41 protein-coding genes and 1 tRNA gene (2 of these 42 cut by a window edge) are annotated in these 57,671 nt (G+C 42.8%); 20 read left to right on the top strand and 22 right to left on the bottom strand.

Going from position 1 to position 57,671, the window contains the following annotated elements; genetic code table 11:
• From AAGR14_RS05565 to AAGR14_RS05585, 5 genes are all read left to right on the top strand, one after another.
• Positions 1-151: the final stretch of an MBL fold metallo-hydrolase gene (locus AAGR14_RS05565; RefSeq protein ID WP_342647605.1), read on the top strand. 611 nt of this gene lie to the left of the window's left edge; only the last 151 of its 762 coding nucleotides appear in the window; the start codon falls outside the window, past its left edge; it ends in the stop codon at positions 149-151.
• Positions 152-255: 104 nt separating this feature from the next.
• Positions 256-1,557 carry an NAD(P)/FAD-dependent oxidoreductase gene (locus AAGR14_RS05570; RefSeq protein ID WP_342647606.1) on the top strand — a complete coding sequence of 434 codons (1,302 nt, stop codon included), beginning with the start codon at positions 256-258 and terminating at the stop codon, positions 1,555-1,557.
• 239 nt (positions 1,558-1,796) lie between these two features.
• On the top strand, positions 1,797-3,119 hold the full coding sequence (locus AAGR14_RS05575) for a TolC family protein (RefSeq protein ID WP_342647607.1): 1,323 nt from the start codon (positions 1,797-1,799) through the stop codon (positions 3,117-3,119).
• Between the two features lie 32 nt (positions 3,120-3,151).
• The gene (locus tag AAGR14_RS05580) at positions 3,152-6,391 is read left to right on the top strand and encodes an efflux RND transporter permease subunit (RefSeq protein ID WP_342647608.1); all 3,240 of its coding nucleotides are present in this window, start codon (positions 3,152-3,154) and stop codon (positions 6,389-6,391) included.
• Positions 6,392-6,467: 76 nt separating this feature from the next.
• Positions 6,468-7,640: an efflux RND transporter periplasmic adaptor subunit gene (locus AAGR14_RS05585; RefSeq protein ID WP_342647609.1), complete on the top strand. Its 1,173-nt coding sequence runs from the start codon at positions 6,468-6,470 to the stop codon at positions 7,638-7,640.
• Positions 7,641-7,710: 70 nt separating this feature from the next.
• Here AAGR14_RS05585 and AAGR14_RS05590 read toward each other — a convergent pair whose 3' ends face one another.
• The 5 genes from AAGR14_RS05590 to AAGR14_RS05610 all read right to left on the bottom strand — a co-directional run bounded on the left by AAGR14_RS05590 (position 7,711) and on the right by AAGR14_RS05610 (position 13,545).
• The gene (locus AAGR14_RS05590; RefSeq protein WP_342647610.1) at positions 7,711-7,995 is read right to left on the bottom strand and encodes a hypothetical protein; all 285 of its coding nucleotides are present in this window, start codon (positions 7,993-7,995) and stop codon (positions 7,711-7,713) included.
• 16 nt (positions 7,996-8,011) lie between these two features.
• Positions 8,012-8,935, bottom strand: coding sequence for an aspartate carbamoyltransferase catalytic subunit (locus AAGR14_RS05595; RefSeq protein ID WP_342647611.1), 924 nt, complete (start codon positions 8,933-8,935; stop codon positions 8,012-8,014).
• A gap of 51 nt (positions 8,936-8,986) precedes the next feature.
• On the bottom strand, positions 8,987-9,529 hold the full coding sequence (gene pyrR, locus AAGR14_RS05600; protein WP_342648676.1) for a bifunctional pyr operon transcriptional regulator/uracil phosphoribosyltransferase PyrR: 543 nt from the start codon (positions 9,527-9,529) through the stop codon (positions 8,987-8,989).
• Positions 9,530-10,409: 880 nt separating this feature from the next.
• Complete coding sequence (gene rpsA / locus AAGR14_RS05605; RefSeq protein ID WP_342647612.1) at positions 10,410-12,362, bottom strand: 30S ribosomal protein S1; 1,953 nt, start codon at positions 12,360-12,362, stop codon at positions 10,410-10,412.
• A 280-nt stretch (positions 12,363-12,642) separates the two neighbouring features.
• Complete coding sequence (locus AAGR14_RS05610; protein ID WP_342647613.1) at positions 12,643-13,545, bottom strand: cation diffusion facilitator family transporter; 903 nt, start codon at positions 13,543-13,545, stop codon at positions 12,643-12,645.
• Between the two features lie 168 nt (positions 13,546-13,713).
• Here AAGR14_RS05610 and AAGR14_RS05615 point away from each other — a divergent pair, with 168 nt between their 5' ends.
• Positions 13,714-14,046, top strand: a complete 333-nt coding sequence (locus AAGR14_RS05615) for a hypothetical protein (RefSeq protein WP_342647614.1) — start codon at positions 13,714-13,716, stop codon at positions 14,044-14,046.
• Between the two features lie 66 nt (positions 14,047-14,112).
• Positions 14,113-16,398, top strand: coding sequence for a TonB-dependent receptor (locus tag AAGR14_RS05620; protein ID WP_342647615.1), 2,286 nt, complete (start codon positions 14,113-14,115; stop codon positions 16,396-16,398).
• 76 nt (positions 16,399-16,474) lie between these two features.
• Here the strand turns inward: AAGR14_RS05620 and AAGR14_RS05625 are convergent, their stop codons facing one another.
• The 4 genes from AAGR14_RS05625 to AAGR14_RS05640 form a co-directional block, all read right to left on the bottom strand.
• Positions 16,475-17,413, bottom strand: a complete 939-nt coding sequence (locus AAGR14_RS05625; RefSeq protein WP_342647616.1) for a DUF2382 domain-containing protein — start codon at positions 17,411-17,413, stop codon at positions 16,475-16,477.
• A 22-nt stretch (positions 17,414-17,435) separates the two neighbouring features.
• Positions 17,436-17,654: a hypothetical protein gene (locus tag AAGR14_RS05630; protein ID WP_342647617.1), complete on the bottom strand. Its 219-nt coding sequence runs from the start codon at positions 17,652-17,654 to the stop codon at positions 17,436-17,438.
• A gap of 86 nt (positions 17,655-17,740) precedes the next feature.
• Positions 17,741-18,670: a YsnF/AvaK domain-containing protein gene (locus tag AAGR14_RS05635; protein WP_342647618.1), complete on the bottom strand. Its 930-nt coding sequence runs from the start codon at positions 18,668-18,670 to the stop codon at positions 17,741-17,743.
• 61 nt (positions 18,671-18,731) lie between these two features.
• On the bottom strand, positions 18,732-19,163 hold the full coding sequence (locus tag AAGR14_RS05640; RefSeq protein WP_342647619.1) for a YsnF/AvaK domain-containing protein: 432 nt from the start codon (positions 19,161-19,163) through the stop codon (positions 18,732-18,734).
• Between the two features lie 265 nt (positions 19,164-19,428).
• Here AAGR14_RS05640 and AAGR14_RS05645 point away from each other — a divergent pair, with 265 nt between their 5' ends.
• Complete coding sequence (locus tag AAGR14_RS05645) at positions 19,429-19,842, top strand: hypothetical protein (protein ID WP_342647620.1); 414 nt, start codon at positions 19,429-19,431, stop codon at positions 19,840-19,842.
• Positions 19,843-19,920: 78 nt separating this feature from the next.
• Positions 19,921-20,985 carry an oxygenase MpaB family protein gene (locus AAGR14_RS05650; protein ID WP_342647621.1) on the top strand — a complete coding sequence of 355 codons (1,065 nt, stop codon included), beginning with the start codon at positions 19,921-19,923 and terminating at the stop codon, positions 20,983-20,985.
• A 63-nt stretch (positions 20,986-21,048) separates the two neighbouring features.
• Here AAGR14_RS05650 and AAGR14_RS05655 read toward each other — a convergent pair whose 3' ends face one another.
• The 4 genes from AAGR14_RS05655 to AAGR14_RS05670 form a co-directional block, all read right to left on the bottom strand.
• Positions 21,049-24,498 carry an efflux RND transporter permease subunit gene (locus AAGR14_RS05655; protein ID WP_342647622.1) on the bottom strand — a complete coding sequence of 1,150 codons (3,450 nt, stop codon included), beginning with the start codon at positions 24,496-24,498 and terminating at the stop codon, positions 21,049-21,051.
• Between the two features lie 43 nt (positions 24,499-24,541).
• Positions 24,542-25,636: an efflux RND transporter periplasmic adaptor subunit gene (locus AAGR14_RS05660; RefSeq protein ID WP_342647623.1), complete on the bottom strand. Its 1,095-nt coding sequence runs from the start codon at positions 25,634-25,636 to the stop codon at positions 24,542-24,544.
• A 26-nt stretch (positions 25,637-25,662) separates the two neighbouring features.
• Entirely contained in the window at positions 25,663-27,024 is a 1,362-nt protein-coding gene (locus AAGR14_RS05665) for a TolC family protein (RefSeq protein ID WP_342647624.1), read from the bottom strand.
• Between the two features lie 104 nt (positions 27,025-27,128).
• Positions 27,129-27,575, bottom strand: coding sequence for a MarR family transcriptional regulator (locus AAGR14_RS05670; RefSeq protein WP_342647625.1), 447 nt, complete (start codon positions 27,573-27,575; stop codon positions 27,129-27,131).
• A gap of 134 nt (positions 27,576-27,709) precedes the next feature.
• Between AAGR14_RS05670 and AAGR14_RS05675 the strand changes: the two genes are divergently transcribed.
• Positions 27,710-29,353: a M28 family peptidase gene (locus AAGR14_RS05675; RefSeq protein ID WP_342647626.1), complete on the top strand. Its 1,644-nt coding sequence runs from the start codon at positions 27,710-27,712 to the stop codon at positions 29,351-29,353.
• A gap of 51 nt (positions 29,354-29,404) precedes the next feature.
• On the opposite strand, the gene AAGR14_RS05680 is transcribed toward AAGR14_RS05675, so the two are convergent.
• Positions 29,405-30,916: an MFS transporter gene (locus tag AAGR14_RS05680; protein ID WP_342647627.1), complete on the bottom strand. Its 1,512-nt coding sequence runs from the start codon at positions 30,914-30,916 to the stop codon at positions 29,405-29,407.
• A gap of 541 nt (positions 30,917-31,457) precedes the next feature.
• Here AAGR14_RS05680 and AAGR14_RS05685 point away from each other — a divergent pair.
• The 4 genes from AAGR14_RS05685 (at position 31,458) to AAGR14_RS05700 (ending at position 38,702) form a co-directional block, all read left to right on the top strand.
• Positions 31,458-34,910, top strand: a complete 3,453-nt coding sequence (locus tag AAGR14_RS05685; protein ID WP_342647628.1) for a PKD domain-containing protein — start codon at positions 31,458-31,460, stop codon at positions 34,908-34,910.
• Positions 34,910-35,932 (top strand): type IX secretion system membrane protein PorP/SprF, encoded by a 1,023-nt coding sequence (locus tag AAGR14_RS05690; RefSeq protein WP_342647629.1) that lies wholly within the window; start codon positions 34,910-34,912, stop codon positions 35,930-35,932. The genes AAGR14_RS05685 and AAGR14_RS05690 overlap by 1 nt, the downstream gene beginning before the upstream one ends.
• Before the next feature lie 117 nt (positions 35,933-36,049).
• The gene (locus tag AAGR14_RS05695; protein ID WP_342647630.1) at positions 36,050-37,894 is read left to right on the top strand and encodes a PAS domain-containing sensor histidine kinase; all 1,845 of its coding nucleotides are present in this window, start codon (positions 36,050-36,052) and stop codon (positions 37,892-37,894) included.
• A gap of 85 nt (positions 37,895-37,979) precedes the next feature.
• On the top strand, positions 37,980-38,702 hold the full coding sequence (locus AAGR14_RS05700) for a ThuA domain-containing protein (protein WP_342647631.1): 723 nt from the start codon (positions 37,980-37,982) through the stop codon (positions 38,700-38,702).
• Positions 38,703-38,761: 59 nt separating this feature from the next.
• Here AAGR14_RS05700 and AAGR14_RS05705 read toward each other — a convergent pair whose 3' ends face one another.
• Positions 38,762-40,171: a pectate lyase gene (locus tag AAGR14_RS05705; protein WP_342647632.1), complete on the bottom strand. Its 1,410-nt coding sequence runs from the start codon at positions 40,169-40,171 to the stop codon at positions 38,762-38,764.
• A gap of 138 nt (positions 40,172-40,309) precedes the next feature.
• Positions 40,310-40,732: a secondary thiamine-phosphate synthase enzyme YjbQ gene (locus AAGR14_RS05710; protein ID WP_342648677.1), complete on the bottom strand. Its 423-nt coding sequence runs from the start codon at positions 40,730-40,732 to the stop codon at positions 40,310-40,312.
• 214 nt (positions 40,733-40,946) lie between these two features.
• Here AAGR14_RS05710 and AAGR14_RS05715 point away from each other — a divergent pair, with 214 nt between their 5' ends.
• Positions 40,947-41,945 carry a YhdH/YhfP family quinone oxidoreductase gene (locus AAGR14_RS05715; RefSeq protein WP_342647633.1) on the top strand — a complete coding sequence of 333 codons (999 nt, stop codon included), beginning with the start codon at positions 40,947-40,949 and terminating at the stop codon, positions 41,943-41,945.
• Between the two features lie 105 nt (positions 41,946-42,050).
• On the opposite strand, the gene AAGR14_RS05720 is transcribed toward AAGR14_RS05715, so the two are convergent.
• From AAGR14_RS05720 to AAGR14_RS05735, 4 genes are all read right to left on the bottom strand, one after another.
• Positions 42,051-42,260 (bottom strand): hypothetical protein, encoded by a 210-nt coding sequence (locus AAGR14_RS05720; RefSeq protein ID WP_342647634.1) that lies wholly within the window; start codon positions 42,258-42,260, stop codon positions 42,051-42,053.
• Between the two features lie 58 nt (positions 42,261-42,318).
• Positions 42,319-42,702: a hypothetical protein gene (locus AAGR14_RS05725; RefSeq protein ID WP_342647635.1), complete on the bottom strand. Its 384-nt coding sequence runs from the start codon at positions 42,700-42,702 to the stop codon at positions 42,319-42,321.
• A 113-nt stretch (positions 42,703-42,815) separates the two neighbouring features.
• Positions 42,816-43,529, bottom strand: coding sequence for a LytTR family DNA-binding domain-containing protein (locus AAGR14_RS05730; RefSeq protein ID WP_342647636.1), 714 nt, complete (start codon positions 43,527-43,529; stop codon positions 42,816-42,818).
• A complete protein-coding gene (locus AAGR14_RS05735; RefSeq protein ID WP_342647637.1) occupies positions 43,529-43,954 on the bottom strand; it encodes a hypothetical protein in 426 nt (141 codons plus the stop codon). Before AAGR14_RS05735 ends, AAGR14_RS05730 begins: the two co-directional genes overlap by 1 nt.
• A 203-nt stretch (positions 43,955-44,157) precedes the next feature.
• Here AAGR14_RS05735 and AAGR14_RS05740 point away from each other — a divergent pair, with 203 nt between their 5' ends.
• Positions 44,158-45,255 carry a histidine kinase gene (locus tag AAGR14_RS05740; protein ID WP_342647638.1) on the top strand — a complete coding sequence of 366 codons (1,098 nt, stop codon included), beginning with the start codon at positions 44,158-44,160 and terminating at the stop codon, positions 45,253-45,255.
• Positions 45,256-45,479: 224 nt separating this feature from the next.
• Positions 45,480-48,341: a TonB-dependent receptor gene (locus tag AAGR14_RS05745; RefSeq protein ID WP_342647639.1), complete on the top strand. Its 2,862-nt coding sequence runs from the start codon at positions 45,480-45,482 to the stop codon at positions 48,339-48,341.
• Between the two features lie 84 nt (positions 48,342-48,425).
• Here AAGR14_RS05745 and AAGR14_RS05750 read toward each other — a convergent pair.
• Both AAGR14_RS05750 and AAGR14_RS05755 read right to left on the bottom strand, forming a co-directional pair.
• Positions 48,426-48,498: transfer RNA gene (locus AAGR14_RS05750), tRNA-Gly, on the bottom strand.
• A 208-nt stretch (positions 48,499-48,706) separates the two neighbouring features.
• Entirely contained in the window at positions 48,707-49,600 is an 894-nt protein-coding gene (locus tag AAGR14_RS05755) for a dienelactone hydrolase family protein (protein ID WP_342647640.1), read from the bottom strand.
• Between the two features lie 212 nt (positions 49,601-49,812).
• Here AAGR14_RS05755 and AAGR14_RS05760 point away from each other — a divergent pair, with 212 nt between their 5' ends.
• The 3 genes from AAGR14_RS05760 to AAGR14_RS05770 form a co-directional block, all read left to right on the top strand.
• A complete protein-coding gene (locus AAGR14_RS05760) occupies positions 49,813-53,865 on the top strand; it encodes a two-component regulator propeller domain-containing protein (RefSeq protein WP_342647641.1) in 4,053 nt (1,350 codons plus the stop codon).
• A 376-nt stretch (positions 53,866-54,241) separates the two neighbouring features.
• Complete coding sequence (locus AAGR14_RS05765) at positions 54,242-57,262, top strand: TonB-dependent receptor (RefSeq protein WP_342647642.1); 3,021 nt, start codon at positions 54,242-54,244, stop codon at positions 57,260-57,262.
• Between the two features lie 17 nt (positions 57,263-57,279).
• Positions 57,280-57,671: the 5' portion of a RagB/SusD family nutrient uptake outer membrane protein gene (locus tag AAGR14_RS05770; RefSeq protein WP_342647643.1), read on the top strand. The gene runs 1,228 nt beyond the window's last position; the window shows 392 of its 1,620 coding nt (coding positions 1-392); it begins with the start codon at positions 57,280-57,282; its stop codon lies off the right edge, out of view.

Genomic DNA, 57,671 nt, shown 5'->3' on the forward strand with positions numbered 1-57,671 from the left:
TGACGAAGCTATTGCTTTTGCACAGCGTATAGGAGCCGAAACCACCTATTTTACTCATATCAGTCATCGTTTAGGCAAACATGCTGACGTTTCTTTGGAACTTCCCCAAGGCATTCAACTGGCCTATGATGGCTTGAAAATAGAATTATAAAGGGTATCGTTTTAAAGGTAACGTCACATCTTTATGATTTGTGTTTGTACTCATTGCCCTCATTGGTGAGTAAAGAATAATTTATACCTTGGGTATCTACTTTTATGAAAAACGCAGATGTACTGATTGTTGGCTCGGGTGCGGCCGGCTTAATGGCGGCTTATACTTTGGCTAAAGCCGGTAAAAAGGTAACCGTACTAGAAGCCTGTAACCGTACCGGAGGTCGCATTCGCACCATTGGCGACACCATGTTTTTCACTCACGCCGAGTTAGGTGCTGAGTTTGTGCACGGAAATCTGCCGGTAACTTTACAGCTATTGCGTGAAGCCGGTATAGCTTATCACCCGGCAGGCGGCGAGATGTGGCAGTATAAGGACGGTACTTTTGTAAAAGATGCCGCAATGATTGAAGGATGGGATATGTTGATGCAGAAGCTTAACGATTTGCAGGACGACACCACGCTTCAGGCGTTTTTGGATAAATACTTTGCGGAAGAAAAGTTTGATGCCTTAAGAGACTCCGTGATCCGTTATGCTGCAGGTTATGATACCAGCGACCCGGCGCGGGTAAGCGCCCTTGCCTTGCGCCGCGAATGGCAAAACGAAGATGAAGATGCGCAGTACCGCATTGAAGGCGGTTACTGTACCCTGATAAACTACTTAACCGAGGTTTGTAAGCAGCATGGCGGCACTATTTATCTAAATGCTCCGGTTACCCATATCTCCTGGCAACCTGCTGCCATTAAAGCAACCACCGCTGACGGTGAGATTTATGAGGCCCGGCAGGTCATATTAGCCATTCCGTTAGGCGTGTGGCAGGCACCGGCAATAGCAAAGGGACATATTGATTTTTCGCCTCCTATCAGCGAACAAACAACCGCATTAAAAAAGTTAGGCTTTGGTGCCATTATTAAAGTGCTGCTGCAGTTTGATGAGATGTTTTGGGAAAATGTTTCTGCTCAGCATCACGACACCTTAAAAGATATGGCGTTTCTATTTACTGATGAGGCAATACCTACCTGGTGGACACAGGCGCCCGGGCATCAACCTTTGCTAACCGGCTGGTTGGGTGGTGCAGCGGCAGCACAGCAGGCGCATACCCCTGCCGAAGATATTTTGCAGCAGTCATTGCAATCGTTGAGCCACGTATTCAATATCGATTCCGAGGTTTTAAAAGAAAAACTGATAGCTTGGCACGTGGCCAACTGGACAACCGACCCATACATTTGTGGTTCATATGCTTACGACACGGTTGATACCTCTACGGTATTAGCCCTGTTGAAACAACCCATTGCTGATACGATATATTTCGCGGGAGAATTTATGTATCAGGGACCAGCGATGGGCACCGTTGAGGCAGCACTAATTAGTGGCCGGGATACAGCTCAGAAATTGCTAAAGCTTTAGCTTAATGTAAGTAATACACTATTTGTCATCTTAAGGTCTGGCCCAGGCAACATTACGTTTACATAGCTTAGTAATAACATTTAAAGGTTTTAAAGTTTTATGATACGAGCTACATTTGCTTGTCTCTATCGTAACTTTCCTTTCTGATGTTTAACAAAATAACAATTTGTATAAGTTTAGTAGCTGTTGGTATAGTGCATACAACCCCAAATTATGCGCAGGAGATTAAGTCTCTGAGCATGAAAGAGGCTATACAATTGGGTGTTGATAATTATCCGGCCATACTGGCAAAAAAGAATCAACTTAACGCATCAAAAGCTTATTTAAAAGAAACAAGAACCGAGTATCTACCCGATTTAAACTTTTCGGCACAACAGGTTTACGGTACTATTAATGGGCAAAACGGCCCGCTCGTGGGTTACCGCGGACTGGCCGCATCCTCATCAGGTCCTGCGCTTAATCATCAAAGCTGGAATGCTGCTTTCGGGGCATTGTATCTCACCAATGTTAACTGGGATTTTTTTGCATTTGGTCGTGCCGTAGAGCGTATTAAAGTACAAAAGCAGGTAGTAAACCGTGATGAAGCTGACCTGGGCCAACAGCAATTTCAGCATAAAGTAAGAGTGGCCTCTGCTTATCTTAATGTGCTGGCAGCACAGCGCCTGGTAAAAGTACAAGAAGATAATTTGAACAGGACGTTAGAAGTAAGGCGTGTGGTGGTAGCCCGTGTAAAAAACGGATTAAACCCAGGTGTCGATTCTTCGTTTGCTAACACTGAAGTGTCTAATGCACGCATACAGTTAACTAATGCCCAGCAAAACGAGCAGGATCAGGTTAACCAGTTGTCACAATATTTGGGGTACGATTCCCCCCCAAAAGATTTTGCGCTCGATAGTACCTTTGTAGTTCGTAACCCTGCTATGCCCGATCCGCCGGCTACCGTAGGGCAGGAGCAGCATCCGGTACTTCAATTTTATAAAAACCGGATACAGGTAAGTGACGAGCAGGCACGCTACCAGCGTACCTTTGCTTTACCGACGTTTTCGCTGGTCGGTACATTTCAGGGCAGAGGCTCAGGGTTTACTCTGGCACCGGCCATAAATACGCCTGTAGCTTATACCGGTAATTATGGCAGCGGTGTAGATCCTACACGGTTTAACTACGTCATTGGCGTTGCCACCGTATGGAATTTTACCAGCTTATTCCGTACCAAATACCAGGTACAATCGCAAAAGTTTATTTCTAAACAGTATCAGGATGAATATGATCTGGTAAACCAGCAACTGCGCAACCAGCAGGTACTGGCCGAAACCCGCATCAGTACGGCGCTCAAAAATTCAAAAGAGGCGCCCATTCAAATTAAATCAGCTAATGATGCTTACGTACAAAAAGTAACGCTTTATAAAAACGGCCTGGCCAGTATAGTTGATTTTACGCAAGCCCTATATGTTTTGTACCGGGCCGAAACCAACAACTACATTGCCTACAACAACGTTTGGCAGGCACTGCTATTTAAGGCTGCATCAACAGGTGATTTTGACCTGTTTATCAATAATTTTTAAGTTATTATTTAAGCTACCGCAACACAACATACATGGGACTCATTAGATTTGCACTTCGTAAACCCATCACCATCCTGGTTTTAGTAGCCGGATTGTTTTTCTTTGGTATCAACGCTATCCGCAGCATCAAAATAGATATTTTCCCCGACCTTAATTTACCGGTAATTTACGTTTCGCATCCATACGGTGGTTATACACCAACGCAAATGGAATCGTATTTTGGTAAGCAGTATGTTAACTTGCTGCTATACGTATCGGGCGTAAAAAGTATCGAAACGCGTAACATTCAAGGGTTAACCTTAATAAAGCTTTCTTTTTACGAGGGTACTAATATGGCGCAGGCTGCCGCCGAGGTGTCTGCCTATACTAATCGTGCTCAGGCTATCTTTCCGCCAGGTACGCAACCGCCTTTTATTTTACGGTTTGATGCCTCTACACTTCCGGTAGGGCAACTGGTGTTAACCAGCCCTAATCGCAGTAACAATGAGTTGCTGGATTTAGCCAACGTTTACGTACGTTCGTCTTTTACATCGGTGCCCGGCTTGGTATCGCCCGCACCTTTCGGCGGTAATACACGTACCGTAGTTATTAAGGTCGATCCATCGCTGTTGCGTTCACACAACCTTACGCCCGATCAGATTGTAACCGCCATTCGCGAAAACAACCTGAACTCGCCCGCAGGTAACGTTCGCATAGGCGACATTAACTATCTGACCCCGGCCAACACATCAATAAAAAAAGTACAGGACTTTGGCGATATTCCGTTATACCGTAACGGGATACAAACGGTGCTTTTACACGACGTGGCCACGGTTGAAGATGGAGCCGATATTACCAGTAGTTACGCCCTGGTTAACGGTAAGCGCTCTGTGTATCTACCCATTACCAAGTCGGCCGATGCCTCCACCTGGGAAGTGGTACAGAATCTAAAGAAAGCTATCCCCCGTTTTCAGGCATTATTGCCCGAAGATGTAAAGTTATCTTACGTGTTTGACCAGTCGACCTATGTAATTAACGCCGTAAAAAGCTTGGCCGAAGAGGGCGCTATCGGTGCGGTACTTACTGGCTTAATGGTGTTATTGTTTTTAGGCGACAGGCGCGGAGCGTTAATTGTGATTTTAACTATTCCAACTTCTATCGTGGCTGGTATCCTGTTTTTGTCATTGTTCCATCAAACCATCAACATCATGACCTTGAGCGGGCTATCCCTGGCCATTGGTATTTTGGTGGATGAGTCGACGGTGACGATTGAAAACATACACCAGCATTTTGCCATGGGCAAACCAAAAGCGTTAGCCATCTGGGATGCTTGTAAGGAGATTGCCTTTCCTAAATTGCTGATCTTGTTCTGTATCCTGGCGGTGTTTGCACCGGCCTTTACCATGAAGGGTATCCCCGGTGCGCTGTTTTTACCTTTAGCGTTGGCTATCGGGTTCTCCATGATTACGTCGTACTTTCTGGCGCAAACCTTTGTACCTATAATGGCCAACTGGCTGATGAAAAACGACCACGAGAATAAAGAATATTCTCGTGATGATGATAACCTGGACGCTAATAAAGAAGAAGCTGCCAAGCACGCACTTGAAGACCATGGGGCAGAAGAAACCAAATTTGACCGTTTCAGACATCGCTTTATGCGCTGGATGGACAACATGCTGCCTAAACGGCAATGGATTGTGAGCATATACGCAGTGGTAGCCGTTGGCCTGGCTGCATTACTGTTTTTAACTATAGGCCGGGATGTGCTGCCTAAAGTAAATTCGGGCACGTTTCAGGTAAGGCTGCGTTTGCCGGATGGTACCCGTTTAGAGCGTACAGAAGCGATGACCGTGCACGCGCTGCAGGTATTGGGCAATGTGGTAGGTAAAGATAAAATTGCGGTTACCTCATCTTTTGTAGGTACCCACCCTTCACAGTTTTCTACCAGTCCGATTTACTTATTTATGGCCGGCCCCCAGGAGGCAGTAATACAGGCAGCCATGACCGAAGATTATAAAGGTAACCTGGACGATTTAAAAGAGAGTTTCCGTAATGCCATTAAACGGGAAATGCCTAACGTAAAAGTATCCTACGAGCCTATTGAGCTTACTGATAAAATATTAAGCCAGGGCTCACCTACACCTATCGAGGTGGCTATAACCAGCAAAAACAAAAAGCAAAATGTAGTTTATGCTTATAAGATACTGGAAAAGCTTAAGCAAATTAAATACATACGCGATGCGCAGATTAGCCAATCCTTTAAGTATCCGGCTATCAATATTAATATTGACCGTACACGTGCCGCGCAATTAGGAGTAGGTGTGGGCGATATATCCCGCTCGCTAACAGCATCAACCTCGTCATCCCGATTTACTGAAAAAAATGTTTGGCTGGACGAAAAGGTAGGGTTAAGCTATAATGTACAGGTGCAGGTGCCCGAGTACCAGATGTCGAGCATGAACGACATTAAGGAAATACCCATTATGGCTAACCAACGCCGCCCGGTGTTAAGTGACGTAGCAGAAATTAAGCAAGATACTACTTACGGTGAAAATGATAACATTGGCGCTATACCTACCATTTCGGTAACAGCTAACCTGCACAAAACTGATTTAGGTACGGCTACTGATGATGTTAAAGAAGCCATTAAATCATTAGGCGAACTGCCGCGCGGACTCACTATTGAGCCACGCGGTTTAGGCCAAACCTTAGATGATACTTTAGGCAGCTTACAGAGCGGCCTATTGATTGCAATTATAGTGATCTTCTTGATGCTTACTGCCAACTTCCAATCGTTTAAGGTGTCTTTTGTGGTGCTCTCAACGGTTCCGGCTGTTATATTCGGATCTTTACTATTGGTTTGGGGTACCGGGGCAACACTAAACCTGCAATCATATATGGGAATGATTATGGCTGTTGGTGTAGCTATATCTAACTCGGTGTTGTTAATTACCAATGCCGAAGAATTACGGATGTATAACGGCGATGCCTTAAAGTCGGCACGTGAAGCTGTCGCTTTACGCCTGAGACCTATTTTGATGACCAGTTTGGCCATGATTGTAGGTATGGTGCCCATGGCATCAGGTTTAGGCGAAGGCGGTGATCAGACCTCTCCCTTAGGCCGAGCCGTGATTGGTGGATTGTTGTTTTCTACTTTTGCCTCGTTGCTTATTTTGCCTTTGGTTTTTGCCTGGGTACAAGGTAAAACCAGTACTGCATCAGTATCTCTAGATCCGGAAGATGAGGAAAGTAAACACTTTGTGCCATTACACCACCAGGAAAGTAAAGCGTAAATATGTGCTTATACAAGGCATTATAATACCTTGTACGTGCCAAATATAGTTATTGAAAAACCGCTACATTAAAAAGATGAAAAGTCTGAAAGGAAATATAAGTGCTGCTTTATCAGTTATTGGTTTAACCGGTTTGTTAAGTTTAAGTGCATGTCACTCCGATGATAAGGAAAAAGCCGAGCAGGAACGTTCACAAAAAGAGCAGGCAGATATAGAGGTGCCGCCTGTAGAAACCGTTTTGCTCGAAAAAGGAAAAATGGCATCGAACCTTCAGGTGCCCGGTGAGTTAGCGCCTTATCAGCAGGTGAGTCTTTACGCCAAGATAAACAGCTATGTTAAAAAGTATTTGGTTGACGTAGGATCGGAAGTACATAAGGGACAGCTATTGATTGTGCTGGAAGCGCCGGAAATTAATTCGCAGCTGGCATCAGCACGGGCACGTATAAAGCAGCAGGAAGCTTTATATTTGGCCAGCAAAGCTACTTATGACAGGCTATACAATACCAGCAAAACACCGGGCACCATTGCGCAAAATGACTTAGACCAGGCTGACGCCCGGCGCAAGGCTGACTATGCTAATATGGATGCTGCTAAAGCTGCCTACCAGGAAATATCGGCTAACTTACAGTACTTACAGATACGTGCACCTTTTGACGGTGTAGTAAGCGAGCGTAATGCCGGCCTGGGGGCCTATGTAGGTCCGGCAGGAGCGGGGTCTGCACTGCCGTTGTTTGTAGTACAACAGCAAAAGAAACTGCGTTTGGTAATTTCGGTACCCGAACTAAGTACAGGCTCTTTAAGCAACAGAGAGCAGGTAAGCTTTACGGTTAAAGCTTTACCCAACCAACAATTTACAGCGCATGTTAAACGTATGGCAGGTGCACTGGACAGCCGCCTGCGATCTGAGCGCCTGGAGATGGATGTAGAAAACCCTAAAAAGATATTACTTCCGGGAATGTATGCGGAAGTAAGCGTACCTACCAAATCGCACGACAGCACCTTTGTAGTGCCTAAATCAGCATTGGTGCAATCAACCGAAAAAGTATTTGTAGTGCGGGTGACTGATCAGCACCGGGCGCAATGGATAGACGTCCAGAAAGGATTGCAGAATAAAGATGCCGTTGAAGTATATAGTAAAGATCTAAAGCCCGGCTATAAGCTGGTTAAAACGGCTACTGATGAAATACGTGATGGGCAGCCGGTAAAAGATAAGCCAGCTAAGAAGGATGAAAAAACAGAGGGTGAGTAGTATTGCCAGAAAACTTTGAAGGCTTTATAAACCGAAAGAAGCAATCTGCATCCAGATCGCCTCTTTCGGTTTATAACAATTTATTTAACCCATCTAAAAAAGTACGGGCCTCTATGGTGCCAATGATGTTGCCGTTCATGTAAATGCTGATCGCACTTTTAGTTTTGCTGATTTGCAATTTGCCTTTAATCAGCCGGTCATCACCGCCATAAACAAAATCTAACAACGGGTTTATACCGTCTTTGCGGCAGATCAGCTCTTTACCTAACTGTTTTACAATGATGCGTACACGACTGGGTTTCTCCTTTTCAGGCTCAATCTTAAGTATGTAATCGTGTAGTAACCTGAATTCCATATTTCTTGTTGCTTTATTAATTCTGACCAGCCAGCAGGTATAACACTGCCATACGCACAGCTACACCATTTTCAACTTGGTCTAATATGATAGATTGTTTGCTGTCGGCTACGTCGCTGGTAATCTCTACACCGCGATTAATGGGCCCCGGGTGCATAATCACAATTTCTTTATCTAAGCCATCCAGTATCTGTTTGTTCAGGCCATAAAGCATGCTGTATTCACGCAGAGACGGGAAGTATTTAATATCCTGACGCTCTAACTGAATACGCAGCATATTGGCCACATCGCACCAGTTTAAAGCTTTAATCAGGTCGTGCTCAACTTTAACACCTAATGAGCCAATGTATTTAGGAATTAAAGTAGTTGGGCCGCAAACCATCACTTCAGCACCTAATTGTTTAAGGCATAGAATATTTGATAAGGCCACACGCGAGTGCAGCACATCGCCTACAATAACCACCTTTTTACCAGCAACATCACCTAATTTTTCGCGGATAGAAAAGGCGTCAAGCAGGGCTTGGGTGGGATGCTCGTGGGCACCATCGCCGGCATTTACAATTTGAGCCTTTACATGCTTTGATAAAAACACACCGGCACCGGCATAGGGGTGACGCATTACCACCATGTCCACCTTCATGGCCAGGATATTGTTCACGGTGTCTATCAGCGTTTCGCCTTTGCTTACTGATGACGATGAGGCTGCAAAATTGATGGTATCTGCCGAGAGGCGGCGTTCGGCCAGCTCAAATGATAAACGGGTACGGGTTGAGTTTTCAAAAAAGATATTAGCAATGGTTACATCGCGCAGAGACGGCACCTTTTTAATAGGCCGGTTAATCACGGCTTTAAAAGTATCGGCCGTTTCCAGTATCAGCTCAATATCTGTGTGGTTTAAATCTTTTATTCCAAGTAAATGTCGTGTGCTCAGCCCGGCCATGTATCTATCAGGTTTCGAAATTTTAATTTTTTACGTTATAGCAGCAGGTAATTATTTGCTTTCGGATACCAGTACTACTTTATCTTCTCCGTCGGTTTCTTTCCAGCTTACCACTACTTTTTGCGAGGCAATCGAGTCAACCTCAATACCGGTATAGTCGGCCATCACCGGTATATGGCGTGAGTAACGCCGGTCGACAAGCGTCAGCAACTCAACCTTACTCGGCCGGCCAAAGGCCAGCATGGCATCCATGGCGGCGCGTATGGTTCGGCCTGTCCAAAGCACGTCGTCCATCAGGATAACGTTTTTGCCTTCAATAATAAAGTCGATACGGGTTTGATTGGGTAGGAGCGGAGCCTCGCGGCGACGAAAGTCATCACGATAAAAGGTGATATCCAGGTCGCCTTGCAATACTGGCTTGCCCAGTATTTTGCCCAATTCTTCGGCTACACGCTTGGCCAGGTAAATACCCCGTGGTTGTATACCAATTATTATAGCGTTCGAAAAGTCGTTGTGATTTTCAATCAACTGTCGGCAAAGGCGCTGAATGGTAATCTGGAACTTTTGCCCATCGAGCAACGTCAGGTTTTGCATCGTTTCAGTAGGTTTGGGCAAAGGTAAAAAAAGTTTGCTATGTTTTGGTTAAGAGCTGTGGTTTGATTTGGTGTTGCTCTTTAGTTGTGAGCTGTTACTTAGTTTAGTGCTTTGTGAGGATAGGTGGCTTTAACATGGCCTGTGGAAGTACTTTCTATTTACTCACATTGATTTAGTGCTATTACTTAGTTCAGTGTTTTGTGAGGACAGGTAAAGTAATTTTACCACAGCCTGTGGTTGTCACTTTCTTTTTTCCTCAAAAAGAAAGTAACCAAAGAAAAACTCCCGGCTGCACCCTGTGCTGTAAATGGTAGTGCTTTTATTCAAGCTTGTGGTTGCCGCACAGGCTGATGCCGGTTTTTAAGTTGAACTTCCGTCAGTACTTTTGTTTAAGTGAAGATGTTGTTCAGCTTTTTACTCTTTCTTAAATCAGTAATTTGAGCTTGGTTTTACGTTCGTCTTATATAGCACAAGCTTACCACCTTCTTTTTTCGCGGCATCAGGGCTGTTGCGGGTAGCACTGACTGGAGTAAAAGCACTGCACAAAATAGCAACAGAACGTGGCCGTAAGTTTTTTCTTTGGTACCTTTCTTTTTTGTATAAAAAAGAAAGTACATCCACAGGCCGTGGTAAAATTACTTTACCTGTCCTCACAAGGCACTACATAGAGTAACAACAGCACTGAATTAACTAACATCACCGAATTAAGGAGAGAAAAAACAAAGTTGCATCATTGGTGGTCATAAAATCACCCAGAATATCGCAGTAAGAGAATTCATTAAGTATTGACAAATAACCCAAAAACAGCAGAAAAAAACTTCAATAAAAAAGCTCCGGTCAAAATGACCGGAGCTTTATAAAAGGGGATTTATTTAATAACTTATTTTGAATCCTCGTTGTTAGAGCTGTTACGTGCTTTGTTTTCAGCACCTTCCATTTGCTCTTTCAATTGAGCCAGAACGCTTAAGTCGCCCAGGGTTGATTTCTCAACAGACTCTTTTACTTTTTTAACCGCATTGTTAGCAGCTTTCGCTTCTTTTTTACGGTTTTCAAAGTCAGTTACTCTTGCTTCAGCGCGTTGGTCTTCCCAAATACGTGAGTGAGAGATAACAATACGTTTGTTGTCTTTACCAAACTCAATGATTTTGAATTCAGCAGTATCTTCAGCTTTTAAAGATTTACCGTCTTCTTTTACCAAGTGTTTGGTTGGCGCAAAGCCTTCAACACCGTAAGGTAAAGCTACAACCGCACCTTTGTCAGTTACTTTCAACACAGTACCTTCATGGATCGAGTCAACAGTGAAGATGGTTTCGAAAGTATCCCAAGGGTTCTCTTCCAGTTGTTTGTGGCCTAAGCTCAGTTTGCGGTTCTCAATGTCCAACTCTAAAACAACCACGTCTAATTTCTCGCCTACTTTAGTAAACTCGTTAGGGTGATTAACTTTTTTAGACCAAGAAAGGTCAGAGATGTGAATTAAACCATCAATTCCGTCTTCCAGCTCAACAAACACACCAAAGTTGGTCATGTTTTTAACGGTGGCTACGTGCTGAGTACCAACAGCGTATTTCTCGCCAGCATTTTGCCATGGATCAGGCGTTAATTGTTTAATACCTAATGACATTTTGCGCTCTTCGCGGTCTAAAGTTAAAACTTGTGCTTCAACTTCGTCACCAACTTTCAGGAATTCCTGAGGGTTGCGCAGGTTTTGTGACCATGACATTTCTGATACGTGGATCAAGCCTTCAACACCAGGCGTGATTTCAAGGAATGCGCCATAATCAGCCACTGTAACAATTTTACCTTTAACTCTTGAACCAACCTGAATTGATTCGTCAAGGCTTTGCCAAGGGTGAGGAGTTAATTGTTTTAAGCCCAGAGCAATACGTTTTTTCTCGTCATCAAAGTCCAGAACAACCACGTTGATTTTCTGATCCAGTGCCAATACTTCACGCGGATGCTCGATACGGCCCCAAGAGATGTCAGTAATGTGCAGTAAGCCGTCAACACCACCCAAGTCGATGAATACACCGAAGTCAGTAATATTTTTAACGGTACCTTCCAATACCTGACCTTTTTCAAGGCGGGCAACAATTTCAATTTTTTGGTTTTCTAAGTCGTCCTCAATCAGCACTTTGTGCGATACCACTACGTTTTTAAACTCGTGGTTGATTTTAACAACTTTGAACTCCATAGTTTTACCTACGTACACATCGTAATCGCGGATAGGCTTGATATCGATTTGTGAACCAGGTAAGAAGGCTTCAACGCCCATTATATCTACAATCAAACCACCTTTGGTACGGCTTTTCACAAAACCGGTGATGATTTCATCGTTAGTTAATGCATCATTAATGCGCTCCCATGATTTTTGTGTTTTAGCACGTTTGCGAGAAAGAACTAACTGGCCGTTAGCATCTTCTTGCGACTCAACAAACACGTCAACAACATCACCGATTTTCAGATCAGGTGTATCACGGAATTCAGACAATGACACCATACCATCAGATTTAAAGCCGATGTTTAATACCACGTCTTTGTTATTGATGTTTACTACAGTACCGGTGATGATTTCACCTTGATTAATTGAATTGAATGTACCATCGTACATTTTTTCAAATTTCTCACGATCAGAGTCGCTGTAGTTACCAAATTTTTTCTCGTCAGCATCCCAGTCAAATTCGTCCTGGTTAGCTGCAATTTTAGATTTGATTTCATCAATAGAAATTGAATCAGCTTCTGACTCAATGTTTTCTCTCTCTTTACCAGCTCCAACTGTCTCCAGTTCAGCTTGTTTAGATTTTAATTCTTTTTCTGCTTCTTGTTTTTTTGCCATTAAATAAATTGTCTCCTTTTCCCAATTAATTGGGACTGCAAAGGTACAGATAAAATTCTTTTAAATAAAAGAAAAAAATAATGTTAAATGCTGATATTGAAGCGAATATTGATATGGTTTTAATGTGCAGATGTGCAAATATGCAGATGTGCACATTGAAACGATTCATTTAATTGATGTTTTTAATGTTGCCAGTTTAAATGAATTTAGAACAGATTGAGGTATTAATAATTAGGGATCGTTCAATTAATTATTTTTTTTCATTTGCACATCTGCACGTTTAAACCGCACTCACCGGCTCTATAAAAAGCTGCTTATAATGAGGATAGGCTTGCTGGATGGACGCCCGGATGTTTTCGATAGCTGTAATAATTTGCTGATTATCTGTATTTGCTTTAAAGTTTACTCTTAACACCAAAATCACTTCTTCCGGAGCCAGGAAGGTGGAAAGGTGATGTACTACTTTATTAACGGCAGCATGATTTTCGGCTAAGCCAATTACCTTTTTTAATTCGTCGGGCATGGGTGTTTCGCCCATTAACAGGCTGCGGCTTTCGCGCACTAATAGTATAGCCACCGCCGTAAGTAGTAAACCAATCATGATGGAGGCAATGCCATCGATGTATGGGTTATGCAACAACTGGCCAAGTAATATGCCTGTAAATGCAATAAGGATGCCGATCACATCGGCAGCATCTTCAAACAATACCACAAAAGTAGGCGGATCTTTACTTTCGCGCACGGCCTGCCAAAAAGGAGTGTCTCCGCGCTGACGGGTAAATTCTTTAAGTGCAGTGACGAATGAGATGCCATCAAATATTAAAGCAATACCTAACACGGCATAATTCCAAACCGGGTTAGTGACCTCTTCGGGATTGATTAAATGTTCAACTCCCTCGTAGATCGAAAAACCTCCACCCAGTGCAAAAAATAACAGCGACACTACAAACGACCAAAAATACAACTCACGGCCATAGCCAAAGGGCCGGTGTTCGTCGGCCGGCTTTTGGCTTTTTTTGATCCCTAACAGTAACAGTACTTCGTTGCTGGTATCTACCAGCGAATGTATACCTTCGGACACCATAGCCGAGCTACCTGTAAAAAGTGCTGCTGCCAGTTTAGTGATGGCAATTAAAAGATTAGCTCCAAGAGCGGTGTAAATGGGTGTTTTTGATGCCGACATACATCAAGTATTACAGCAGTAGGCGCAATTGGTTTGTAAAGCCCGAACCTCTTAATTAATTTTTATAGTAACAAGGTGTTTAGCATTAATAATGTAATAAAGGCGTTATATCTGTGTTATTTTGATAAATGAAGCTATGAAAGAGATATATTTGCGGCAAGTTATATTTTGAATAAGCGTATTGCAAAAATACTGACCTCATTATTGCTGCTGCTGACATTTGTTGCAGGGCAGGTGATTGTATTTGCGCACACGCACCAAACCGATGCTCAGTCGGCCAAGCATTATTCTCAAAAGCATCCATCTAAAACAACCGAAGATAAATGTCCTATTTGCGTTCAGCACGGGCATGTTCAGTTGTTTCTTCAACAACATCATTTTTATTTCTGGTCGGTAAGCAGTTCGTATGCTCCTATGGCCTGTGCTGTAATATATCAGAGTATTAAGGTGCTGCTGGCCGGTAATAGGGGGCCGCCAGCCTGTAATTTACTGTTTGCATAAGTAGTAGCACCAGCTATTGCTGTATTACTGTGTTCAATAAATTATAATTTAATTTACCCTATCATCATGAAAATGAAAGTATTAGGCAGTTTGTTGCTGCTTATGTTACCTGCATATATCTATGCGGCCGTTGCTGCATTTACCGGTAAAGTTACCGACTCCAAAACCAACGAGCCTATTATTGGCGCAACCATTACCCTGCCTCAGTTAAGAATTAGCACCAGTACAGATGCCAATGGGCAGTTTACTTTTAACACTTTGCCGGCTCGTGGCCGCTATGTAGTTGAGGTACGTTACATAGGCTACCAAACTATGGTTAAAACGGTAGATTTATCATCTCCTTCATCGCTTAGTTTTAGTTTAATACCCAGTATTGTAGAAGCCCGCGAGGTAGTGGTTACCGGTACACTGGTTACGGCTACCAGTAAATATAACAGCACATCGGCCAGCGTAGTGTCTAAAGAAGACTTACAAGGATCGTACACTAACCTGATCGACGCTTTGGCTAAGCAGGTACCTGGTGTAAGCCAAATTACTACCGGGCCGGGCATCTCTAAACCGGTGATCAGAGGATTGGGCTATAACCGTGTGGTAACCCTGAGCGATGGGGTAAAACAACAAGGCCAGCAGTGGGGCGATGAACACGGTATAGAGCTTGATCAGTACCAGGCAGACCGGGTAGAGGTGCTGCGCGGAGCAGCTTCTTTGCAGTATGGATCGGATGCTATTGGCGGTGTAATTAACCTGGTTGAACCTTTGGCACCTGCGCCTGGCAAAATAAAAGGTGAGTTATTATCTAACTATTCTACCAATAATGGTTTAACAGGCTCGTCGGTTATGTTAACCGGTAATGAAAATGGTTTTGTTTGGCGCGGCAGAAGCTCTTACCAAAGTGCTTACTCTTTTAAAACACCAAGTGGTTATTTCCCTAATAGCGGGTTTAATAATACCAACTTAAGCGGTATGGTAGGCTTAAATAAAAGCTGGGGTTATTCGCATTTAAATGTATCATACTACAAAAATAATATCGGCTTTTTTGACCCCGAAACACCAGAAGACTTATACACTAACGAGCATTCAAGAACGCTCGATTACCCAAGACAAGATATCCGCCATTATAAAATAGCCCTGAACAATAATTTTGTTTTAGGCGAAGGCTCGCTGAAATTAGATTTAGGCTATCAAAAAAATCAACGCCGCGAGCTGGAAGATAGTGCTGTACCGTCTTTATTTTTCGACCTAAATACTTACTCGTTAGATGCTAAATATTCTTTACCTGCTAAAAACGGCTGGGAGCCGGTTATTGGTTTAAGCGGAAGCATTGGGCATAGTGTAAATAAAGCCGAAGAAAAATTAATACCTGAGTACAATGCTTACGCAACCGGTGTATTTGCTTTCGTGAAAAAAACTTACGGTGCCAACAGTGTAAGCGCCGGGTTGCGGTATGATTATATTCAGAACAAAGGCAAGCAATTGATTGAAGATGGCGAGCAGAAGTTTACCGGGTTTAACAATAATTTTAATAGCTTGAGCGGCGCTTTGGGCTATACCCATGTATTTAATGATAACCTGAATTTTAAAGCTAACGCAGGTTCTGCCTTTAGGGCGCCAAACCCGGCCGAGTTAGGTTCAAACGGTGTACACGAAGGAACTTTCAGATATGAAGTGGGTAATGGAAACCTAAGCCCCGAGCGCAGCTACCAGGCTGATGCTACCCTCGAGTTTGGCTCAGGCTTGTTTACAGGCAGCGTAGGCGTGTACGAAAATTATATACACAATTACATCTACGCTTCTAACAACAACAATGAAACCATTGTAGTACCCGAAGAAACGCTGGTAAATTATCCTGTTTATCGTTACGGACAAGTTAATGCTAATTTGTACGGAGCAGAGGCTAACTTAACTTTGCACCCGGTATCGTTTATTCACTTCGAAAATACGTTTGGTTATACCCACGCTCAAAATATCAGTTTAGACAGGCCGCTGGCGTTTATCCCGGCAGGTACTTTAAATAATACCTTACGGTTTGAGCCAAAAATTAAAGGGCTTAATTCGTTTTATGTTTACGCCGGTGTCAATAACTATTTTAGGCAAAGCCGTATTGATGCAACTTTCGAAACCCCAACCAGTTCTTACACCCTGCTTAACGCGGGTGTAGGTACAACGTTTAAAATAGGCCGTCAGCATCTTAAAGTTTACGTGTCCGGAAATAACCTGACTGATAAGCGTTACTATGATGCACTTAGCCGCTTAAAGCCAGGTAGACTCAGCCAAACTGATCCAGCCTTAGGCGTTTATAACCCAGGGCGAAACATTACATTCGGTTTCTTTTTACCGTTGGATATCAAATAAATCACCAGTGTGATATCAAACAAGAGGCGCTTACCCTTATGGGGTAAGCGCCTCTTGTTTGAATATGGAGGCGGAATTATATCAGCGGATCGTTGCGATCTTTATGCTGCTCAATCCGATCAGTGTTCACTTCAGTGTTACGTACCGTATCACGAACGGTTTCTTCGCGCTCATCAACACTGCGGTTTACGTTCACTTCTTCAACCACACGGGCTTGCTTGCTTACTACAGGCACTTCACGGTGTTCGGTAATCTCCATATTCCCTTCTTTAAAAGTTTCGAAGGGTGATGTTGATACCGGTTTGTTGTGTGCAGTATTGTCGGGTACTAATGTAGTTCCGCCAATTGCTGCTTGCTCAATGGCTGCCGTGCTGTTTTGAGTAGCCGGCGTACCATGGTATGTTGTATCTTGCTCGGCAACTGTTGTATTATCTGTCAGCGGTTCGTTATTATACTCTTTGATGATGGTATGGCCGGGATGAACAGGAGCCGGAGTTACCTGTGCATCAGTAACCGGTGTACGGCGGTTATATAACCTGTTTTGGTTAAACTGCTGATGCTCATAAAAATTTTGACCTGCAGGAGCCGCTACTTCTTCGGTGGCAACTGGTGTGGTAACCGTGGTATTGTATGGCCGATCAAAAGTATCTACAATTAACCTTTCTGCTTCGGTATCCACAGGTAGGCCGGTATAGTCGGGCAAGTCCTGAATTTGGCTGGCGGTAACATTAGGTACAATTACATCATCGTCCTTTTCATGCAACTCTGCCAAGCCTATCGGGATTAGTATCTTGCGTGCGTTCAGCCGAAGATCATTAGCGTCGGTATCTACAATCATGTATCTTACCCTTTGCGATATCGGGTCAAACAACAATTCTGTAACGTCGCCAATAACCTGGTTTTGCTCATTTTTTACTTCCCAGCCTTTAATGTTGTACTGTCCGTCTACAATCTCGTAGTCGCTGCCGCCCAGTTCTTGCAGGCGGGGTTGCTCATTGTCATTATCGTAAGCCATACTGTTTCTTTTTAAATGTTAATTAATGGGATAAACTATCGCGCACGCTGTCAGTAGTTGAAGTAGATATAGTGGTATCTGTAGCAACGCTGCTGGTAGTATCGCTTGCACTGCTGCCTAAACCGGCGTTATTACCGCCACCGCGTAAAAAGTAAAAAGCCAGGCCACCTACAATTAAAATAAGCAGCAGCCATAGCCACCAGGGCGATTTATTTTTAGGTCTAACATTAATCTCTGCCATAGGTAAATTGTTAAGTGTTAAAAATGCTTATAACAAACAACAGCCATTACAAAGAATGGCTGTTGTTTGTTTTTTACTAAAAGTGTTTACACATTGTCTTTGTAATCATTATAGCTTTTATCGCTATCCGAGCGGTATACCGGGTTGTTAGTGGTATTATTTAAATTTTCGGTATTTACCTCAGTGCTGCGCACATTGCCGCGCACGGTTTCTTCACGTTCCGATACTTCTTTATCCAGTTTTACCTCTTCAACCACACGAGCGTCTTTGTTTACTACTGGCACTTCGTTGTGCTCTTTTATTTCAAAGTCACCTTCTTTAAAATTATTAAAGTCTGCATCGGTGGCCGGGCGGTCTACAGGAATGCGCTCAACATTAACATGTTCCTGGCGCAAACGGATGTTTTCTTCAACCGGGCGTTCCACTATGCGGCTGCGTAAGCGTACTCCACCGGTCTCTTCTTCGCGTTTACTTACCTGCATATCTTCCTGAAGAATTGGGATGGTTCCCGGTGGCAGGTCTATGTTTTTATAACCTACGTTGTCGTCTTCATCGTTAATCAACCGGTTATCAAGGTTGTTTTCCGCCATATCGCGGTCAACCAGTGTATTGGTATTATCGGTTAATCGGTTTTCGTTATAATTGTCAGTGCCACCAAAGTTGGTGGTGCCGGCAGTGGTATCAGCATAATTGCTGTCTACATCATTTGCACCGTAATTGTCTAAAACTTCGGCGGCGCGCTGAGCCTCGTCCGAGTTGCGGGCATGCACAGTAACAATCGTGCCCTTACGACCTGCCTCTGTATATTTGTTGCGCGTATCATCATCATCGCCTCCAAACAAGTTACTAAAAAAATTGCTTACGCGGTCGCCAAAATCTTCTTCGTGATCTTGTGTAACGCCGTCGCCGGTAGCAATATCAATGTCGGCGCTGTTAAATCCATTATTCACTAAATAATCCTTCGCTTCTTGCGCTTCGCTGGTATAGCTAAAAACGCCTACTACAGTGTGTGACATGTTTTTCTGTTTTTAAATAAATTAATAATTTGTTTATGATAGATGGATAAGGAAAAGTTCTTTAAAGATTGGTTGTACGACTTACAATAACTTCTTCGCGGCGTAATTTTTCCTGAGTAGGGTTGGATGTTTCCGTACGTTTTTTAGTGATGTGTACTTCTTCAACCAGCATCAACCGTTTTTCAACCACTAATACTTCTTTTAATACGGATATAATAGTGGTGTCACCGTCTTGTCTAACCGCTGGTGGCGGCGTATCAACGTATTGGTTAATGGCTTTTTTCTCTACTGTAACTTCTTCGTGTGCTACCGGAACATCAACGGTAACATCCTCATCAACCACACGTTTTGATACATTTACTTTGCCGCTTTCAATCAGTTGTTTGTCAACCTGTAAATCTTCCTGCATTACCGGTATAGTGGTAAGGTTGGTGTCCTGCCCCTCGCGGTCTTTAGGGGTGTTTTCATCGGCAAAGATATTCCAGTTTGGCATAAAATATATGTTGTAACTATTGATTAAAACAGCTGCTTGTTATTGTTCAAGACAGTACCTATTAAAAGTTTATTCACTTCATAAGGTTTTAAAAAAAATGATAAAAAAGTATTGATATACTTGTGGTTATAAGTTAATGCATGTTGTTGTTAGCAAGTGCTATTTTGTAAAAACAAATTATGGCTTATACACTTTAAAGAAAAGTAATTAACCGATACAGGTTTTTTAGGAACAGAAAAAACACACTTTTAAATACATTACAGCCATGTTTGATCAGATATTAGGAATTGTAAAAGAGCAACTAAATAATAACCCTGAAGCTCAAGCCGCTTTGCCGCAAGATAAAAGCAGCGCGATTGAACAGGAGATTGCAAGCCATGTAGAAAACCAGGTAAAAAATCAGGCCGTAAGTTCTGGCGGTGGTATCGGCGATTGGTTATCTTCGTTAGCGGGCGGTGGCAGCAACTCAACAGCTACCGATATGAGCGGCGGTTTAGTAACCAACTTGGCTAATAAATTTGGCTTACCACCAGCAGCAGCAACTGCTATAGCGGCAGCTTTACCTGGCATTTTGCAAAAGTTTGCCAAAAAAACCAATGACCCTAATGATAGCAGCTTATCGCTCGACGGTATACTGGGCTCATTAACAGGTGGCAAGGGTTTAGGTGGACTGTTTTAGGCTAATAGCCTAATCAATATATTAGTGCAGGCAAAACCATTACGGTTTTGCCTGTGTGTTTTATAAGATTTTTGAAAAATGAATACAACGTTAGTCAGATATACGGATGATTTTTTATCGGCAATGCGTGAGCAAACAGATACTGCCGCCGATGACTTGCTGGAGCGATGTTTTAGCAGCGAAGAAGGTAAGTTAGTATTACGCCATTTCCTGACTGATCTGAATGATAATGAGCAGCTTTTGAAACTACCCGAATTGCTGCAAAATGAATCTTTACTTTGTAATGCTGCACAATTACCGGAATGGGCTAATTTAAAGCAAATGCAAACAGGGGCTGCTTTTTTTGCCCGGTATGCCGCTTTAATCATGAATATGTTGGGTTTGCTGTCGTTGCCTTACTGTTATGCCGCAGCAGATGGCGCTAAGGTATTGTATCATTCTGAGAGGCTACGGAATGATGTGGGCAAACGCCTGCGCGAAACTGGCGAATTTGTATGGCAGGTCATGTCGCCGGATGCGTTCGCACCCGAGGGGCAAGGCTTTGCTACCATCATAAAAGTTAGGATGATGCACGCTATGGCGCGTTACTATACGCTTAAAAGCAGCCATTGGCAAGCGGCTTGGGGGCAGCCTGTAAACCAGGAAGACATGGCAGGTACTAACTTGTCGTTCTCGTTGCTGGTTATTAGAGGGCTACGGAAGTTGGACATTGCAGTGAGCTACGCAGACCAACAAGCTTTTATGCATTTATGGAACGTGATTGGCCACTTGTTAGGTGTCGATCAAAAATTATTACCCGTGGATGGGCAGCAGGCGATTGATTTAGAACAAACTATAAGTTGCAGACAGATAAAGCCATCCGAGGAAGGAAGAGCTTTAACTAAGTCGCTGACAGATTATATTACAGGGGCAAATCTTACTAAGGGAAGGATTGGCGCTAAAGAAACGGTGCAGCTAATGCGCTTTTTGATGGGTGATGAAATTGCTGATGTAATTGATTTACCTGCAGGACGGGTGCCTGCCTCTGCCATAAACTTATTAAAGCTGGCCGGGATGTTTCAGGAGTTTAAAGTTGTGCCTTCTGTCAATAATGAATACCGGCAGCAGTATAGCCAGTTTAAAAAGCAACACGCCGGTTTGTAAAGCATATAAAACACTAAAAGCTGCAAAATGCAGCTTTTAGTGTAAATAGAATAATTAGTTCAATTAATGCACGGCATCCAATTCTGCCTGTTTAACAGGTTCGGTTTTCTTTTTAAATAAACGTTCTTTAAGTCTTATCCTGATCAGGTACATACAAGGCACCACAATCAATGTAATAATGGTGGCAAAGCCTAAGCCGAAAATCATGGTCCAGGCTAATGGTCCCCAAAAGGCAACGTTGTCACCACCAAAATGAATGTGTGGTTCCAGGTGTGTAAACAAACCCACAAAATCTATATTAAAGCCAACGGCCAGCGGTATTAACCCTAATATAGCGGCAGTGGCAGTAAGTAGTACCGGTGTCATCCGGGTATGGCCCGCTTCAACCACGGCATCATGCGGGTTAGCACCCTGTTCTATTAACAAATCGGTAAACTCAACTAATAAAATGCCGTTACGTACCACCACACCGGCCAGAGCAATAATACCCACCCCGGTCATTACGATGGCCATCGTCATGCCGAAAATGCTTACACCCAGCAATACGCCAATGATACTAAAGAAAATCTCACTAATGATAATCAGCGTTTTACCTATCGAGTTAAATTGAATCATCAAAATAATCAAAATCAACCCGAACGAGGTAGCCAACGCCCCGCCCAGGAAAGTTACGGCTTCCATCTGGTCTTCCTGGCCACCGCCCTGGCGGATAATTACGTTGTCCGGTTTTTTGAAATTGCGGATGGCCTGAAGTATGCTGGCATTTACGTCATTAGCATTATAGGGCTTAATTACGTTAGAGCCTAAAGTTAATACCCTGCGTTGTTGCTTGCGTTTGATGTTACTATAAGTATTGGTGTAACGTATATCTGAAAAAGCCGATATAGGCACCTGCCTGATGGCGCCGCCGGTAGCCAGATCCCGGTAGGTAATCTTCATGTTGCGGATGTCATCAATACTGCCGCGTTGTTGCTCAAGCGCCCTTACCTTAATCTGGTAGTCGTCTTCTTTAGTATTTCTAAAATCGGCTGCTTTCCATCCCAATATACCGGTAACCAGGTTTTGAGTGATCTGTCCGGTTGATATTCCTTCGCGATTTGCACGGTTGCGGTCAATATCAAAAAGAATTTCGGGCTTGTCGCTTTGTACGTCGGCCACCAGGTTTTCGATGCCGGCAATGTTTTGCTTAGCTAAATAGGCTTTTAAGCGGTTGCTGGTTTTAACCAGCGTATCCAGGTTATCGCCAATAATTTCGATACTGATATCTTTTTGCACTGGCGGACCGCTGCTCTCCTGCGCTACCGAAACCTGCGCACCGGGGTAGCCCTGTACGGCGCTGCGGATGTTTTTTAAAATGGTTTTGGTGTCTTTACCATTACGTTTACCAAACTCTACGAAGGCTACAGTCACCTTACCTTTATTTTGATACTCGCCTTGGTCTTCGTCTTGCGGGTCGGTTACACTTTTAGTTACATTAGATATGATGGAAGATACAATATCTTTATCAGGCTCTACTACCCGTGCTACCTTTTGTTCAATCTTCTTTGTAATATTATTGGTAGCGGCCTGGTCTGTGCCAATGGGCATGGTAATGTAAACGTAGGCAAAGTTCGGGTCGCCCGACGGGAAAAATTCCGGTGTTTTGCCTAAAACTATATTTAAGATAATAGCCAGTACAAACAAGCCAAAGGTGCCCAGCAGCACCGTAACCGGGCGTTTAACTGCCCGCTCCAGCCACTTGGCATACCAGTTTTGAAAGCGCGGCCAAGCATTTTTCTGGAACCGGTCAATCACCTTGAGCAAAACAAAATGGTTAAGCAGATATAGCACAATAAACAGCACCATCAGGTTAGGCAGTAATACCGAGATATGTAAGGCACTGTCGGCAGGCAGTAAGGTCATCAGGTAAAGAATTACAGTAATGCCGCCCAAAATAAAAGTGGTTTTACGCGTGCCTTTATCAAATTTTGGATGGTCATGCTCCCCGTCAACATGTGGTTTCATAAAATCAACCGCAAACACGGGGTTCATAATGTATGCTACTACTAACGATGCCAGCAGGGTAATGATGAGCGTAATAGGTAAAAAGAACATGAATTTACCGATGATACTATTCCAGAATGCCAACGGAACGAAGGGAGCCAGGGTAGTCATGGTACCCGAAAATACAGGTAAAAATACTTCGCCCGCAGCTATTTTGGCAGCTTCTTTAATAGGCACACGGCCGTTATCAAAAATACGGTGGGTATTCTCGATTACCACAATTGCATCATCTACTACAATGCCCAAGGCCAGTAAGAACGAGAAGAGTACGATCATGTTGAGTGTAAACCCAATCCAGGGCATCACCAAAAAGGCAATGAAACATGATAGCGGAACCGATAAGGCCACAAAGATGGCGTTGGTGGTTCCCATAAAAAACATCAAAATAACGGTTACCAGTATAAAGCCGATAATGATGGTGTTAATTAAATCGTTAAGGGTTACGCGCGTTTTATCAGACTGGTCGCCAGTAACGGTAACGTTTAAGCCTTTCGGGAAAACCGTTTTTTGTTTTTCTTTAATCAGCGCGTTAATTTTATCTGATGCTTCAATAAGGTTCTCGCCCGACCGTTTACTAACATTGAGGGTGATTACATTTTTAAACTTATCGCTTTCGGGCGTTTTAAGGCGGGCATAGCTTTCCTGCTCCAAAAAGGAGTCTTTTACTTCGGCTATGTCGCGCAGGTATATGGCCTGGCCTTTAGGATTGCGAATAAACATATCGCCAACCTCATCGGCATTTTTAAAGTCTTTTTTAATGTCAATGCTTCGCCTTACACCATCAGTTTTAATAGTACCTACCGAGGCCAGAATATTCTCGTTGCCGATAGCCTGTATAATATCATTAAAGGTAAGCTGAGCGGAGCTCATTTTATTGATATCTACATTCACCTGTATTTCGGGCGTTAAGGCGCCAATCTCATCAACCCTCGATATTTCTTTAAAGCTTTCAATTTCATCCTTCAAAATATCGGCGTATTCTTTCAGCTTTTTTAAATCATAATCGCCCGAAAGGTTTACGTACAAAATGGGTAAATCGGCCACATTGATGTCTGATATAACAGGCTCCTGAAAGTTGTTGTCATTTTTAGGCAGGTCGTCTTTAGCTTTATCAACAGCATCTTTAACCTCTACTTTGGCGTCTTTAACCTCTACGTTAGCGTTAAATTCTGCAGTAATAATTGAGGCATTCTGTACAGAGTTAGAGGTTACTTTTTTTAACCCCTTGAGCGACTTTAATTGTTTTTCGAGTTGCCGGGTTACAAGGTTTTCTATATTCTGAGGCGACTGGCCAATAAACCTTGTGGTGATGAAAATCTTAGGAACGGCAATGTCCGGAAAATTTTCTTTCGGCAGGTTATTGTAGCTGATGAGGCCCAGTACCGTAATCAAAATCATGAGTACGTATACCGCCGTTTTATTATCAATGGCCCAGCTTGAGGGGCCAAATTCTTTTTTCAGATCTTTCATAATGAATTACAGATCAGTGTTTTTTAATTAAATAGACTCTGCTTTAAGACACTTTAATCTTATCGCCGTCTTCAATATCAGAGGCGCCTTCAGTTACCAGCTGGTCGCCGGCTTTAATACCCGATAATACCTCGGTTTGCCCAGCATAAGTTTTACCGGTTTTAATGACTACTTTTTTAGCCGTACCACCGTTATTAATATAAACATAATCGCCGTCTTCCGACCGTTGAATGGCTTTAACCGGGATAACAATAGCATCGGATTTCGAATAATCGGCAATTTTTAAAATGGCGGTCATGTTAGGGCGTAGGGTGCTGCGAACGGGCAGTTTTACTTCAACTGCAAAACTGCGTGAGGTTGGGTCGATAGCCTTTGCTGCAAAGCTGATGCGGGTAGTTAATGAATCGCTGGCATCGGGTATTAAAATTTTAACGGTATTGCCCGTGTTTACACTGCCGGCATAAGACTCAGGTACGTCGGCCTTAACCTTTAAATTATCGGCATTAACAATGCGTATGCCTGTAGTGCCCGGTTGCGCAGCCTGGCCCAATTTCAGATCCATCTGATCGATGGTGCCGCTGATTGGAGACACAATACGATAAAGGTTGGATTGCTGACGTAAAGCGGCTACCTGCTTTTCGGCCGTTTGTAAAGCGGTTTGAGCCTGTAAAAACTGTACCTCGGTGCCTATTTTTTGGTCCCACAGGTTTTTTTGACGCTGAAATAATGTGCGGCTTAATGATGCCTGGGCTTCGGCCTGGGCAATAGTTTGCTTTAACACCGCATTATCTAACTGCACCAGTAACTGTCCGCGCTTTACGTGCTGGCCTGCCTTGGCATAAATAGCGGTTATAGTGCCCGGCGATTGCGGATATGCCGTAACGTTATCCTCAGCATCAATTTTGCCCTGCAATTGTATGTAGTTGGCAAAGCTGGTGGGCTTAACTTCCAATATGCTTACGTCAGTAACTTTACCACTGTCGGTTTTCGAGCCTATCTGCGCCTCAAGTGAGGTTACCTTGGCGTTGAGTTCGGCTTGCTGTTTTTTAAGTTCAGCCAACTCTGCAGCCTTATCTTTAGGTTTATTACTGCAGGCAGCCAATAAAGCCAGTGCAGGTATGTATATCAGTTTTTTCATGTGGTTATATTCTTAAGGTTCAGTTATTATTGAATGCGTCCGTATGCTTTATCCAGTTCAACTTTGCTCACCAGGGCATCGTAAAGGCCTTGTATGTATTTGTTGTCGGCATCTTCTAAAGCGGTTTGTGCCTGGGTTACCTCAATGCTGGAACCTACGCCTTGCTGATACTTAATTTTGGTTACCCGCAGTACCTCGCGGGCTAAATCCTGATTGCGGCGCTGGCTGTTTAAAGTTTGTAAGCCGTTAAAAAACATTATCCGGGCACGGCTGGCTTGCAGGTTTAAAGCATCTTTTAAACGGTATAGGTCGTTTTGCGATTTTTGCAGCGTAATTTGTGTTTGCCGTAATTGTGCCACTCTTTGGCCGCCGTTAAACACCGGCACTGTAAGACGCAAGCCTACATAGCTGGCCGGAAAGTAATTGCCGTACAAGCCGCCAAAGGTGTTATTTTGATAAGACGAGGTAGCGTTACCAAAGGCATTAAGTGACGGTAAGAATAGCGCTTTGCGACGTTTTACATCAAAGCCGTTTAACTTAACCTGCGATTCAAATAAGTTGTATTCAATACGGTTTTTATAAAAGGTGCTGTCTGTGTTCAAATCGGCGGTATTCTCCTCCAGTTTTACGTCAGCCAATTTGTCTTTCAATGCCAGGTTTTCGCCTATGGGCATACCCATCTGAAATTTGAGCAATTGATAGTTTAGCACCAGTAAGCGTATAATATTTTCGCGCTGTGTTTGTAAAGCATTGTATTGGTAAGCTAAACGGTCAACGTCTATTTTTTCTACAAAACCTTGTTTGTTTTGAGCCGTGGTTTGATCTAATTGCTGCTTTAGTTGGGCCAGGTTGGCGTCAAGCAGCCTTACCTGCTCATCGCTTACCAAAACCTGATAGTAAGCTTTGGTTACGTTTACATTTGCATCAATCTTGCTGCGTTTATAGTTGCGTTGCGACAACTCGCGGTAGGTGCTTCGGGCTTTTAAGCCAACTAAAAAGCTTCCGTCAAAAATAATCTGGTTAATATCAAGCGTTAAATTAGATTGATATTTTACACCAAATTTGAATGGTGCCAAAGTTCCGGGCGGCACCTGTCCGTTAGAAAATGCGCTGATATCTACCAGGGTAGACGGCAGCTTTAAATAATCCTGAAAGGTAGCACCCGCATTGATCTGAGGCAAACCACTTCCGATAATTTCTTTGATGCGATATTCTGTGCTCTTTACATCCAGGGCAGCATTAAGTACAGTGTCCTGGTGCTCGTACGCATAGTTAATGCAATCTTGCAGGGTAAAGCTGTAAGTTTGATTGCCAGGTGGCACCAATTGAGCATTCCCTTCCAAACAGAGCAAGCATAACAGGCTGAATATAATTATGTAGGTTTTCATGATTGCTATTGCAGCAAAGTTTAATGTAATAGGTTATCAGTTAATATTATTGAGTTTAAGTAGATGTTTAAACATGTTGATATGTCAACTAATGATTGGCGTTATCAGGTTATAGCTTGCAGATGGGTTGAGCATTTTTCCAATAGTTCTGTAAGTATTAATTTTTCGGCTACTGACAGGTTAGTGAACATCTGGTTGTCTATAGCATCTGCTTCGCCGGCTATCTTTTTTGCTAAATCTGCTCCTGTATCGGTGATACTGATGAGCTTCTTCCGTTTATCTGTAACATCAGGTTTTACCTTTAAAAATCCCGAGCTTTCCAGCGAAGCTATCGTTCTCAACACAGACGATTTATCACGTACAATCTCGTCGGCAATATCCTGCTGAGATACCGGGCCATGATAATAAGCCACCATCAATACTGGTATCTGCTCAAACTGAATGTTTACTCCATCTTTAGAAAATAATTTATTGGCTTTGTTACAAATTATTTTGTGAATGTTGAAGATCTTAAACAGCAGCAAATCTTTATTAATACTACATCTTTCCACACTGTAAATCTAAAAAATAAAGTTGATGTGTCAACTAATTTTAGTGTGCGTTGTAAAATATTAATGATGAAAGCAGATCGAGTGTATTGTTAAAGATAAAAGTATAATTTTAGCATCATTGTACTACTTAGTTTATGAAAACAACAAATTATCTGTTTACCGCCGGCATAAGCCTGGGTTTAATGGTAAATATTGCCCAGGCGCAAAAGGCTACTGTAAATAAAGAGGTGGCGCAAGCCATGGAGCAGGCCAGCCCGGCTCAACTTAAAGCAGACATTACTTACCTGGCCGATGATAAACTGAAAGGGCGCCAACCAGGTACCGAAGGTTACCAAATGGCAGCGGATTATGTAATAAGCAGAATGAAAGCCTATGGCGTACAGCCCGCCGGAGAAGCCGGTGGCTGGCTGCAACAGGTAAAATTACGCAAAGCCTTTATCGGCCCTAATCCGGAAGTAATATTAACTAAAGGTACTTCAGGTAGCATTTTGGCTTATGGTAAAGAGGTAACTGTTATACCTAACCCAGCCGAGAGCACTGGCAGTGTGAACGCACCTGTGGCATTTGTAGGTTGCGGAATCACTAACACTGAGCAAAATTATGACGATTATAAAGGCATAGATGTAAAAGGGAAGGCGGTGCTGATTGTTAGGGGAGCGCCCAAAAGCTTTCCGTCGTCTGTGGCCTCGCATAGCATGGACATGGTAACGCTGCAAAAAAATGCTGCGGCTCATGGTGCCATAGCCGTGCTGTTCGCCTCGTCAGACAGTACCCGCCGCATGATTAACAATATGAACCGCCCGTCGTACAGTGTGCTGGACAATCAGGGTAAGGTATCAGTTTCGGGTAGTTTTTATTCTACACAAATTAAAATGGTAGCTACCCTGAGCTACGCCGTATCTAAACAGTTTTTGCAGGGTGGCGGTAAAGAAATTGATGCAACCGTGGCTGCCCTCAAAAACGGAACCGTACAGTCGGCTGATTTAGGTTATACGCTGAAAGGTAGGTATACCAGTACCTGGCAGGATATAAACAGCTTTAATGTAGTAGGCAAGGTTACCGGCAGCGATGCAAAGTTGAAAAACGAATACGTGGTACACAGCGCTCACTTAGACCATTTGGGTATTGGCCGCCCGGTAGAAGGTGATTCGCTTTACAATGGTGCACATGATAATGCGTCGGGCGTAGCCAGTATGCTGCAGATTGCCAATATATACTCGCATGTAAAAGTTAAGCCTAAACGCTCGGTACTGTTTGTTGCCGTAACCGGCGAGGAGTTAGGCGAGTTAGGTTCAGGCTATTTTGCGGTGAACCCAACGGTGCCTGTAAAAAATATTGTAGCCGACGTAAACACCGACATGCCAACCATTATTGCTCCATTGCTTTCTGTTACAGCATTAGGAGCCGAGCATTCATCGCTGGCTAAGGTAGTAGACGAGGCCGCTGCTTATCTGGATTTAACCGTTGAGCCTGACCCAGAGCCTAAAGAAAACCGTTTTGTGCGTAGCGACCAGTACAGTTTTGTTAAACAAGGAATACCCGCCTTGCACATCAAATACGGCAGCCGCACACCCGATGGTAAAAATAACCTGAACGAGACAGTGGCCGTATGGCGCGCAAAATACTATCACAAACCGCAGGATGACATTAACGGTATGTTTGATTTTGATGCCGGTGCCAAATACGCCAGGTTAAACTTTTTAATAGGTTACCTGGTAGCTAACAACCCGGTACGCCCGGAATGGAATAAAGGCGATATTTTTGCCGCGAAGCAATAATGGCCCATGATAACAAAAAATGCCACCTGGTAATCCGGGTGGCATTTTTTATTAGGCTATGTTTTTTAATTCTTCGCGTTGTTGCTTGCGGTGCCTTACCATTTTAACAACTTTACGTTTAACAGTAGTGCGTGGGTGATAAATGCCATTAGTAACCTCGCGCCCCAGATTAGTACGAAGCCTTTTGCGAAAGCTGACATGCATATGGTTAACCACTTTTTCGCGCTCCACTTCGCCTTCTTCTTTAATTTTACCGAGGTAGCGTAGAGAGGTTAGGGCCAGTAAGCCGCCTATAATAAAGAAGTAATTCCAGCCTTGCAGGTTAATTAACGTTATGTTACTTACATCGCCGGCGGCGTTAAATTGCATATTCCAGCTAAAAGGGTGCGTGGCAAAATAATCTGCCATTAGTCCGCCAAGCATCGGCGCAATGGTAGAAAAAAAGGCTACAAACATGTTTTTAGTAGAAATGTAAACGATGGCCTCCTGCTTAGGCGCCAGTTTAAAGCCAATATTACTCAAGGCTAAGTTAATTCCGGCTGTAGCTGCGCCGCTGATGATGTGTATAGCAGCCAGCATAACCACTGCTATTGATGTTGATGCAGGCATCCCCACGAAAGCAAAGGCCAGTATGCAGGCAATATATAATGGTGCACAAATGCTAATGAGCGTTTTGTTGCTAAACCAATCAGAGTAATTGCCCCACAGTTTTAAAGATAATATACCGCTGATTTGCCCTAAAATACCCAGACCGATAATGTATGACAACGGCAAACCAATCGTCTTCAGCATAAACACCGAAAAGAAAGGGGTAGCCAGGTTAAGTGCAAAAGCCCAAAACGAGTTAAATATAAGCAGGTTCTTGAAATTTTTGTTTTTAAGCGGCTTGCCAAATAAGGTAAGCAACTTGTCATCCATGGGCAGTGATTGCGGCTCGGGCGTGCGCAGTAAAAATGCTACACTGGCCATACCCAGCATGCCGCCAATTAAAAACAGCAAGTGATAAGTGAGTATTTCCTGTTGCGGATAGTGAAGCTTTACGTAATCAATGCCAAAAGCGGTGGCCAGGCTCAGACTAACATTTAAAACCTGCGCTATACGGCTGCGGCGCGAAAAAAAGCTACCCAATTGTGTACCGGGTACTAAATCTTTAATCCATGAGTTCCAGCTGGCACCGGCAATGTCGCCAAACACGTGCTGAAAAAATAGCATCAACAGCAACACCTGTATGCTGGTACCCCGGGTAAACACGAAGGGGATAATACCGATAGCCAGGATGGGCAGGCGGGCCAAAAAGTTAAACAATGCGGTTATGGCCCTCCGGTTGTTAAACCGTTGTACCATCCAGATAGAAAATAGCTGAAAAACAGTGGTAAATGTAGGCAGCGCGGCAAACAAACCCAACTGAAAGTTGGTAGCGCCCATGTTAACCGCCATAGCTGTTAAAAAAGTGCCGCTGGTAAACACCACCATCGCTTCGGAGGTCATACCATCGGCCATCACCAGATTTAAGCCTCGTTTAATCTGGCGGTCTGTTAAAAATGCAGAAGGACGTAAGTTCATCAATAAAAAAGCGCCGTATACTCAAAGCGCTCAGTTGAGTTTAATCGATTAATAGTTTAATTAAGGGGTTGCAAATCTACACAATTTGCCGACTCAGGTGATGGAATTTTCTACTGAGTTTATGCGCTTTTCTACGGTGTTAAAATCTATAAAGTTTCAGTCAGGCTTTATGATATTAAAAGATAAATAGCTGACACGATAGGAAAGTTTGTTGATGTTTATAAAGGTAATTGGCAACCCAATTGAGTGTTCACCGCGTCATAATCCGCAGCTATACAGTTAAGTGTTAAATCTGTTTAATATTTTTTAATTTAAATATTTATGTATTTTTAGAAACGCTTTGCCAAATAATAAATAGCCTGAGCGAGCCTGATTACTCCGTTAATACTATTGAAGTGTGAGAAAATTTCTCTTTTGCGCCTTGCTGACTTTTTTTTGGTTTTGCGGATGGCAGAGCGGCTATGCCCAAACGAGTAAGGGTACTGAGTTTTGGACAGCATATATGTCACATAATGATGGTGCAGGCCCGAATGGTAGCCAAATGAGTTTATATATAACCTCAGATGTAACTACAACGTTTAATGTCGAGTTTGCAGACGGAACTCCAATTGCTTCAGGTACAGTTAACGCTAATACAGCTTATACACCGATCAATATACCCACCATTGGATATTTGGGTAGCAGTGAGGTCTTAGCAAGCAAAAAGGGAATACACATTACTTCGGCACTTCCTATTGCTGTATATGCGCACATATATTTTCAAAGTGTTTCCGGTGCAACATTGCTACTGCCGGTAAATGCGCTCAATAAAAATTATTTTTCCATTAATTACACTCAATTATCAAACGCAACTTTTAACAATCCGGCATTCTCTACTTTTGCTGTTATTGCTACCGAAGATGAAACTACAGTACGCATCACGCCTACAAAAGACATCGTAAATCGCGTTGGTAACACCAATATAATTACTCATGCTAAGGGAATACCTTTCGAAATTAACTTACAAAAGGGTGATGTTTATCAGGCAGCAGCAAGTGAAGATTTAACCGGTACTCGTATAGTTTCAATCTCTACGGCTACGGCTGCATGTAAAAAAATCGCTGTTTTTTCGGGAAGTAGTCGTATGCGAATAGGGCAATCTACAACAAATACATCATCTGACAATTTATTTCAGCAGGTCTACCCAACTGCAGTATGGGGTAAAAACTTTGTAACGGCTCCGTTAAAGGGTAGGTCATATGATGTTTTTCGTATTATATATAGCGATCTATCTGCTAAGGTAAAAGTAAACGGTATTTCTGTTAATCCAACGCAAACCACAGGTGATATAGGTTTTTATGAATTTGAAACACCAAACGGCTCAAATGCAAACAATATCATTTCGTCTGATAAGCCTATTCAAGTTGCTCAATACGCGGTAACACAAAGTAACGGCTACAACAATACCGTTTTTTCAGAATCGGTAGGCGACCCAGAAATGATATTTTTACCGCCAATTGAACAGGGGCTCAATAAAATTACTTTCTATTCGTCGCCCTACAGTAATCCCAATATAAAGGTTAGTTATCTAAATGTCGTTATATCAGCCGCTGCTGCTGCATCATTCACAATCGACGGTAATTTATATGGGGCTGCAAATTTTCTTCCTATTGCAGGAACGCCTTATGTATATGCACAAATACAAATGCCGTTCGGTTCTCATACAATAGCGGCTTCTGATAGTTTCAACGCTGTGGTTTACGGTTTTGGTAGAGCAGAATCATATGGTTTTGCGGCAGGAACGAATCTTCGTGATTTGAATGAGTATATAAGCTTGGGCGATGCCAGCAGCTCCACTGGTACCCGGCTAAATGGTTGCACGGGTACGCAATATGATTTGCAGCTTAAGGTGCCTTATAGGCCAACCAAGATTGTTTGGGATCCAGGCGACGGGACTGCGGCGACACCGAGCCCTTTTCTAACGCCAATAAAAACCGACACATTAAGTGACAGCACTATTCTATATACTTATCGTTTTTTCAGAAAGGTTAGTTATGCAGTAGGTGCTTATCAGGCAAGTGCAACAGTAACATTGCCTGTCGTTAGCAATAATGACTGCAGCGCAGACAGAATTATCAACTTTAATTTTAATATACTTGATTATCCGGTTTCAAGTTTTACCACTGCCGCGAATAATTGTGCAGGAAGCAGCGTTCAATTTACAGATAGCTCGAACCCTTCAGGTGCCAATATAGTGCAATGGATTTGGGACTTTGGAGATGGTACCAACAGCACGGCAGGCAATCCTAATACGGCCAACATCCAAAATCCAACACATACTTTTACACAAGCCGGAAATTATACCGTTAAGCTGACGGTAGTTAATGAAAATGGCTGTTCGGCTACAGCGCAGCAAACGGTACACGTTAGTCGTAATCCAACAGCATCCTTTAAAATATCTACACCTGATTGTGCTGGTAAAGATATCACCTTTACCGATCTTTCTGTAGCCAACGAGGGTAGCCTTAGTCAATGGACGTGGAATTTTGGGGATGGCAGTGCTGTCGCAACGCTTACCAGCAACACCCCGTTTACGCACCAATATGCCACAGCCGGAACATACAATGTTACCTTACAAGTAACTAATAGCTCAGGCTGTACAAGTAACATATTTACTTTGCCTGTAGTAATACATGAATTGCCGCAGGCTAACTTTGTACTGCCTGATGCTTGCGTATTAGACAATATTAAATTCATTAACACCAGTACAATAGCTGATGGTACGCAAAGCTTGTTTACTTATTTATGGAATTTTGGTGATGGAAACATATCAACTACCAAAGATGGTGTACATCATTACAATGCGGCGGGTACGTATCAGGTTACTTTAACGGTAACTTCTGTTTATGGTTGTGTAAGCACCACTACTCAAAGTTTCTTTTTGAACGGGTCTTTCCCTATAGCTAAATTTAATATACCCGATCAGATATGCAGCAGTGATGCACTTACCATAGCCGATCAGTCTACGGTTAACCCCGGCAACATCACCCGTTACGATATTTATTATGACTATGATCGTAAGCCTACTTCGGTAGTTACTTATGATCGTAACCATCTACCCATACCAACTGATAAAATTTTTACACACAACTATGGTTTAAATAATACCATAGGATATGCAGATTATCATATCAAAATTGTGGTTTACTCGGGCAGTAGTTTAAGTTGTACTGCCGTTTATGATAAAACAGTGCGGGTTTATGCTAATCCGTTGGTTACGTTATCTGCACCGGCTACCCTTTGCCAAAATGATATACCTGTGCAAATTGCAGTAGATACACACGGCTTTACTGGTCAGGGTGTGTTTAGCGGGGGCGGTGTTACCAGTACCGGCGTTCTCGATCCTAAAAAAGCCGGGCCGGGTAATCATCAAATCGTCTATAAATTTATGAGTGATGCAGGGGGGTGCGAAGCTTCAGATACTGTAAACATCAAGGTCAACGCTGTGCCGCTCATCACCGGGAAGCGTAGTGCACTTATACTTTCCGGAGGGCAGATAACGCTTGATCCGCTCGCGGTTTCTTTAGACGGAAGCACATTAACTTACACATGGTCGCCGGCTGCGGGGTTAAGCAATACGCATATCATGAGCCCGGTGGCAAGTCCGCAAACTGATACCCAGTATACGCTTACCGTATCATCATCCAATGGCTGTTCAGCATCTGCTGTGTTTGCTGTGAGTGTTTTACAGCAACCTATAGTTTATAATACCTTTACGCCCAACGGCGACGGGGTGAATGATACCTGGAACATCTCTAACCTGAATACTTATGTAAATGCTACGGTAGAGGTGTTTAATCGCAACGGCGACCGCGTTTATTACTCTATTGGCTATCCAGTACCATGGGATGGGCGTTACAACGGCCGGGATTTACCAGAAGGCGTTTACTATTATATTATTAATCCGAAAAATGGCAGACAGGCTCTATCGGGTTCGGTAACCATTATCAGATAATGCATAAGATGAGAGTTTGGTTGTTGAGTGTGCTATTTTTCATGATCAGCGTGTACAATCTATCTGCCCAGCAACGCCCGCAGTATACGCAATATGTGTTTAATAACTATTTGCTTAATCCAGCGGTGTCTGGCATCGAAAATTATACTGATTTCAGGGCGGGTTACCGCAGCCAGTGGACAGGTTTGGAGGGGGCGCCGGTTACCAGCTATGTATCTGTAAATGCACCTATAGGTTTGAATTTTACTGAGGGTGATCCCATGAGTATGTCCAGCGGATCCGATAATCCGCTGAGTCGTTCGTATACACGTAACTACATGGCTGCCGAGCCTCATCATGGTATAGGTATGATGGCTATAAGCGATAGGGCAGGGCCTATCACCCAAACCTCTGTTGCGGGTACCTACGCTTACCATTTGGGTTTAACGCCTAAGCTTAATTTGTCGGTTGGCGTAATGGCCGGAGTGAACCGTATAAGCCTTGATTTAAGCCAGGTAACGCTCGAAAACCCCAACGACCCTGCAATTACCAATGGTAATGCCAGTCAGTTTAAACCTGATGTTGGTGTAGGTGTGTGGGCTTACTCGGGTAATTATTATGTAGGTGCATCAGTGCAGCAGCTACTAAAGCAAACTATTACTTTCGGTGATGCCTCTGTTTATAATCAGGGAAAAACAGTGCCGCACTATTTTATTACCGGCGGTATGAAGGTTTTTTTGGACGAAGACATTACATTACTCCCGGCTTTTTTAGTTAAGATGGTTAACCCGGCACCGTTAAGCTATGATATCAACTTAAAACTGGCGTTTAGTAATAAATTATGGGTAGGCGGTTCGTACCGGCATAATGATTCAAAATCCGCCATGGTAGGTATCAATATAAATTCGGTTATCAATGTAGGGTATGCCTACGACTTTACCAGTTCCAACCTGCGCACGGTTAGTAATGGCAGCCACGAAATTGTGCTGGCCATTTTATTTAATAATCGTTACAAAGTGAGTAGTTCGCAGCGAAGCTGGTAAGTAAAGTGATGGCATCAATTTTTAACGCGGGGTTAAGTGTAATAGATTGTGCAAAAACGAAAGTTTAGTTTGTTGATTGATATAGCATTTTAGAGATTGAAGGCGGAAATTATAAATATGGACTTTGCAGCTCATGGCAGTGGTTTCGAGGTGCTGTTTTATGCTAACCCTCAACCGATGTGGATTTTTGATATTCACAATTTAAGGATACTGGAAGTAAACGACGCTACTTTAAAGCGCTACGGCTATAACCGCGACGAGTTTTTAAATAAAACCATCAAAGATTTAAGGCCGCCTGAAGATGTTGTTCTATTGGATGCATTATTGCCGGCTATTAAGGGAAATAATACCAACAGCCGGGAGTTTAGGCATTTGACTAAAACCGGTGCGTCTTTATATGTAGAAATTACTTCTTATGCCATAAACTTTAAGGGCAAACCTGCCCGTATGGTATATGCTAAAAATATTGATGAGCATAAAAAATTAGAAGGAAAGCTAGAACTTACTCAAAGAAAGCTGATGCAGGTTCTAGAAACCTCACTGATCGGCTTTTTGCAGATTAATTTTGACTGGACCATTACTTACTGGAATAAAGCAGCTGAAATGCTGATTGGTTATGGTCAGGATAGTGTTATTGGGAATAATATCTGGACTATATTGCCCGAAATAAGATATTCAGATTTTAACTATTATTTTGAAAAAGCTCTATTAGAGCGTACTAATGAAGATTTTGTAGATTACTTCTGGCCATTGCAAAAATGGTTTTCGTGCAGCGTGTACCCTGTTGATGATGGCATTATTGTACACTTTAGAGATGTTACTGATGAAAGGCAAAACCAAGAAGGCCTGTTAGAGAAAATTGACCAGTTAAAGGAGATATCTTATTTAAATTCACATGCCATCCGTAAACCGATTGCCAGTTTGTTGGGTTTAACACAACTTATTACGCAGGACATAGTTAATGCCAATGAGTTTAAGAACATAGCCGCATTAATGCACGAATGCAGTACTGAACTGGACGAAGTAGTGAGAGAGGTAAACCGCCGTGTAATTAACCAGGATAACCTGCAAGGCAGCAGCGACGGTATGGAGGTTTTTTGTTTTGAAGATTTAATAACGCAACTGATTGCAGATATACAGCACCTGTACCAGCAACATCATATTATCATTATACAAAGCATTAAGATAGATTTCTACGGTAACAAACATAGTATTGCCTTGGCTTTAAAGTACCTGATAGATAATGCAGTTAAGTTTTCTCCGGCAGGTAGCAGCATTGTGATAAGGTCTGAACTGCTAAGCCACAATATAGTATTGAGCGTAGAAGACTTTGGTGCCGGTTTAAGCGCAAAACAAATGCAGGGCTTGTTTTTTTTAATTAACCAGCGCAAGCATGCCAGCCTGAGTACAGGTTTATTCAAAATAAACGAAGTATGCCGCAGGCACCACGGCAACATGTGGATTGAGAGCGATTTTGGACAGGGGTCTGTGTTTACCATGCGCTTCCCGATTTCTAATTTGGGCATGGCCAAACTCAGCCGCAAAAGCAAACTACTCGCTTTTAAACAATCGGCTATCGAGATTACTTTCAATGAAGAGAAAAAATGCCTGGTGCTTAACTGGTCGGATTTTCATAATAGCTATACCGTACGAGACGGATGTCTAAAGGCGCTGCAACTACTGCAAGAGCATCAATGCAGTAAAATTTTAAACAACAATGCCGATACCTTAGGTGGCTGGATGGATGCCTGTGACTGGATTGTGGATGAGTGGTTTCCGGTTGCACAATCGGCCGGATTAAAACATGTAGCCTGGATACACTCCACTTGCACGTTCAGTAATTTATCGGCAAAATATACTTTTAACGCTTTTAAAAGCGACGTTATAACCAAACAGTTTAAAGACGTGCAGCAGGGACTAAACTGGTTGAGTAACCCGATGATGGAAGTATATAGCGAGTAATATCAGAGCCAATTAATTTCTGATGTATTGTTGTTAGCTCTTTACAATTATATGTTTAGCTTTGGTACCAACCAAGGTCTGAATTATGTCTTTATCTCAAAAACTGCTGCTGGCTTTTTTGCTGTGCAGTAACTGTCTGCTGGCAAAGCAAAAAGTTTTAATATTCTGCAAAACTGCCGGCTTTCATCATCAATCTATTGGGGCTGGTATTAATGCAATTAAGCTGCTTGGCGAAAAAAATAATTTCGAAACCGATACTACAACCGATGCCAGTAAGTTTACTTACGGCAACCTGAAAAAATATGCTGCCGTGATATTTTTAAATACAACCGGCGACGTCCTTAACGATGGGCAGCAAACTGAGTTTCAAAAATACATCAGGTCGGGTAAGGGATATGTAGGGGTACATGCTGCTACCGATACCGAGTACGACTGGCCATGGTACGGCGAGTTGTCAGGCGCTTACTTTAGTAATCATCCCAAAATACAGCAGGCCGTTTTAAAGTTAAACGGCCCTGCCAATGATTTTACTAAGGATTTGCCCGCGCAATGGACCAAAACCGACGAGTGGTACAACTTTAAATGGATATCAGATAAAATACATGTGGTGCTCGTGCTGGATGAAAGCAGTTATACTGGCGGTAAAAACGGGGCAATGCACCCCATGAGCTGGTACCACGAATTTGATGGTGGCAGGGCATTTACAACTGCCTTGGGTCACACCGATGAGTCCTATACAGATCCGCTGTTTTTGCAGCATCTTTTAGCCGGCATCAATTACGCCATGGGGCGGAAAGTGAAGGTCTAAAGTATACACACACACACACACACACTCAGTTTAAAAGGGTTTTTGAAAATCTGAATAGCTTATTTGGTTAAGCTATTCAGGTAAACTTCAAGCATGGTATAGCCTTCTGCGTTAAGTTTGTTGCCGTCTTTCGCATTGTGTGAGTCTAATCGGTTTTTAGTTTCCCAGGCATCAGGTATACCATCGCCGTCCGAGTCTTTTTCGGGAGCTTTAGATGGGTATGTAGCCCAGCCGCCAACTGCCGATGGATCGTCAATAATACCCGGTTTACCTAAAACGCCCATACCCTCGCAATGATTAGTTTGAGCTTCTTTCACCAGTCGCTGGTCGGTTGCATCGCGTTTGGGCAGTGTAGCCCCGGCATTAGCCAGTACTGCTCCTAAAGCTTTGTCGGCAGTCTGCATCGCAATAGCATCGCTTACAGCAAACTCAGTTGCTGTAAAAATGTCTTTTTGCTTGTCTGCAGGTACTTCTTTGGCATCAACGCCTTTGCGGTTATCTGTGGTTAAAACTTTTGAGCCACGCATTATATTACCAGTCAAAAACCAAGTGCCAACGCCCTTAGCTTTTTCGGGCGTGTAGTTAGCTTTTACAAATTTTAACTCGGCAGGTGTGGCCGGACCTGGTAAATAATAGTTATTTACCAGGTTAATCATTGATTTGCCATTGGGTATCTCAACCTCGCCGCCATAACAGGCATTGGGCGACGACCAGTTGAAGATGACGTTGTTCCGGTAATCAATCAATGCGGTGGTATCATGCGCCCGCGCGCCATTAAATCTTACAGTACGGCTGTTATTGTCTGCAATTAAATTATGATGGAAAGAAGATCTTTGCCCACCCCAAACACCGCTGTACGAACGGTGCCCTTTCGCATGTCCGGCTTCGTATAAACCTTCGCTGCTAATACACCATTGTATGGTTAAATTTTTAGTATCGTAGAGTGCTGCATTTTCTTCATTAGCCCAACCGAACGAGCAATGATCTATCATTACATCATGACAGTTTTCTACGTCGATGCCATACAGACCCGATTTTTCTTTACCTCCCGGCCTGGAGCGCAGGTAACGGATAATGATATTGCCATGGTTACCGCCCGCCCGGCCGCTGGCACCGTTTATCCGGAGCGAGTGGCTTTTTAAACAAATGCCGTCGCCAGGTGCCGTTTGCCCGGCTATGGTAACGTTCGACCGTTTAATCCTAATATCTGATTTTAAATCAATAATACCCGAAACGTTAAAAATTACGGTAATGGGTTCATCCGGGTATTTTTCAAGGGCCCAGCGCAGGCTGCCATCCCCGCTGTCGTTAATATTGGTTACCGCAACTACTTGTCCGCCCCGGCCTCCGGTAGCCCATTTACCAAAGCCTTCTGCCGTCGGAAATGCAGGTGTTGGGTTAGTGTTACCGCTTGGTAGGGCAGTACTTAGGCAGAGTAAAATTGCCGGGAAGATATTAAAAGACAGCATGATATTTAGCGTTTATAATAGATTGGTGCTGAATAACGAATTATGGCACTCAGCATATTCAAAGCTAAGCATCTGCGTGCAAAAGATTACGGTATTATACATTGTCATGCTAATCGTTACAATAACAGGTCGGTAATATTACTCGCCCCAGGCTGTAATCATAACATTGCGGTTGCCACCATGGTTGCGGTGTTCGCATAGGTATATGCCCTGCCAGGTGCCTAATGCCAGCCTGCCGTTGCGGATGGGAATCATGACCGAAGCGCCCAGCATAGCCGCTTTCAGGTGTGCGGGCATATCGTCCGAGCCTTCGTAGTCGTGCATGTAATCCGGGTCGTTTTCGGGCACGGCTTTATTAAAGTACATTTCAAAATCCGCTCTTACGGTCGGGTCCGCATTCTCATTGATGGCTAGCGAGGCCGAGGTATGCTGGATGAAGACCTGGCACATGCCTGCGTTGATATCCCGCAGTTGCGGCATGGCTTGTTGTATCTCGGTGGTGATGATGTGAAAACCGCGCCTTCGCGCTTTGAGTTGTAACGCCTGTTGATAAAGTTTCATGAATGGCCGTTTTAAGAATTGATCGTTAACATCAAGACCAGTAAAGTCATCACTTGTTTTACCTGCGCAATACAATGTTAATAGACACTTGATGCAAGCACCACGATTTAATCCAAATGTAATTTTAAGGTAGTGGGTTGATAACAATTCTCCATTATTGTTATTTATTTATGTAAGATGCAGCAATGCATTCTAAAACCCAATGCTCGTCAATATGGAAGTAAATTTTGATGCCCTCTGGATTACCGAAGATAACGGCACGTATAAAAAGGAAATTAAACAGCTATCGACCTCGCAATTACCTATCGGTGATTTACTGATTAAGGTGAAATATTCGTCTGTTAATTACAAAGATGCGCTGTCGGCAAGCGGTAATAAGGGCGTTACCAAAAAGTTTCCGCATGTGCCCGGTGTTGATGCAGCAGGTATTGTAATGCAGTCTAATACTTCAGCTTTTGCCGCAGGCGACGAGGTGATTGTAACCGGTTTTGATTTGGGCATGAATACCTGGGGCGGCTTTGCAGGTTACATCCGCATACCGGCTGACTGGGCTATTCGCTTGCCCCAAGGCTTATCGTTACAAGAAGCCATGGCTTTTGGTACGGCTGGATTAACTGCCGGGCTATCCGTGCTGGAAGTTGTTGATGCGCAGATTGAGGCTACGGCGGGACCAGTAGTGGTAAGCGGTGCTACCGGAGGGGTAGGGAGTATTGCTGCATCCATATTAACTACATTAGGCTACCAGGTAGTGGCAGTTTCGGGCAAAACGGAAGATGTTTTTTTAACGGATATATTAGGGGTAACTGAAATAATGGGCCGTGACGAGTTTATAGATGCTTATGATGCCAAGCCAATAACCAAGCCGGCCTTTGCTGCAGGAATTGATACGGTAAGCGGTCGTATTTTGTCGGGTATGCTTAAGGCTGCACAATACGGCGGTGTGGTTACCTGCTGTGGTATGGTAGCATCGCCCGAATTACAAACCAGTATATTTCCTTTCATATTACGCGGTGTTAAGCTTGCCGGTATCGACTCTGTTATGGCACCTCTGCCTGTACGCCAAAAAGTATGGCAATTACTGGCTACTGGTTGGAAGCCGCATAATTTGCAGAAAATTGTACAAGAAATAGATTTACCAGCTTTGCCCGAGGTGCTCGAAGTGCTGTTGCACGGCCAGGCCCGAGGCCGGCATATTTTAAAGCATGCAGACTAAGCAACATGTCTTGAAACGAGCTTAGTACTGCGTTAGCTTTTAGGTCATTGTAGCCATTTCAATTAATGCAATGGTTTTGCTGGCGTCGCTTACCTGCAGGCCGAGTTAAGCTATCAATGCACTGTAATTTGCTGGGTTGGTTAAGCCTTTTCGCTGATAAACTTCTATACTGATGGACTGTTTTGGAATAATATAACTTACTATTGCAGGTTGCGAAGCTACCTCCGAAGTTGCGTCTTTCTGACAGGCGCCAAGAGATAAAATAAAGCCAATGATGATGATAACCACAAAGGCCGAAACTATGGTTCTGAGCATTACTTTAATTTTAACGTTGAGAGTAATATTGAGCCGGACCTTAGGGTGGTTCGAGCGTTTACGGTTTAATAATGGCCATGTTGTTACGAGCTTGTTTAAGCTTGCGCAACCGGGCCGAATCATCCGGTTTTGCATAATGTAAATGGTGCCATCGTTTTCTGAACCAATAATACAGCCCGTTCTGGCCGCAGGCCATTCTGATCATGTCCAGCAACGTGTTGTTAAAAAGGCGTTCGCTGATGTTATACTGCTGTATGGCCTCACGTTCAAAAAAAATAGGCGGTTTGTATTTGATGAGAACGCTGTCGAGCATTTTATCCACACCATTAGTAAAAAAGTGATCTATTACCACCTTTTTTAGGGTTAGCTTGCCGCGCTGAGCATAGGTAGCTGAGAAGGCTTTATTGAAAAGTAATGCGGGGTGAATAAACAATCGTATCATCAACAATCAGGCGGCTAATATGCCCAAGTTGCGATATATAACCGTCTGTCTGAAAAAAATGAGATAAGGGGCCACATGGTGTAGACCAAACCCCTCCTTGTGCCGAAAAATAGCTACTGGATTTTGCCCGTCATGCGGTTGATGGCATCTTTGTAATTTTCACTGAAGGGTATTTCTGCATCTCCTATTTTAATCCGCCCCTTGCGTATTGAGTGCAGGTGATCGAGATTTACAATGTATGATTTGTGCACTCTGAAAAACTGGTCGGCAGGTAACTGTTCTTCCAAAGCTTTAATGGTAATGCGCGAAAGGATGGGTTTGGGTAAGTTGGTGGCGTACAGCTTTACATAGTCTTTCAAACCTTCGATATAGGTAATATCGTCGTGGCTTATTTTAATCAAGTTGTAATCGGCATACACAAACAGGTACTTGCGCGGCTTATCAGTAGCGGTTGGTTCGGGCTGTTTTTTATTGAGCTCGAACATCGCATGCGCTTTATTGCACGCTTTTAAAAATCGCTCAAACGATACCGGCTTAAGCAGGTAATCTACTACGTCAAGCTCAAAACCATCAATGGCAAACTGCTCATAGGCCGTCACAAAAATTACCAGTGGTTTTTGGGCTAAACTTTTTACCAGTTGCAAACCGCTGATGCCTGGCATCTGAATGTCGCAAAAAATCAGGTCAATATTTTGTTCCTGCAGTATCTGTATAGCCTGAGTGGCGTTGCGGCAACTACCAGTCAACTGCAGGTATTCCACCTGTTTAATATTGTCTTCCAAAAGTTCGAGCGCCAGAGGCTCATCGTCAATAATCAGGCAACGCATCAGGTTAAATTTATTTGTGCAAATACTAAGTAATTGTCAAGGTAGTAATCGCGGTAAAGTAAATAATCATTCGGATATAACGCTTCCAGTTTTCGCCTAAGCCTTAAGAAAGTAGCCTGCGTACGTTCGTCAAAAACTGCCATGTTCCGTTTGTAATGAACGCAAACGGTTAGCCGGTTGTCCTCCAGTTGAAGGTCGAAAATAATAATGGGTTTTTCAACATCGGGAATGCCAAATTCAAACGCATCGTTGATTAAAGGCATTAATAAATCATGTTCTATTTGATGCTGTGATACTACAGACACATAGTTTAAATCGATACGGGCAGTATCAACGCAGTTAAGTTTTATCCGTTGGATATGGCCTGCCAGGTAATCAGTTTCTTGCGATGCACTAAATAGCTTTTGAGAACTTTTGCGATACATAAATGAGAGCCCTTGATGAGCTGTTAACTGCATAGTTAACTTTTTAGCGCTTTATATTTTCAGGTTATAGATGTACCGGCCAAATGTGTAGACCAAAACAGTTACATTGCATGTTAACCATCAGAACCGGCGTTCGTCGCGGCAATATGGGCTGTTATCTCATTAATATGCAGCACCCGTAAAATGTATGTTTATTTGTAGTAATGAATAAGTTAATTGGTAAACCCTGGGTTTATAATTCGATTCCGGCATTGGTGTGGTTTTTATTGCTGGTACTGCCTTTTTTAACTGGCCGGCCGGCTAACATACCGGCTACGGCGCATCACCGCTTTCTCATCAATGTAGTAAGTACCAATTTCTTATTGTTGTGTGTATTTTATTTGCACACGTATTTGCTGTACCCCATCCTTAAACGCAAGGGCCTTGCTTGGTATATAGTTTCGCTGGTATTGATGCTTGGTGTTTACGGTCTTTGCTGGTGGTTGATTACAGGCGTGTTTCATCATCCCGATGCTGCCCGTCATTTGCCCGATTTAACGCGTGCCGGCCAAAATGGTGCTCGTAATGGCAGGCATTTTGGCCCGCCGGGCGGTGGGGGGCCAAGGCCCTTCTCGGCAGTATTAAGTGTGCTTATTGCCTTGCTTTGCAGTTACTGTTATAAAATGATACTCGACAACGCTAACCGCGAGCAGTTGCTCAAGGAGCGCGAAACCATCCATTTAAAAACGGAGCTTAACTTTTTGCGTTCGCAGATTAGTCCGCATTTTATGTTCAATGTGCTGAATAACCTGGTTGCGCTGGCTCGAAAAAAGTCTGATACGCTTGAACCCGCCATTATTAACCTTTCGCAGATAATGCGATATATGCTGTACGAAAGTGATGATAACCAGGTATTACTTTCTAAAGAGATTGAATACCTAAAAAGTTATATCAATTTACAAATGCTTCGCTTTGGTAGCGAGGTAACCGTTAAGGTAAACGTAACAGGTAACGCCGATATGTTTATGATTGAGCCCATGCTGCTGATCCCGTTTGTAGAGAACGCCTTTAAACATGGAACCGGTATGCTCGAAAACCCGGTAATTTTGATTGGGCTGAATGTTGATGAAACTAAACGTCAGTTACAATTCAGGGTTACTAATTCTATCAGTCCGCTCGATGTATCTAAGGATAAAAGCTCTGGTATTGGACTTAGCAATGTAAACCGGCGTTTAGCCATCTTATATCCAGGCAAGCATCAGCTTAATGTTTTCAATAAAGATAATTCTTTTACTGCCGAGCTCATTCTCAACCTGGCATAAACTCAAATCATCTATCAGTCGGTAATAAAAAAACTGCTGTCGCGTAAAAGTTGCCGCTGGTCGCTACAATAATCCGGGTGGTATACTTTATTTTTTATTTGCTTTTGACCGGGGTACTCTTGTAGCATAATCACCCTGCTATCAAACAGATGGTTCACCTGCAACAGCCACCGGGACGCTCTCAAAACAGGTGAACTATCATTGTTAGCTGCAAAGCAAAAGCGATGAAACGTATCTCCATCTTTATTTATTTAAGCCTTTTGGCCCATCTCTGTATTGGCCAAACCGCTCGTACCGTAAGCGGCAGTGTAAAGGATACCACAGGTGTGGCCATACCCGGCAGCACCATTAAAATTTTAACCGGAACAGACAGCGTAACCACCATTACCAATAATAATGGTGGTTTTAGTTTTGCAAGTATTAAAGCCGGTAGCTTTACTATACATATCAGCTCTATCGGTTATCAGTCCGTTAAAAGGCAGTACACGGGCAGCGAAAGTAACTTAGGAACGATTACTTTGAAAACTGAGGATAACCAGCTTAAAGCTGTTGTAGTAAATGCCGTAACGCCCATCAAGCTTAAAGGTGATACTACTGAGTTTAATGCCAATGCCTACAAAGTGCGCGAAGGTGCACCGGTAGAAGATATGATTAAAAAGCTGCCCGGTGTGGACGTTGATAAAAGCGGTAATATAACCGCGCAAGGTAAAAGTGTGACCAAGGTACGGGTAAACGGTAAAGATTTTTTTACCGGCGATGTAAAAACAGCTACCCAAAACCTGCCTGCCGATGTGGTGCAAAACATCCAGTTGATTGATGATTACGGCGATCAGGCCAACCTGACCGGCATTAAAACAGGCGAGCCCGAAAAGATTTTAAATATCACAATCAGGCCCGACAAAAACTACGGCTACTTTGGCCAGGGAACCGTAGGCGATGGCTCGGATGCACAGAAAGCGCTGGCCGGTAAAGATGAGTCGAACAGGTATGTAGCCTCTGGTAATTTATTTGATTTTAAAGGCGACCGGCAGATTGCGGCTTTGGCCAACTTTAATAATACCAATACCAGTTTATTCAGCTTTGGGGCAGGTGGCCCGCGTGGTGGTGGCCCCGGCGGTGGAGGCGGACGGCAGGGTGGCGGTGCTACCACAGCTGGAAGCAGCGATGGTATCACTACTACTCGCTCTTTAGGTTTAAATTACCGCGACCAGTGGGGCAAAAAAATATCAGCTTACGGTAGCTATAGCTTTTCTGATAACACCGTTCGTACATTAAGTTCAACCATACAAAACAACACCTCACTTACGCTGCCGAGTATCAATACGCTGAGCAGCAACCAAACTGATAGTAAAGCCAATCACCGGTTCAATTTTAACATCGAGTATAAGATTGACACCGTGAATTATCTGAAAATATTACCTACGTTTTCGTACGCCGGTGTAAACACCGATTTATCGCAAACCAGTAACCTTACCCGCAACAATAATGTAGTAAGCAATTACTCTTTGTTATCGGCCTTAAACTCGTCGGCGCCCAATTTGGGTGGTAATGTGTTGTACAATCACAAATTTAACTCACACGGCCGTAACTTTAGTGTCAATGCCAGTGCCGGTTCAACCGAGTTGACCCAAACACAAAACCCGGTTTACAATTATACATCGGGCAAGGGTACTGTGCCTGCCAACCAGTTGATTAATACCAACGTTAAACTGGATAGTGTGGGTGCTACAATGTCGTATATTGAGCCGCTAAGCAGACGTTCTTTTTTAGAGCTTAATTATGCCTATCATTATGCTCATACCACATCAGATAAAGCAACCGATACCCTAACTGCCGCTAACATCCGCAACAGGTACGATTTATTAAGCAATAACTACACCTTCAATTTTATTACAAACCGTGTTGGTTTAAATTACCGGTTTATTGAGAAAAAGTATAACTATGTTTTGGGCCTTGCGGCGCAGCCCTCTCTGCTTACCGGTTATTCGCCGTCAACAGGCGTAAATACAAGTATCTCAACTTTCAATTTTGCACCTACCGCAAGGTTTATTTATAATGCCTCGCGCAGCCAGTCGTTCAGTTTTAACTACAGCGGCGCCAGTAACCAGCCAACATATACTACTTTACAGCCTGTTATTGATTTTTCTAATGCGCAATACCCGGTTCAGGGTAACCCGTCTTTAAAGCCTGAATTTAACAATAGTGTGTCCTTGCGTTACAATCAATTTGATTTTCAGTCGGGCAATGTATTATTTGCAAATTTGTCATTTAATAAAACCAGCGATAAGATTGTAGCCAATACCATCACTTACCCGGCCAAGTATACGCCAAACAGCCAGCTGGCAGGCCGCATACTTACTCAATATTTAAATGCCGATGGCTTTTACTCGGCGCAGGGTGGTTATACTTATGCTAAACCCTGGCAGCAACGCCGGTATACCTTGATGTTCAACGGTAATATGTCTTATGCCAATAACATATCTTACATCAGTAACGTGGCAGAAGATACTTATGCTATGACGACCGAAAAAAATATAGGCAAAAGTTTGACACTAACGCAAGGCACTAAATTCCGTACAGATATAACCAACGTTATTGATGCCGAATTGAATGCCAGCTACAGCATTACCCGCACTAACAACTCGCTGCCTCAAAACAATATTAACAACAGCTTCCGCACACTTAGCTTAGGCATTACGGGTAAAAACTACTTTGGCCCAACCTGGACGTTTAGTTACGATTACACCAAGAGCCTGTATTATGGCTATACCGGCTCTACCAATCCTAACATCCTGAATACTTATATCGAAAAGAAGTTTTTGAAACAAAATATGGGGGCGTTACGTCTATCGGCGTTTGATTTGTTTAACCAGAACACGGGCTTCAGCACAACACAATCCAGCAGTTATATTACTCAAACCCAAAGTAACCGTTTAGGGAGATATTATCTGCTTACGTTTACCCTGCGTTTGCAAAAGTTTGCAGGTAAACGACCTAACGTGGGCGAGGGGCCAGGTGGTATGCGTGGGCCAAGGAGTGGTGGCTTTGGTGGCCCGCCTCCAGGCATGGATGGTGCAGGTAGCTAAAGCCCGACCGTACCATTGCGAGTTTAAAAACCATGTTAAATAACAAAACCTTCCTGTTTTGCAGGAAGGCTTTGTTGTTTTGTGAGCGAAAGACGAGATTCGAACTCGCGACCCCGACCTTGGCAAGGTCGTGCTCTACCAACTGAGCTACTTTCGCTTATTATTAGCCGTAGTTTTGTTTAAAGTATTATCTACGTCTGAATTTTGTAGGCGCAAAGGTAGCATTCTAAATTTATTTTGCCAGTGTTTTTTTTAACATGTGATAAAATTGAGATAAGTGGCTCTATTTTAGGTTTATAATTTTTAGTGATCGATTGTAATTATTAACAAAAGTAAATCAAGCTTAAAAAGCAGACACTGTTTTGTTACTTCAAGTTTTCTTTAAAAAAATCAATTGTACGTTGCCAGGCCAGGTCGGCAGCCGCTTTATCATAACGTGGTGTGGTGTTATTATGAAAGCCGTGGTTTACGTTTTCGTAGATAAAAGCCTGGTATTTTTTGCCATTTTCTTTCAATGCAGCTTCATAAGCAGGCCAGCCGCCGGTAATCCGGGTATCCAGTGAGGCATAATGTAACTGTAAGGGCGCCTTCATTTTAGGAACATCAGCAATGGCCGGCTGGCTGCCATAAAACGGTACGGCTGCCGCCAGGTCCGGAATCCGCACAGCCATCATGTTGGCTATACCACCGCCAAAGCAAAAGCCAACTACGCCTATTTTGCCGTTACAGTCTTTATCGTGCTTCAGGTAATCGTAAGCTGCAATAAAATCTTCTTCCATCTGGCCTTTGTCACGTTTGGCTTGCATGTTACGCCCTTCATCGTCATTGCCAGGATAGCCGCCCAGCGGGCTTAAGGCGTCAGGAGCCAGGGTAACAAAACCTGCCAGCGCTGCTCTTCTGGCTACGTCTTCAATATAGGGATTTAAGCCACGGTTTTCGTGCACTACTACAATGCCGCCCAATTTCTTTTTATGATCGGCCGGCACAGATAGTAACCCCTTAATGGTGCCGCCGCCTTTAGGAGAAGAGTAAGTGATATATTCTGATTTTAAACGCGGATCATCTGGTTCAACTAAAATATTGCCCTTGTAATCGGGCATTAAAAAACTGAGTAGTGCGGGTACGGTTAAGCCGCCTACAGCATAGGCTGATAACTGCTGCACAAAATTTCGCCGGTTTAAGCGGCTATGTGCATAATCGTCATACAAGTCAAATACTTCTTGCTTGATGTCTTCTTTTTTGATGGGGTTAGGCTCCATGGTTGGGTTTTAATCAAAGCTAACGATAAAGCATGTTTAGGTTAATGTAAGCTTGTAATAGTTTCGTTACATTTGTTTCCAGGCAGTATCTCGGTATACAACCTTTTTCGTGCACGGCACATCAAATGGTCGAAGCTTTAAAAGTATATAGAGTTTATTATTTAGCTGACCTGAAATGTTTGTTTAAATTTGTCTTACCAATTATAAATATCTTGAATTCGTTACCCTTAAAAGGATTTAAAGAATATCTTCTTTTTTTGTTCGGTTTTTTGTGTGCAGCAGCAGGCTATGCCTCGCCTGTTCCGGTAAAATATTTAGGTATTGAAAACGGATTATCAAACAACTCAGCCACTTGTATAGCTCAGGATAAATATGGCTTTATTTGGATAGGTACTTATGACGGGCTTAACCGTTATGATGGTTATGAGTTTAAAACTTTTAAAAATATCTGGGGAAACGCAAAATCATTGGTAAACAACCACACCAAAGCGGTACGTGCAGTAGGTAATCGTATTTACGCAGGTACCGAAAAGGGGATGTGTTACTTTGACTACACCGATTCTGAGTTTCATAGCTTGTATTATCTGGACGAGAATAAAAGGCGTATAAAAGTCAACTTCGATATCAACGAAATACTGAGTGATGCCAAAGGGAACGTATACGCGGCTACCAGCCAAACTGCGCTGCTAAAGTTTAGCCCCCATGATACTGTAGGTGTTGCCATAAATGTTGGCTTGGGCAATACTGTGCAATGCATGACGTTTGACCGGACTAACCGCTTGTGTGTGTTTATAAATGGGGTAGGCCTTGGTTGTTACGATGCTGCAAAAAACAAAATCACGATCATAAACCGTGAAGTTATAACGGCAGGTTGCCTGGCCGCAGACGTGCATAACAACATTTGGATAGGTAGTGCCAACGGATTATACATTTACAATCGAATCAGCAAAAAAGTCGGCTTGTTTGAAAACTCCAAGCGAAAGCTTGTTGCCGGAAACATATCGAATTTGCTCTTAACCGCTAACGGCAGCATGTGGATATCTACCAATGGGTCCGGTATCAATATTTGGAACGAACAAAGTCAGTCTTTAAGTGCAATACTGCCCGGCGAGTCCCGCTACGATTTAAAAAGTGGAGCAGTATCTGTAGTTTTCGAAGATAACGAAAGTCGGAAATGGATAGCTACCCTGCGTGGCGGCATCAATGTAATTGATAAAAATATCAATTTGTTCAGGCTTTATAATCACGATGCTTTCAACAAAAACAGTGTCCCTAATAACTTTATCCGTTCATTTTGCGAAGACGAACTGCATAATGTGTGGATTGGTACAGACGGTCGTGGTATAAGTTACTGGAACACAAAAAATAATACTTATCAAACTTACGATCACCATCCTGCTGCGGGCAGTATTAGCAGTAATTTTGTAGTCAGTGTAATAAAAGACTACACCAATAAAATCTGGGTGGCATCTTTTAACGGCGGTATTGATGCGTTTGATAAGTCAGCTCACGGCTTTAGGCATTACCCCTGTTTTGAACTCGGCACCAAAGTAGAGGAGCGTAATATCTGGAAGCTGTACGAAGATGCTAAACACCGGCTATGGGCAGGCAGCACCTGGGGTGGAGCATTATATTTATACAATAGAAAGCTTGATAGCTTTGAGATATTTGATAAAAGGCTGGTTGATATACACACCCTTTTTGAAGATGATAAGGGAGAACTTTGGGGAGGAAATTACACCCACCTTATCAATATTGATACTAAGCAAAAAAAACACCGGTATTATTTTATCGGGCAGGCCATAAGGGCTATTGCGCAAGATAGCCTTCATCAATTATGGATTGGTACAGAGGGCGGTGGATTGTTAAAGTTTAACAGGCAAACCCATCAATTTATCCGGTATACCGAAAATGAGGGATTGCCCAGCAACACTGTACTGAATATTTTGATTGACAACAAAAATAATTTATGGTGCAGTACTTATAACGGACTTTCGAAGTTTGTACAGGCTAAGCGCAGCTTTATCAACTATTTTGCTTCTGATGGCTTGCAGAGTAACCAGTTTATGTATAATGCTGCGTTGAGGCTACAATCGGGGCAAATGCTTTTTGGCGGTATAAAAGGATTTAATCTTTTTAACCCGGATAGCGTATCGGCTTATGTACACCAGCCTCGTGTGCAGTTAACAGATTTTAAGGTAAGCAACGTGCCTTTAAACAGAACCGGTTATGCAGACCAGCAATCACTTAACACGGTAAAGCACATTAAAATACCCTTCAATCAGGCAACAATTTCCATAAGTTTTACGGCACTTGAATACTCCTATCCCGAAAAAATTAGTTATGCATACTATTTAGAAGGATGGGATCATGAATGGAATTACGTAGGCAAATCAACCTCTGCATATTTTAGCAGGCTTACCGAAGGTGACTATTCACTTAAAATTAAAGCAACCAATACCGAGGGGACGTGGAGTAGTGAACCATTAGTTATTAAAATAACCGTATTGCCACCTTGGTACCGTACGTGGTGGGCCTATCTTGGCTATCTTACTGTTTTTGGTTTAAGTGCATACGCTTTTGGTTACTACCGCAAGCGGCAGCTAAAATTAACTTACGAGGTTGAAATTGCTAACCTTCGCGTTGAAAGAGAAAAGGAATTGAATGAAAAGAAGCTGGCATTCTTTACCAATGTTTCGCACGAATTCAGAACGCCGCTTACCCTCATCATTAATCCGATAAAAGATTTGCTCAATCAAAATAAGAGCAATGCTGATGAACTAAACGTAATTTACCGTAATGCGCGCCGCCTGTTAGGGATGGTTGACCATCTATTATTATTTCGCAAAACAGAAACTGAAAATACACAGCTTAAGGCAAGCAGGGTAGATTTTGTGACGCTGTGTAACGATGTGTTTGTTTGCTTTGCTCAGCAGGCAAAAATTAGAAAAATTAGTTACACGCTTGATTTTAAGGCTGAAAGCGTTGAAATATATGCTGACCGTGAAAAAATAGAGATCGCATTATTCAATTTAATTTCAAATGCAATAAAATTTACGCCCGATGGCGGCAGTATTGTAATAACGCTCGATGAAGATGATGGCAATGTGTTTTTTACCATTGCTGATAACGGCATAGGTATTAGTAAAGATGTTGGCGATAAGCTTTTTAATAAGTTTTACCAGGCAAAAGACAGTAACTATTTTAAAACCGGATTTGGAATAGGTTTGTATTTGGTTAAGGTTTTTATTGAAGCACATCACGGCAGTATTAATTATTGCAACAACCCTAACGGCGGCACTACTTTTACGTTGAGCATACCCAAAGGAAAAAAGCATTTTACGCTCGAGGAAGTTTGCGAGAACGTGATTTTTGATGCTAATCCTATTACTGAATTGATTGACTATAACAATCGTGAAGCGGTAGTACAGGAAGCGGAAACTGTTAATTTGGAGTTATTGTTATCTAACAAACTATCCATTCTCATTATTGATGATAATGAACAGATTAGAGATTACATCAAAAAAGTATTTAATCAAGACTATAATGTGCTTGAAGCCTGTTCGGGTAAGCAGGGTTTGGAAATCATCAAAAAATATCTGCCCGATATGGTGATCAGTGATATTGTTATGGGGGAGATGAGCGGGTTGGAACTTTGCAAAGCCATAAAGCAGGATACATCTATTAATCATATTCCGGTTATTTTATTAACCGGCGATGCGACGTCCGGCATTATGATTAAGAGTATTGAAGAGGGCGCTGTTGACTTTTTAAGTAAGCCTTTTGAAAAGGAGATACTGATAGCTAAGGTAAAAAGTATACTGCGCAGCAGGGCCGAATTACAAAACTACTTTTATAAAGAAATTACGCTCAAAAATAATGTGCGTAATATATCCGAAGAACATAAAGACTTTTTGTACAACTGTATCAGTGTTATTGAGCAGCATTTGATTGACCATAATTTCGACGTGGAAATGCTATCAAAAAAAGTAGGTATGAGCTATCCTACGTTGTTTAAACGTATTAAGCTAATCACCGGGCAATCGGTCAATAATTTCATCAGGTTCGTGCGTTTACGCAAAGCAGCCGAATTATTAATTCATACCAATTGCAATGTAAACGAAGCCGCTTACCAGGCAGGGTTTAATGACATCAAGTATTTTCGCGAGCACTTCAATAAGCAGTTTGGTGTCAATCCCTCCGAATTTATAAAAAAGCACCGTGCTACGTTTCAGATATCTTATCGGATGAATCAGTCTAACTAATGGCATACTTATCAAAGTATTCCCATTCGAGATTACTTTTTTAAAACAGCATGTTGCATGGTGAGCATTTTATTGCTACAAATTAAAACCGGCATGGTAAGTATGTGAGCTGCATACTTACTGAGAGGGGTAAATAAGTATATAAAACTAATTTACCCCCTATATTTTATGGTTTTACCCCCCTTTGTCTACGCTAATTACCGCTTACTTCGTCTTAATTAGAGCGCCATCGTTAAACCAAGCGAACGTTTAAACCTATAACATAGCTTAATAATTAACAGTGCCATATTAAGTTATCAGGCAGCCAAAACGAGGCTATTCTGGTAATTGATAAGTGTGCATATTTTAAAAACCAATTCATCTAAACAATTAATGTATGAGAAAAAATTTTACTAATCTCATTTTACTTACGCTATTATTTAGCGTTGCATTAGCAGGCATAGTACCTGCAGCTTTTGCCCAAAGCTCCTATACTGTAACAGGTAGGGTATTAGATTTGAAAAACATTCCTTTGCCTGGTGCTACTGTCAAGGTAGAGGGTTCCCAACAAGGAACTGTAGCTGATGTAAACGGTAGTTTTAAAATCAATTTAAGCTCACCAGCTACGTTGGTTATTTCATTTACTGGCATGGTATCAAAGAGTGTGAAGGTTAGTGCTTCAAACAATCAAGTAGAAGCAAACTTGGCCGATGGCGGCAAGCAACTTACCGATGTGGTTGTAGTTGGTTACGGTAATCAAAGACGCTCAGATGTTACCGGTTCAGTTACCTCAGTACCTAAGTCTCGTTTATCTCAATTGCCGGTAACCAACGTATTGCAGGCATTAGAAGGTGCTGTACCTGGGGTTAACGTTGTTACCAGTTCTTCGGTTCCAGGTACACAACCATCGGTGCAGGTTCGTGGTCAAAATTCAATATCGGCCGGCAACTCACCTTTTGTCGTGGTAGATGGTATTCCTCTAAGCAAATCAGGCGGTTCGTTGAACGATATTAATCCTAACGATATAGCATCGATGGAGATATTGAAGGATGCATCAGCAGCGGCAGTTTATGGTACCAATGCATCAAACGGCGTAATTATTATAACCACCAAAAGAGGTGCAAGTGGTAAGCCAGTGATTAGGTACAGCGGTTATGGCGGTTGGGAAAATTATGCGCATAAATTGGAGCCGCGCGACCCTGCTTCTTTTACACAAAAGTATTTGGATTATCTATCGCAAAATAATTTAAAGCAGCAGTTTACAGAACCGGTTTACAACAACGGCGAACGTGCAAATTATGCTGCGGGTAACATCACCAACTGGTTAGACGCCGTTAGCCAGCAGGGTTATATGCAAGATCATAACCTGAGTGTACAAGGCGGCAGTGAGGATGTGAAATACTTTTTATCTGGTGATTACCTGAAGCAAAAAGGTGTTTTGCAAGGTTATCAGTATCAACGCGTAAGTATTCGTTCTAATTTAGATGTTAATGTAACTAAGTTTTTATCAGTAGGTACTTCAGCTTTCGTAACTAATAACAACTATGATGGCGGCCGTGTAAACCTATTGTTTGCCACCGCTATGAGCCCTTATGGAAACATTTATAACGCCGATGGTACTTACGCTATTTACCCGCAAGCCCCTGAGCAATTATATACTAACCCTTTCTTAGGGTTAAATACTGACGTGGTAAATCGCAGTGTTAATGTGGTGGGTAATGGCTATGCAGAGGTGAAATTTGGCGGTTTAATTAAAGGTCTAAAATATCGTTTAAATGTTGGTTACAACTACCTGCCAACCCGTTACAACTACTACAGCGGTCGTTTAGCAAATACCCCATTAGGATCAGCTACTGCTACCAACACCGAAACTACAGGTTACACACTTGATAATCTGTTGCTTTATGTACGCGACTTTGGAAAAAGCCGTGTAGATTTTACCGGTTTGTACGGTGCTCAACGCCGCCGTTATGTTAGTGCAACTGCAGGTGCAACCAATTTTGTAAACGATGCTTTATCTTATAATAACATTGGTGCAGGTGCAACTCAAACAGCAAGTTCTTATTCAGACCGCTATGCGCTTAATTACCAGATGGCGCGTTTAGTTTACTCGTATGATCAGCGTTATGTAATTACAGGTACCGTTCGTCGTGATGGTTCTTCAGTATTCGGTGCCAACACCAGCAAGTTTGGTACATTTTACTCAGCTGCGTTGGCTTGGAATATCAGCAACGAAGCATTTATGAAGAATGTAAAGTTTGTAAATACTTTAAGGTTACGCGGCTCTTACGGTAAAGCCGGTAACGAGGGTATTAGTGTATATGGTACTATAACAACTGACGGCAGCACACGCTTTCCATTCAACGGTGTAAGTTATATTGGTTTGCAAGCCGGTAACTTGGGTAACGCTAATTTACAGTGGGAAGCCACCAAACAAACTAACATAGGTTTAGAGTTCGCAGTATTAAATAACCGCATAACTGGTAATATTGATGTTTACAATAGCGCTAACAATGGCTTATTACTTTCAAGAGCGTTACCAGCAATTACAGGCTACGGCAGGGTTTTAGATAACTTAGGTAAAACACGTAACCGCGGTATTGAGGTAACTTTGAATACTAAAAACGTTCAGTTTAAGAAATTTGCCTGGGAAAGTAACATCGTATTTGCAGCCAATAAAAACAAGATTGTTGATTTGTACGGCGACCAGCAGAGCGACTTAGGTAACCGCTGGTTTATCGGTTCTCCAATCAGTGTAATATATGATTATAAAATGGTTGGTGTTTGGCAAACTGGCGAAGATGCTTCTAAGCAAGATCCGGGTGCTAAGCCAGGTGATTTAAAATTTGCTGATACTAACGGTGATGGTAAAATTACTCCTGATGATCGCGTTATATTAGGTCAAACTGCACCAAAATGGACCGGTGGCTTTTCAAATACGTTTAGGTATAATAATTTAAGCTTAACCGTTTTTATTCAAACTGCACAAGGCATGCTGAAAAACAATGCCGATTACAACTATGCTGATGAGGCTGGTCGTCGTAATACACCTGCCGAGATTGGTTACTGGACGCCTACTAATGGTAGCCAGGACTTCCAGTCTTTATCATATACCAATACTCGTGGATATGGTTATCCCCACAATGCAAGCTATACTCGGCTAAAGGATATAACGCTTAACTATACCGTGCCTCAAAGTATTGCTAACAAACTCGGTTTGTCAACTTTAAGCGTATATGCAAGTGGTCGTAATTTACACACCTGGACTAAATGGATAGGTTGGGACCCGGAACAAACTTATTACACTCGTGGTAGCGGCAACTCTGGTAATAACCAAGCTGCGTTCGCTGCCGATTTCAGTAATAACTATCCTGTTACCCGTACTTTTGTACTGGGACTTAATATTTCATTAAAATAATTTAGCTTAATAAAGACATGAAAAAGTTTTCTATCATATTGGGCGTTGCGTCTGCACTTTTATTGGGTGCGTCTTCTTGCAAAAAGAGTTTTCTCGACGAAAAGCCATATTCTTCATATTCTCCTCTAACAGTTACCGATTCTTTAGGGTTCGAAGCTTCGCTTATAGGACTTTACCAATACCAAACCGGAACACTTACCTGGTCGAGCGATCAAGGCTGGCCAAGCGTTTGGCAAGTTGGTACTGATGTTGCTAATGCCACCGCAAATCAGCAAGGGGTAGAAGTGCCTTATTATAACTATCAGCAACTTACGTCTACCGACCGTGGATCCTCTATTGCTTGGGGTCGTTACTATGCTTTGATTAACAATAGCAATATTATCCTCGATGGACTGACATCTGCCAATGG

The sequence above is a fragment of the Mucilaginibacter sp. CSA2-8R genome (assembly GCF_038806765.1).
GTDB lineage: Bacteria > Bacteroidota > Bacteroidia > Sphingobacteriales > Sphingobacteriaceae > Mucilaginibacter.

Bases quoted from the DNA above. Each gene is read 5' to 3' on its own strand.
- AAGR14_RS05720 (WP_342647634.1), bottom strand. From the start codon at position 42,260: ATGCTCAGAACCATAGTTTCGGCCTTTGTGGTTATCATCATCATTGGC.
- AAGR14_RS05755 (WP_342647640.1), bottom strand. From the start codon at position 49,600: ATGGAGCCTAACCCCATCAAAAAAGAAGACATCAAGCAAGAAGTATTT.
- AAGR14_RS05685 (WP_342647628.1), top strand. From the start codon at position 31,458: ATGAGTTTATATATAACCTCAGATGTAACTACAACGTTTAATGTCGAG.
- AAGR14_RS05695 (WP_342647630.1), top strand. From the start codon at position 36,050: ATGGACTTTGCAGCTCATGGCAGTGGTTTCGAGGTGCTGTTTTATGCT.
- AAGR14_RS05710 (WP_342648677.1), bottom strand. From the start codon at position 40,732: ATGAAACTTTATCAACAGGCGTTACAACTCAAAGCGCGAAGGCGCGGT.
- AAGR14_RS05625 (WP_342647616.1), bottom strand. From the start codon at position 17,413: ATGGCTTACGATAATGACAATGAGCAACCCCGCCTGCAAGAACTGGGC.
- AAGR14_RS05660 (WP_342647623.1), bottom strand. From the start codon at position 25,636: ATGAAAAAACTGATATACATACCTGCACTGGCTTTATTGGCTGCCTGC.
- AAGR14_RS05675 (WP_342647626.1), top strand. From the start codon at position 27,710: ATGAAAACAACAAATTATCTGTTTACCGCCGGCATAAGCCTGGGTTTA.
- AAGR14_RS05730 (WP_342647636.1), bottom strand. From the start codon at position 43,529: ATGCGTTGCCTGATTATTGACGATGAGCCTCTGGCGCTCGAACTTTTG.
- AAGR14_RS05765 (WP_342647642.1), top strand. From the start codon at position 54,242: ATGAGAAAAAATTTTACTAATCTCATTTTACTTACGCTATTATTTAGC.
- AAGR14_RS05725 (WP_342647635.1), bottom strand. From the start codon at position 42,702: ATGATACGATTGTTTATTCACCCCGCATTACTTTTCAATAAAGCCTTC.
- AAGR14_RS05635 (WP_342647618.1), bottom strand. From the start codon at position 18,670: ATGTCACACACTGTAGTAGGCGTTTTTAGCTATACCAGCGAAGCGCAA.
- AAGR14_RS05745 (WP_342647639.1), top strand. From the start codon at position 45,480: ATGAAACGTATCTCCATCTTTATTTATTTAAGCCTTTTGGCCCATCTC.
- rpsA (WP_342647612.1), bottom strand. From the start codon at position 12,362: ATGGCAAAAAAACAAGAAGCAGAAAAAGAATTAAAATCTAAACAAGCT.
- AAGR14_RS05680 (WP_342647627.1), bottom strand. From the start codon at position 30,916: ATGAACTTACGTCCTTCTGCATTTTTAACAGACCGCCAGATTAAACGA.
- AAGR14_RS05610 (WP_342647613.1), bottom strand. From the start codon at position 13,545: ATGTCGGCATCAAAAACACCCATTTACACCGCTCTTGGAGCTAATCTT.
- AAGR14_RS05650 (WP_342647621.1), top strand. From the start codon at position 19,921: ATGAATACAACGTTAGTCAGATATACGGATGATTTTTTATCGGCAATG.
- AAGR14_RS05740 (WP_342647638.1), top strand. From the start codon at position 44,158: ATGAATAAGTTAATTGGTAAACCCTGGGTTTATAATTCGATTCCGGCA.
- AAGR14_RS05715 (WP_342647633.1), top strand. From the start codon at position 40,947: ATGGAAGTAAATTTTGATGCCCTCTGGATTACCGAAGATAACGGCACG.
- AAGR14_RS05590 (WP_342647610.1), bottom strand. From the start codon at position 7,995: ATGGAATTCAGGTTACTACACGATTACATACTTAAGATTGAGCCTGAA.
- AAGR14_RS05580 (WP_342647608.1), top strand. From the start codon at position 3,152: ATGGGACTCATTAGATTTGCACTTCGTAAACCCATCACCATCCTGGTT.
- AAGR14_RS05595 (WP_342647611.1), bottom strand. From the start codon at position 8,935: ATGGCCGGGCTGAGCACACGACATTTACTTGGAATAAAAGATTTAAAC.
- AAGR14_RS05630 (WP_342647617.1), bottom strand. From the start codon at position 17,654: ATGGCAGAGATTAATGTTAGACCTAAAAATAAATCGCCCTGGTGGCTA.
- AAGR14_RS05705 (WP_342647632.1), bottom strand. From the start codon at position 40,171: ATGCTGTCTTTTAATATCTTCCCGGCAATTTTACTCTGCCTAAGTACT.
- AAGR14_RS05570 (WP_342647606.1), top strand. From the start codon at position 256: ATGAAAAACGCAGATGTACTGATTGTTGGCTCGGGTGCGGCCGGCTTA.
- pyrR (WP_342648676.1), bottom strand. From the start codon at position 9,529: ATGCAAAACCTGACGTTGCTCGATGGGCAAAAGTTCCAGATTACCATT.
- AAGR14_RS05620 (WP_342647615.1), top strand. From the start codon at position 14,113: ATGAAAATGAAAGTATTAGGCAGTTTGTTGCTGCTTATGTTACCTGCA.
- AAGR14_RS05655 (WP_342647622.1), bottom strand. From the start codon at position 24,498: ATGAAAGATCTGAAAAAAGAATTTGGCCCCTCAAGCTGGGCCATTGAT.
- AAGR14_RS05640 (WP_342647619.1), bottom strand. From the start codon at position 19,163: ATGCCAAACTGGAATATCTTTGCCGATGAAAACACCCCTAAAGACCGC.
- AAGR14_RS05735 (WP_342647637.1), bottom strand. From the start codon at position 43,954: ATGTATCGCAAAAGTTCTCAAAAGCTATTTAGTGCATCGCAAGAAACT.
- AAGR14_RS05575 (WP_342647607.1), top strand. From the start codon at position 1,797: ATGAAAGAGGCTATACAATTGGGTGTTGATAATTATCCGGCCATACTG.
- AAGR14_RS05645 (WP_342647620.1), top strand. From the start codon at position 19,429: ATGTTTGATCAGATATTAGGAATTGTAAAAGAGCAACTAAATAATAAC.
- AAGR14_RS05700 (WP_342647631.1), top strand. From the start codon at position 37,980: ATGTCTTTATCTCAAAAACTGCTGCTGGCTTTTTTGCTGTGCAGTAAC.
- AAGR14_RS05585 (WP_342647609.1), top strand. From the start codon at position 6,468: ATGAAAAGTCTGAAAGGAAATATAAGTGCTGCTTTATCAGTTATTGGT.
- AAGR14_RS05665 (WP_342647624.1), bottom strand. From the start codon at position 27,024: ATGAAAACCTACATAATTATATTCAGCCTGTTATGCTTGCTCTGTTTG.
- AAGR14_RS05690 (WP_342647629.1), top strand. From the start codon at position 34,910: ATGCATAAGATGAGAGTTTGGTTGTTGAGTGTGCTATTTTTCATGATC.